This is a genomic window from Mycobacterium sp. 1164985.4 (assembly GCF_001668575.1).
Classification (GTDB): Bacteria; Actinomycetota; Actinomycetes; order Mycobacteriales; family Mycobacteriaceae; genus Mycobacterium.
In genome coordinates this window covers 1-57671 of the sequence record NZ_LZMD01000104.1, presented here as the reverse complement: position 1 = coordinate 57671, position 57671 = coordinate 1, and the positions used below count along the sequence as shown (strand labels likewise).

At 67.6% G+C, this 57671-nt stretch carries 48 protein-coding genes, 3 tRNA genes and 1 pseudogene (1 of these 52 running past the window's edge); 18 read left to right on the top strand and 34 right to left on the bottom strand.

All coding sequences use genetic code 11. The features are described from left to right. The 4 genes from A5650_RS23390 to A5650_RS23375 form a co-directional block, all read right to left on the bottom strand. Positions 1-1121, bottom strand: the 5' portion of a protein-coding gene (locus A5650_RS23390; RefSeq protein WP_067297557.1) for a bifunctional copper resistance protein CopD/cytochrome c oxidase assembly protein. Its footprint begins 877 nt before the window's first position; only the first 1121 of its 1998 coding nucleotides appear in the window; its start codon is at positions 1119-1121; its stop codon lies beyond the left edge, outside the window. Between the two features lie 94 nt (positions 1122-1215). Beyond that, on the bottom strand, positions 1216-3561 hold the full coding sequence (locus A5650_RS23385; protein WP_067297554.1) for a glycerol-3-phosphate 1-O-acyltransferase: 2346 nt from the start codon (positions 3559-3561) through the stop codon (positions 1216-1218). After that, on the bottom strand, positions 3558-5228 hold the full coding sequence (locus A5650_RS23380; protein WP_067297551.1) for an HAD-IB family hydrolase/lysophospholipid acyltransferase family protein: 1671 nt from the start codon (positions 5226-5228) through the stop codon (positions 3558-3560). The genes A5650_RS23385 and A5650_RS23380 overlap by 4 nt, the downstream gene beginning before the upstream one ends. Continuing rightward, a complete protein-coding gene (locus tag A5650_RS23375; RefSeq protein WP_067297548.1) occupies positions 5225-6709 on the bottom strand; it encodes a wax ester/triacylglycerol synthase family O-acyltransferase in 1485 nt (494 codons plus the stop codon). The genes A5650_RS23380 and A5650_RS23375 overlap by 4 nt, the downstream gene beginning before the upstream one ends. Positions 6710-6858: 149 nt before the next feature. Here A5650_RS23375 and A5650_RS23370 point away from each other — a divergent pair. The 7 genes from A5650_RS23370 (at position 6859) to A5650_RS23340 (ending at position 10231) form a co-directional block, all read left to right on the top strand. Then, a tRNA-Arg gene (locus tag A5650_RS23370) sits at positions 6859-6931 on the top strand. 38 nt (positions 6932-6969) lie between these two features. Then, the gene (locus A5650_RS23365; protein ID WP_067297546.1) at positions 6970-7722 is read left to right on the top strand and encodes an acyl-[acyl-carrier-protein] thioesterase; all 753 of its coding nucleotides are present in this window, start codon (positions 6970-6972) and stop codon (positions 7720-7722) included. 140 nt (positions 7723-7862) lie between these two features. Further along, positions 7863-8069 carry a hypothetical protein gene (locus tag A5650_RS27440; RefSeq protein WP_067297542.1) on the top strand — a complete coding sequence of 69 codons (207 nt, stop codon included), beginning with the start codon at positions 7863-7865 and terminating at the stop codon, positions 8067-8069. A gap of 15 nt (positions 8070-8084) precedes the next feature. Further along, positions 8085-8621, top strand: a complete 537-nt coding sequence (locus tag A5650_RS27435; protein WP_231992776.1) for a PE-PPE domain-containing protein — start codon at positions 8085-8087, stop codon at positions 8619-8621. Further along, a complete protein-coding gene (locus tag A5650_RS27430) occupies positions 8606-9010 on the top strand; it encodes a hypothetical protein (RefSeq protein WP_231992774.1) in 405 nt (134 codons plus the stop codon). Before A5650_RS27435 ends, A5650_RS27430 begins: the two co-directional genes overlap by 16 nt. Positions 9011-9122: 112 nt before the next feature. Further along, positions 9123-9458, top strand: coding sequence for a hypothetical protein (locus A5650_RS23345; protein WP_156744302.1), 336 nt, complete (start codon positions 9123-9125; stop codon positions 9456-9458). A 20-nt stretch (positions 9459-9478) separates the two neighbouring features. Beyond that, a complete protein-coding gene (locus A5650_RS23340) occupies positions 9479-10231 on the top strand; it encodes an enoyl-CoA hydratase (RefSeq protein ID WP_067297533.1) in 753 nt (250 codons plus the stop codon). Between the two features lies 1 nt (position 10232). On the opposite strand, the gene A5650_RS23335 is transcribed toward A5650_RS23340, so the two are convergent. The 9 genes from A5650_RS23335 to A5650_RS23295 form a co-directional block, all read right to left on the bottom strand. Next, complete coding sequence (locus A5650_RS23335) at positions 10233-10613, bottom strand: YchJ family protein (protein ID WP_067297573.1); 381 nt, start codon at positions 10611-10613, stop codon at positions 10233-10235. A gap of 5 nt (positions 10614-10618) precedes the next feature. Continuing rightward, positions 10619-11794: a dihydrolipoamide acetyltransferase family protein gene (locus A5650_RS23330; protein WP_067297530.1), complete on the bottom strand. Its 1176-nt coding sequence runs from the start codon at positions 11792-11794 to the stop codon at positions 10619-10621. Next, the gene (locus tag A5650_RS23325; RefSeq protein ID WP_067297528.1) at positions 11791-12858 is read right to left on the bottom strand and encodes an alpha-ketoacid dehydrogenase subunit beta; all 1068 of its coding nucleotides are present in this window, start codon (positions 12856-12858) and stop codon (positions 11791-11793) included. Before A5650_RS23325 ends, A5650_RS23330 begins: the two co-directional genes overlap by 4 nt. Before the next feature lies 1 nt (position 12859). Then, positions 12860-13960, bottom strand: a complete 1101-nt coding sequence (gene pdhA / locus A5650_RS23320) for a pyruvate dehydrogenase (acetyl-transferring) E1 component subunit alpha (protein WP_067297525.1) — start codon at positions 13958-13960, stop codon at positions 12860-12862. A gap of 101 nt (positions 13961-14061) precedes the next feature. Then, a complete protein-coding gene (locus A5650_RS23315) occupies positions 14062-14877 on the bottom strand; it encodes an HpcH/HpaI aldolase/citrate lyase family protein (protein WP_067297523.1) in 816 nt (271 codons plus the stop codon). Next, on the bottom strand, positions 14877-15389 hold the full coding sequence (locus A5650_RS23310) for a MaoC family dehydratase (protein ID WP_067297520.1): 513 nt from the start codon (positions 15387-15389) through the stop codon (positions 14877-14879). The genes A5650_RS23315 and A5650_RS23310 overlap by 1 nt, the downstream gene beginning before the upstream one ends. Further along, positions 15386-16549, bottom strand: a complete 1164-nt coding sequence (locus A5650_RS23305) for an acyl-CoA dehydrogenase family protein (protein ID WP_067297518.1) — start codon at positions 16547-16549, stop codon at positions 15386-15388. The genes A5650_RS23310 and A5650_RS23305 overlap by 4 nt, the downstream gene beginning before the upstream one ends. Further along, positions 16546-18537, bottom strand: a complete 1992-nt coding sequence (locus A5650_RS23300) for an acetyl/propionyl/methylcrotonyl-CoA carboxylase subunit alpha (RefSeq protein WP_067297515.1) — start codon at positions 18535-18537, stop codon at positions 16546-16548. The genes A5650_RS23305 and A5650_RS23300 overlap by 4 nt, the downstream gene beginning before the upstream one ends. Before the next feature lie 4 nt (positions 18538-18541). Beyond that, positions 18542-20092, bottom strand: a complete 1551-nt coding sequence (locus A5650_RS23295; RefSeq protein WP_067297512.1) for a carboxyl transferase domain-containing protein — start codon at positions 20090-20092, stop codon at positions 18542-18544. Between the two features lie 89 nt (positions 20093-20181). Between A5650_RS23295 and A5650_RS23290 the strand changes: the two genes are divergently transcribed. Then, complete coding sequence (locus A5650_RS23290) at positions 20182-20796, top strand: SACE_7040 family transcriptional regulator (protein WP_067297510.1); 615 nt, start codon at positions 20182-20184, stop codon at positions 20794-20796. An 18-nt stretch (positions 20797-20814) separates the two neighbouring features. Here A5650_RS23290 and A5650_RS27220 read toward each other — a convergent pair whose 3' ends face one another. The 3 genes from A5650_RS27220 to A5650_RS23280 form a co-directional block, all read right to left on the bottom strand. Beyond that, a complete protein-coding gene (locus tag A5650_RS27220; RefSeq protein ID WP_090274377.1) occupies positions 20815-20970 on the bottom strand; it encodes a hypothetical protein in 156 nt (51 codons plus the stop codon). 33 nt (positions 20971-21003) lie between these two features. After that, positions 21004-21213, bottom strand: coding sequence for a hypothetical protein (locus tag A5650_RS23285; protein ID WP_067083558.1), 210 nt, complete (start codon positions 21211-21213; stop codon positions 21004-21006). Between the two features lie 90 nt (positions 21214-21303). Beyond that, on the bottom strand, positions 21304-23145 hold the full coding sequence (locus A5650_RS23280; protein WP_067297507.1) for an alpha/beta hydrolase family protein: 1842 nt from the start codon (positions 23143-23145) through the stop codon (positions 21304-21306). A 125-nt stretch (positions 23146-23270) separates the two neighbouring features. Between A5650_RS23280 and A5650_RS23275 the strand changes: the two genes are divergently transcribed. After that, positions 23271-24059, top strand: a complete 789-nt coding sequence (locus A5650_RS23275) for an MmpS family transport accessory protein (RefSeq protein ID WP_082950907.1) — start codon at positions 23271-23273, stop codon at positions 24057-24059. On the opposite strand, the gene A5650_RS23270 is transcribed toward A5650_RS23275, so the two are convergent. Beyond that, positions 24056-25366, bottom strand: coding sequence for an MFS transporter (locus tag A5650_RS23270; protein WP_067297501.1), 1311 nt, complete (start codon positions 25364-25366; stop codon positions 24056-24058). The genes A5650_RS23275 and A5650_RS23270 overlap by 4 nt on opposite strands. Before the next feature lie 26 nt (positions 25367-25392). Here A5650_RS23270 and cmrA point away from each other — a divergent pair, with 26 nt between their 5' ends. After that, positions 25393-26199 (top strand): mycolate reductase, encoded by an 807-nt coding sequence (gene cmrA, locus A5650_RS23265; protein WP_067297498.1) that lies wholly within the window; start codon positions 25393-25395, stop codon positions 26197-26199. Between the two features lie 15 nt (positions 26200-26214). Here the strand turns inward: cmrA and A5650_RS23260 are convergent, their stop codons facing one another. Then, a complete protein-coding gene (locus A5650_RS23260; protein WP_067297495.1) occupies positions 26215-27816 on the bottom strand; it encodes a helicase HerA-like domain-containing protein in 1602 nt (533 codons plus the stop codon). An 81-nt stretch (positions 27817-27897) separates the two neighbouring features. Between A5650_RS23260 and orn the strand changes: the two genes are divergently transcribed. Next, positions 27898-28545 (top strand): oligoribonuclease, encoded by a 648-nt coding sequence (gene orn / locus A5650_RS23255; RefSeq protein WP_067297571.1) that lies wholly within the window; start codon positions 27898-27900, stop codon positions 28543-28545. A 41-nt stretch (positions 28546-28586) separates the two neighbouring features. Next, a tRNA-His gene (locus A5650_RS23250) sits at positions 28587-28659 on the top strand. 85 nt (positions 28660-28744) lie between these two features. Here A5650_RS23250 and A5650_RS23245 read toward each other — a convergent pair. Then, positions 28745-29962, bottom strand: a complete 1218-nt coding sequence (locus tag A5650_RS23245) for a L,D-transpeptidase (protein WP_067297493.1) — start codon at positions 29960-29962, stop codon at positions 28745-28747. A gap of 155 nt (positions 29963-30117) precedes the next feature. On the opposite strand from A5650_RS23245, the gene A5650_RS23240 reads away from it, so the two are divergent. Further along, positions 30118-30193 (top strand) — tRNA-Lys (locus A5650_RS23240). Positions 30194-30699: 506 nt separating this feature from the next. On the opposite strand, the gene A5650_RS23235 is transcribed toward A5650_RS23240, so the two are convergent. Then, entirely contained in the window at positions 30700-30927 is a 228-nt protein-coding gene (locus A5650_RS23235; RefSeq protein WP_067297568.1) for a DUF3618 domain-containing protein, read from the bottom strand. 110 nt (positions 30928-31037) lie between these two features. Here A5650_RS23235 and bcp point away from each other — a divergent pair, with 110 nt between their 5' ends. Beyond that, entirely contained in the window at positions 31038-31511 is a 474-nt protein-coding gene (gene bcp, locus A5650_RS23230) for a thioredoxin-dependent thiol peroxidase (protein ID WP_067297491.1), read from the top strand. On the opposite strand, the gene A5650_RS23225 is transcribed toward bcp, so the two are convergent. The 4 genes and pseudogenes from A5650_RS23225 to A5650_RS27715 form a co-directional block, all read right to left on the bottom strand. Beyond that, entirely contained in the window at positions 31488-32843 is a 1356-nt protein-coding gene (locus A5650_RS23225; protein ID WP_067297488.1) for a dipeptidase, read from the bottom strand. The two genes, bcp and A5650_RS23225, sit on opposite strands and share 24 nt — an antisense overlap. Positions 32844-32990: 147 nt before the next feature. Continuing rightward, positions 32991-33383: a holo-ACP synthase AcpS gene (acpS, locus tag A5650_RS23220; protein WP_067083573.1), complete on the bottom strand. Its 393-nt coding sequence runs from the start codon at positions 33381-33383 to the stop codon at positions 32991-32993. A gap of 15 nt (positions 33384-33398) precedes the next feature. Continuing rightward, positions 33399-42620, bottom strand: coding sequence for a type I polyketide synthase (locus tag A5650_RS23215; RefSeq protein WP_067297484.1), 9222 nt, complete (start codon positions 42618-42620; stop codon positions 33399-33401). Positions 42621-43119: 499 nt separating this feature from the next. After that, positions 43120-43218 (bottom strand): annotated as a pseudogene (locus A5650_RS27715) (hypothetical protein); the annotation flags it as partial. Positions 43219-43486: 268 nt separating this feature from the next. Between A5650_RS27715 and A5650_RS23210 the strand changes: the two are divergent. Beyond that, a complete protein-coding gene (locus A5650_RS23210; RefSeq protein WP_067297481.1) occupies positions 43487-44698 on the top strand; it encodes an ABC transporter substrate-binding protein in 1212 nt (403 codons plus the stop codon). Here the strand turns inward: A5650_RS23210 and A5650_RS23205 are convergent. Then, entirely contained in the window at positions 44656-45399 is a 744-nt protein-coding gene (locus tag A5650_RS23205; protein WP_067297478.1) for a MerR family transcriptional regulator, read from the bottom strand. The genes A5650_RS23210 and A5650_RS23205 overlap by 43 nt on opposite strands. Before the next feature lie 323 nt (positions 45400-45722). On the opposite strand from A5650_RS23205, the gene A5650_RS23200 reads away from it, so the two are divergent. Next, a complete protein-coding gene (locus tag A5650_RS23200) occupies positions 45723-46997 on the top strand; it encodes an MFS transporter (RefSeq protein ID WP_067297475.1) in 1275 nt (424 codons plus the stop codon). A 7-nt stretch (positions 46998-47004) separates the two neighbouring features. Here the strand turns inward: A5650_RS23200 and A5650_RS23195 are convergent, their stop codons facing one another. Further along, on the bottom strand, positions 47005-47424 hold the full coding sequence (locus A5650_RS23195) for a ChaB family protein (RefSeq protein WP_067297472.1): 420 nt from the start codon (positions 47422-47424) through the stop codon (positions 47005-47007). 46 nt (positions 47425-47470) lie between these two features. After that, positions 47471-48667, bottom strand: coding sequence for a low temperature requirement protein A (locus A5650_RS23190; RefSeq protein ID WP_067297565.1), 1197 nt, complete (start codon positions 48665-48667; stop codon positions 47471-47473). Positions 48668-48737: 70 nt separating this feature from the next. Here A5650_RS23190 and A5650_RS23185 point away from each other — a divergent pair, with 70 nt between their 5' ends. Then, positions 48738-49466, top strand: coding sequence for an IspD/TarI family cytidylyltransferase (locus tag A5650_RS23185; protein ID WP_231992772.1), 729 nt, complete (start codon positions 48738-48740; stop codon positions 49464-49466). On the opposite strand, the gene A5650_RS23180 is transcribed toward A5650_RS23185, so the two are convergent. The 6 genes from A5650_RS23180 to A5650_RS23155 all read right to left on the bottom strand — a co-directional run bounded on the left by A5650_RS23180 (position 49447) and on the right by A5650_RS23155 (position 56329). Next, positions 49447-50142 (bottom strand): IspD/TarI family cytidylyltransferase, encoded by a 696-nt coding sequence (locus tag A5650_RS23180; protein WP_067297465.1) that lies wholly within the window; start codon positions 50140-50142, stop codon positions 49447-49449. The genes A5650_RS23185 and A5650_RS23180 overlap by 20 nt on opposite strands. Positions 50143-50152: 10 nt before the next feature. Further along, entirely contained in the window at positions 50153-50806 is a 654-nt protein-coding gene (locus A5650_RS23175) for an Rv1363c family protein (protein ID WP_067297462.1), read from the bottom strand. Then, complete coding sequence (locus tag A5650_RS23170) at positions 50803-51753, bottom strand: Rv1363c family protein (protein ID WP_067297458.1); 951 nt, start codon at positions 51751-51753, stop codon at positions 50803-50805. The genes A5650_RS23175 and A5650_RS23170 overlap by 4 nt, the downstream gene beginning before the upstream one ends. 139 nt (positions 51754-51892) lie before the next feature. Further along, positions 51893-53359 (bottom strand): FadD3 family acyl-CoA ligase, encoded by a 1467-nt coding sequence (locus A5650_RS23165; RefSeq protein WP_082950906.1) that lies wholly within the window; start codon positions 53357-53359, stop codon positions 51893-51895. Next, positions 53356-54546 carry an amidohydrolase family protein gene (locus A5650_RS23160; RefSeq protein ID WP_067297452.1) on the bottom strand — a complete coding sequence of 397 codons (1191 nt, stop codon included), beginning with the start codon at positions 54544-54546 and terminating at the stop codon, positions 53356-53358. The genes A5650_RS23165 and A5650_RS23160 overlap by 4 nt, the downstream gene beginning before the upstream one ends. Positions 54547-54748: 202 nt before the next feature. After that, a complete protein-coding gene (locus A5650_RS23155) occupies positions 54749-56329 on the bottom strand; it encodes an AMP-binding protein (protein WP_067297448.1) in 1581 nt (526 codons plus the stop codon). A gap of 90 nt (positions 56330-56419) precedes the next feature. Here A5650_RS23155 and A5650_RS23150 point away from each other — a divergent pair, with 90 nt between their 5' ends. Further along, positions 56420-57136, top strand: coding sequence for an enoyl-CoA hydratase/isomerase family protein (locus A5650_RS23150; RefSeq protein WP_067297444.1), 717 nt, complete (start codon positions 56420-56422; stop codon positions 57134-57136). An 11-nt stretch (positions 57137-57147) separates the two neighbouring features. Here A5650_RS23150 and A5650_RS23145 read toward each other — a convergent pair whose 3' ends face one another. Continuing rightward, complete coding sequence (locus A5650_RS23145; protein WP_082950908.1) at positions 57148-57660, bottom strand: VOC family protein; 513 nt, start codon at positions 57658-57660, stop codon at positions 57148-57150. Positions 57661-57671: the final 11 nt, after the last annotated feature.

Sequence of the window (57671 nt, the reverse complement as noted above, 5' to 3'; positions counted from 1 at the left end):
ATCAGATCGAAACGCCAGTCGAGCACGATCCGCTCGAAAGTGGGCGGGCCGGCGAGGTCGTACCCGATCGCCACCTCCACGGGGCTGGGTTGCCCGGCCGGCGGCGGCGGAGGCGTGCGACCGAGTCCGACCGCGATGCCGAACGTCGCTCCGAACAGCGCCGCCTCGAGCAGTGCCAGCCGCACCAACGGCCCCCGCGCATCCGGGTCGGCCCGCAGCGCGGACACCGCCGAACGACGTTGCCACCAGCCGATCGCCGCCAGCGAGATCAGCGCGCAGATCTTGGCGACGATCAACCAGCCGTATTCGGTGGACACCAGGTCGGCCGGCTCGACCCGCACCAGCGCGTTGATCACGCCGCTGACGGCCATCACGACAAAGCACCACAGCGCCAGCGCCGAGAAGCGACGCGCGGCGAGGTCGGCGTGCTTGCCGCGGCGCATCGCGTGCACGAGCAGGGCGAGCAGTCCGCCGGCCCACAGCGCCGCGGCCCCGAGATGGAACAGCAGGCTGTTGGTGGCGACGTCGTGGGCGCCGCCGGTCGAGGAATGTCCGGCCAGGCCCAGCGGGATCAGCGTGGTGAGGGCCCCTGCGAGCAGGATCGGCGTCCACGACCAGCGCAGCACCGGAAGGCTGGCCACCGTGACGGCCGCGGCGATGAACGCCGTCCACCGCCATGCGCTGGCCGTGTCGACGAGGCTGGCCGCCGACCATACGGCCACTGGGTCGAGGATCTTGTTCAGCGGCTGGCCCGAGACGTCGGACACCGTCAGCGGGACCATCAGCGCCGCGCACATCGTCCACACCGCCGACGCGCCGGTGCCCAGGCGCAGCGCGCGGTAGCCGCCGGCGTCGAGCACGCCGTTGGGTTGGGGCGGTGTGAGGAACGCGGCGAACAGGAAGGATCCGACGGCGATGACGGCCGCGATCTCGCCCGCGGCCCGGACGAAGGGCAGGCCGTAGGTGGTGAGTGGGCCGGGATCCGGCAGCCCGGTCGCGCTCAGCGCGTCTGCCAGCGACAGCGCGCCGATGCCGGCGGCCACCACACCGGCCAGCACCGCCACCCCGACGAGCACCGGCCACACCGCGCTGGTGCGCACGCTCGATGCCGTCGTCGTCATCCCCCCAGCGTATGGCGCGCGGGTCTGTTGCCCACAGCACAGTTGGGTACGGACCGTTCCCGTGCCGTACGGAACCGAGCGCGCGGCCGGCGGATCAGGCCGGCTCGCGACGCTGCGCCCGAAGCGCGATCTCGCGGGCGACGAACTGTTCGCGGGCGATCCGCTCGACCATGTCCATATGGCGCAGGATGCCGCGCAGCTCTTCTCGGAACGCGGCACGCCTCTCGCGGAGATCGGCCGCGGGTTCGAGGAGGTGCTGGTCGGCGGCGACCTGACGCGCGGTCGCGAACAGCAGCGCCGACACCGACTCGTTGCTGCGCACCCGGCTCTGCGCGACGTACTGATTGCCCAACCCGAGCGCCTTCTTGGTCAGGTCCTTCTCGTCGATCTCTTCCGGCGCGTCGAGCAACGCGTCGGCGACGATCGCATACGCCTCGAAGAACGGGCGCAGCATTGCGCCCGCCAACAGCGGCGACTTGGTTCGCAGCAGTTCCCCGACCTGCCCCTCCCCCGCCGAGACCTGATCCTCCCAGCCCTGCTGCCACGACAGCTCCTCGGCGACGTGCTCACGGAACGCCGCGGAGTCGGCGAAGTAGAAATCGAACTTCAGCAGATCGCGCAACCGCATCACCTGCGACCAGAACGCCTCGAGCCGGTCGCCTTCGGCTCGGCCGGCATGGACGAGGGCCAGCTCGACCAACGACGTCTCCAGGAACGCGTCGATCAGCGTGTTGCGGTAGAACGCCGCCTCGTGCTCGTCCTCGGGCGCGATCCGCCACACGGGCTCACGTCCACCCTCGACGCAGGTGACGGGGTGCCGGTTGGACAGCGCGTCGAGCGCGGCCCGCACACCCTCGGAAGTGCGTAACCGCAACGCGCTGTTGGTCATCGGGGTCTGCTTGCGCTCCAGATAATCCAGCGACGGCTGCAGCGTGTGGTGAATCTGGTCCAGGGTCAACGCGATTCCCCGTGTGGTCAGCAGCAGCGCCGACACCAGCGCCGAGGCGTTGACCGGGGTGGCCCGCAGGATCCGCCACGACACCTCGAACGCCATCTTCTGCAGCGCAAGCCGTTTGGCGTCCTCGTCGGTGGTCATCGGTCCGTGCGGCACACCGAGGTACTCCCGCATGGACACGGCCTCTGGGAAGCGGACGTAGATCTTGCCGTAGTTGCGCTCGCCCTGCGCCTTGATGAAGTTGTACATCCACGACAGGCTCTCGGGCGTCTTCTCCCCGCCGCGCGCGTACGCAGCGTACTCGGACGTCTCGTGCAGCTGGTCGAAGCTGATCGACACCGGCTGCAGCAGGATGTCCTCGCTGCGCCCGTCGAGATATGCGTCGGCCACATACGCGAGCAGACCGAGTTTGGGCGGCAACATCTTTCCGGTCCGCGACCGGGTGCCCTCGATCGACCAGCTGAGGTTGAACCGCTTCTCGACGATGTAGCCGACGAATTGACGCAGCACATACTTGTAGAGCGGGTCGTCGAGCTTGCGGCGCAGGAAGATCACGCCCGAATGACGCATCAACGGCCCCATGAAGCCGAACGACAAGTTGATACCCGCGAAGGTGTGCACCGGCGGCAACCGGTTCTCCTGCATCGCGACCGGGACGATCACGCCGTCGAGATACGACCGGTGCGAGAACAACAGCACGGCCGGATGGTTCTCCAGGTTGCGGCGCATCGACTCGACCTCAGCGCGGTCGTAGTCGATGTTCGGGTCGAAGCCGCGGCTGAAGATCGCGCGCCCCAGCGTCGGGATCAGATCGACCGAGAACCGGCTCCACCCGGTGGACAGCTCGTCGAGCATCTCACCCGCGGTCTCCAGGTTCGCGCCCGGAATCTTCTCCAGACCCTCGCGAAACCGTGCCGACGCCAACAACTCCGGCTTGATCAACCGCGGTGACTTGTACTCGGGCCCCAGCAGCCGCAGTTCGACGCGTTCGATCGCCAGGATCGCGCGGCGGATGACGAAACGCGCGAACTCGCGCGGATTTTCGGCGACGGTGGTGTCGGCCCACTGCTGCCGCAGCTCGGAGACCTTCGCCGGTTCGCCGGCGACCACGCGGGCGCGTGAGCGGTCGCGGCGCAGGATTCGGCGCTGCAGGATCTCGGGCGGGCGGTAGGTGTCGCGGCCGGAGATCACCGCCACCACTTTGGATCGGGTGGGCAGGCCGCCGGGCACCCAGAACACCCGCACCGGCACGACGGAACGATCTTCTCCCGCTTCGAGTTCGGACACGAGAGACGCCAGCACGGCGGCCGGCGGGTCGTCGTCCGGAAGCAGCAGCACATCGATCTTGGCCTCGGGATGCTCGCGCCGCTGACGCTGCAGCCAGTCGTCGAGCAGATCGCGTTCGGCGGCGGAGGAAGCCGACGCCAGCACCAGGGCGTCGCCGGTCGGCGAAAAGGGGGTGTACTCGTCGACGGACGGCTTCACGGACGCCCCTTCCCCGCGGATCCCGGTGCGGACTTCTTGCTCGCCGGCGCCGTAGCCACGGACTTCGTCGCCGACTTGGCCGCCGATTTGGTCGCGGACTTAGTCGCTTTCTTCGCGCTTTTCTTCGCCGCGGACTTCTTGGCCGATGGCTTCTTGTGCGCCGGGATGTTGCGGGAGTAGAGCTCGTCGAGATCCGACTCGTCGTGCGGCCAGTCGGCCAGGGTGTCGAGGTAGAGCTGGCGCACCTGGGCGATGCGCTCGTCGATGTTGTCGTGGGTCCAGCCGTCGATGGGGATCGGCGGATAGACGACGACATCGACGGTACCCCGGTTGAAGGTGCTCGAATCGCGCGCGGCGATCACTTCCGCGTTGCGGATCACGATGGGCACCAGCGGGATTCCCGCGGACATCGCGATCCGGAACGGACCCTTCTTGAACGGACCCACCTCGGTCGTGTCCAGCCGCGTACCTTCCGGGGCGATCAGGATCGAGAGCCCCTTGCGTGCGAGCTCCTCGACCTTCTTGAGCCCCTCGACCGCTTTCTGCGGATCCTCGCGGTCGATGAACGCGGCGTCCATGATCTTGCCCAGGGTGCCGACGATCGGGTCCTTCTCCAGTTCCTTTTTGCCCACCGACGTGAAATCGGTGTCCACCAGATGGCCGGCGATCAACGGGTCGGCTTGATTACGGTGGTTGAAGAGGAACACCGCGGGACGCTTCTTCGTCAGGTTGTCTCTGCCGATCACCTGGACGTCGATGCCGATGGTGCTCATCAGCGACCGGCCGAACGCCGCGGTGAAGAAGTTGACGCCGTTGCGCTTGCTGCGCGTCAAGAGCCCCAGGCCAAGCGCCCCAGCGGCGATCGGCGCCATGGTCGCGATCCCCGCCGCGGTGCGCAGTTGCGAAACCGGGCTCGCGCCACTGCGGCTGGTGAACCGCAGCACCGGCCAACCCCGCTTGGCGGCTACGGCGGCGAGCTTGCCACCCGGATTCGTCGGGCGCGGATTACCCACCAGGTACATCAGCGCGACATCCTCGTCACCATCGGCGTAGAAGTAACTCTTCGACAAGTCGACGCCGTGCTCGGCGGCGAACTTCTGCACGGCCCTTGCCTTGCCGGGCCCCCAGATGATCGGGCGCGTCACCTCGCCAGTGAGCAAGCCGTTCTCGTCGAGCTCGAACTTGTTGCTCAACACGTTCTCGATGCCGAGAAACCGCGCGACGGGTTCGACCTGGACCGTCAGCGCCGACGAGCTGAGGACGACGGTGTGGCCGCGAGCCATGTGCGCGCGCACCAACTCCCGCATCTCGGGATAGATACGGCCGACGATCTTCTGGACGAACAACCGCTCCGCGAGCTCGTCGATGTCCTCGAGCGAGTTGCCGCGCAGCATGCGCGCACCCTTGCCGATCAGATCCTCGAACTCCGAACGGCCCAACTGGTGGTTCAGCCCGGCCTGCACCATGCCGATGAACTCGCCCATCGACATCTGGCGGCGCCGAAACCGATCTTGCGTCATCACCACACCGGTGAAGCCGGCCACCAGCGTGCCGTCGAGATCGAAGAACGCGCCGATCTCGGGGCCTTGCGGGCCGGCTTGGATCTCGGCGACCGAACCCGGCAGTCGCATGCTGCGCCGGGCAGGCTGACCGTTGGCCGAAGTCATCGCGCTGCACTCCCATTGGGTGAGGAGACGGTGGAGGGTTCCGAATCGACACTGAACGATGCTGGTTCGGCGCGACCGTCACCCCCTAGGGCGAGCACCTCGTCGAAACCCGATAGCAGGCAACGCGCCCACAATTCCTGATCGGTGAACGCCGCCCGGTCGTAGCGGGTGGTGATCGTGCAGTAGCCCGAGCGCGAGATCAGCACCACCATCATCGCGACCCCGGGCAGCGGCCCGAGGCCGTACTGCCGAAGGACTTTCGCGCCGGCGATGAAAGTGTCGCCGGCGTACACCGGGACGTTGCTGGCCTGGACGTCGGAATTCACGATCGAGCCGGCCATCGACTCGAGGGCCGTGTCGGGTAGCAGACCCACGAGCGGAGCGATGGCGCCGACCATGTCGATGGCCCGCTCCTCGCGCTTGGTGGTCATCTGCGAGCGGATGTTGCGGATCCGAACCTCGGGGTCGGCCAGGCCGATCGGCGCGGCGAGATTGATGCCCGCGAACCGGTTTCCGCCCGCAGGATCGGCATCGGACCGAAGGTTGACCGGTACCGCCATCGGCAGCGTCTCGATCGGCACACCCTTGGCCTCGTGGTAGAACCGCAGCGCACCACACAGACCCGCCAGATACGCGTCGTTGATCGAACCCCCGGCGGCCTTGGCGGCGCGGTGCAAGACGCCGAACTCGATGTCGATGGCCTCGCTGCGCGACGACAAGCTCCGTCGCCGCAGCAGCGGCGACGGGTCGGCGACCGGACCCATCACGCGCGCACCCGACATGGCGTACTCGACAGCGCTGCCAAGCCGCGAGATCGGGTCGCGGATGACCTCGGTCGCAACGTGTGCGGCGCCGAACAACGCCCCGCGCATGCGGCCCGCGATCGTGCCCGGCAACCGGAAGAAGCCTTGACGCATCAGGTCGTTGGGCGACAGGTCCTGCGGGATGGGAAGCGGCGGGAGCGGCGCCGGCTCCGGGTTCCGCTCGAGGTCATAGAGATTGGCGAACATCTCGACTCCGCCGACGCCGTCGGTGACCGCGTGGCTCAGGTGCACCACCATCGCGGCCCGGTCGTCGGCGAGTCCCTCCACGAGCGTCGCGGTCCACAACGGCCGGGAGATGTCGAGCGGGGACTGCGCGGCGACCTCGGCGAAGTCGAGCACCTGACGGAAGCTTCCCGGGTGCGGTGCACGCACCCGGCGCAGGTGGAAGTCGAGGTTGAAGTCGGGGTCGACGACCCATCGGGGTGCCACGGTCGGCAGCGTCGGCATCACCACCTTCTGCCGCAACCGCAGAACCTTGCGCGAGGCCGCCTCGAACTTCGCGCGGAATGTGTCCCAATCCGGCGCGCAGTCGAGGATCTCGACGGTCATGATTCCCGAGCGGGTGCGCGGATTCGCCTCGCCGCGGTGCAGGATCTGGTCGAGCGGGCTGAGTTCCTCGGGAAGTCCCGCCGCATCGAGTTCCGGCACGTCGCTCATAGGCCGTAGCGTCCTCCTGTCGTGAAGCTGTCGTCCCCACGCTAGTCGGCGGCAAGAGGCCGCGAGAGCCCTTTAGTGCTGACGTTCGGCAGGAGTTGCAGCGTGCTGACCGGTGACGCTGTGGGCAATTGGTTAGGGTTAGCCCACCCGCCCCCGTAGCTCAGTGGATAGAGCAACCGCCTTCTAAGCGGTCGGTCGCAGGTTCGAGTCCTGCCGGGGGCGCTCACCGCGGAATTTCATCCCCGTCGATACTTGACCCGATGCCCACCAACGACGTCGAGCACCGGCTCAGCCCGCTGCCGGAGACCGGATACGTCTACCGCACGGCGTGGCGAGTCGCCACCGGCGACATCGACGGCGACCTGAACCTGCGCCTCGACGGCGTGGCCCGCTACATCCAGGAGGTCGGTGCGGAGAACCTCGTCGACGCCGGCGAGGCCGACGACCACCCGCACTGGCTCGTCCAGCGCACCGTCATCGACGTCATCGAGCCGATCGAGTTCCCCAACGAGATCTCGTTCAGCCGCTGGTGCTCGGCGTTGTCGACCCGCTGGTGCACGATGCGCGTCGACCTGGTCGGCAGCGACGGCGGCCGCATCGAGACCGAAGGCTTCTGGATCGCCATCAACAGCAAGACGCTGACCCCGCAGCGCGCCTCGGACAGCCTGATCGCGCGGTTCGCCACCACCACCGACGAACTCCGACTCAAGTGGCGGCCCTGGCTGACCAACCTCGAGGAGGCCGACGAGCAGATCCCGTTCCCGCTGCGTCGCACCGACATCGACATCTTCGAGCACGTCACCAACACCGCCTACTGGCACGTCATCCACGAAGTGATGGCGCACGTGCCCGACCTAGGCCGCGCCCCGTACCGCACGGTGGTCGAGTACCGCAGACCCATCCGGTACGGCGAGGACGTGACCATCCGGTGGGCGCGCCGCGGTGACGCCGTGGACATCGCGCTGACCGTCGGCGAGGACGTCCGCGCCGCGGCTCTGATCGCCAAGCTGTAGCCCGTCGCGACTATCGCGCCAAGCGCTGATGTTTGCTGGCAAAGGGTGGGAATCTGACCGGGGAGGGTGTGGCGGACTTCTTCGGCGGCAAGTTCACCGATCCGGCCTACACGGGAGCCGACGGCGAAAACGTCGTCTAGGTGGACTTCCGCATCGGTCCGGCCGGTATCGAGCAAGCCCTCAGCGACCACGCCGGCGAACGAACGCGGTGCTGGCGTCCGGCTGAGGCGCGGCGAACGCCAGTTTTGCTGCTCCTGCGGGATCGGACGGATCTGAAGGACACCGTCTTCATCCTCGACAACGACGTCGCGCGCCCCGACGGCGGCTTCGGCACCCGGTATCCGTGATTCGCCTTGATCGGCGTGAACCCGATTCCCACCCCGAGCGACGTCCCCGCGTTGCGCGTCGTCAACACCGGCTACGAGTACGACTACAACTCCAACGCCCCGGCGGACGTGCTGAACCCCGTCGCGGCGGTCAACTCTCTGGTCGGCTACCTCTACACCCGGCTCAACCAGTCCGAGCGCGAGCTGCCGGTGGACTCCGAGGGCAAGCCCACCGTCCACTGCGACACCAACGCCTGCGCGATCCTTGCGACTGGCGGCGTCCTCGACTGTCCGGACGCGCAGTGCAGCGCTCCCCCCGGCGACAGGATCACGGCCTACGTCACCAAGCGGGACAACACCACTTACGTCACGTACACCAGCGAAGAGCTTCCGCTGACCCGGCTGATCCGCGACGTCTTCGGCGACCAACTCGCCGAGCTCACCGGGCCCGTGCTGAAGCTGGCCGTCGACTCGGCCTACTACGGCGGTAATCCGATCCCCCGGGATCCGAGCGCCTACCGCCCGGCCCGGCTTGCTCCCCCGCGCCCGACGAGTTGTTGGCCACGGCGGTGAAGGTCCCCGGCGCGATCCTGCAGGGTCTGTCGGCGGCGTCGTCGCCGCGGCCGACGGTGCAACCGGAGACGACGGTCGAACCGGACACGACGCAACGGCGGACCGACACCACACGGCTAGCCGAGGCAGAGCCGACTCGACCGACCGCCGCAGGTGATCCGGAGACCGGGCAGAAGCGCCGACCGCAGCTCAACGTGCTGCGCGACAGCGTCAGATCCCTGCCGGACAAGCTCCGCGACGGATTCAGCCCGAAACGCGTTCAGCGGCACGATGATTCCGCCGCCGACGGCGCGCAGCTCGGCACCGCAGATGACGAGAACGACGCCACGGGCGGCGCCGCCGACGCACCCGGCGAGGGCGCGAAGGCGGGGGCCGACGCCGCCGCCTGACCGCTTCCCGTTCACCGGTCGGGCGATATCTCCTTGCCGGCATCGCCCGGTCGATAGACTCGGCGGCGTGAACTCGAGGCGCGGGATCGCCGCCACCGTGTCGGCAGGCGTGATGGCCGTCGCGCTCGCCCTGCCCGCGCATGCCGCGCCGCCGCCCAGCTACGGCAGCAACGGCGTCTTCAACGTCACCACGAACCCGCGACCGGGCTGGACCACGGCCTCCATCGAACCCGGCCGTTACCGGGTCGACCAGGCGCCCAGCATGTTTCCGTACCAGAGCGCACCGGGCTTCTGGTACCGCTGTCATGACTTCCCCTGCAGCCCCAGCTATCCGGGGAACCTGATCGCCTCGGGCGGCGCGATCCGCGACGTCCCGACCTTCGTCGACATCCTGCCCAGCGATGTCGCGGTGGCGCTGCACAACGTCACGCTGACCGTCGCCCGCTGACGGGTCACTAGGCTGAGCCGGTGACTGATCCGGTACTGATCCACATCGAAGACCGCGTCGCGGTCCTCACCGTCAACGACCCGGAGCGCCGAAACGCGGTGACGTTCGAGATCTCCACCGCGCTGCGCGAAGCCGTCGACGCCGCCGAAGCCGATCCGGATGTGCACGCGGTCATCGTCACCGGTGCGGGCAAGGCGTTCTGCGCGGGCGCCGATCTGAGCGCCCTCGGCTCGGCGACCGAGGACGGGCTGCGCAAGATCTACGACGGATTCCTCGCCGTCGCGAACTGCGCGCTGCCCACCATCGCGGCTGTGAACGGCGCCGCTGTCGGCGCCGGACTGAACCTGGCTTTGGCGGCCGACGTGCGCATCGCCGGGCCCGCTGCGCTGTTCGACCCTCGCTTCCAGAAGTTGGGCATCCACCCCGGCGGAGGCGCGACCTGGATGCTGCAGCGTGCGATCGGCCCGCAGGCTGCCCGCGCGTCGCTGCTGTTCGGCATGCGCTTCGACGCCGAGGCCGCCGTCCGGTACGGCCTGGCGCTCGAGGTCGCCGACGATCCCGTCGCCGCGGCGAAGGAACTGGCCAAGGGCCCGGCGGGAGCACCGCGCGAGGTGGTGCTCGCGACCAAGGCGTCGATGCGGGCGACGGCCAACCCCGGCGTCGTAGACGTCGACCAGCACCGCATCGCGGTCGACACCGAGCTCGGTCCGCAGGCCGCCTCGATCAGCTCCCCCGAGTTCGCAGAACGGCTCGCCGCAGCGCGGCGCCGATGACCTAGAGGCGGTCGACGTAGAACCAGCGTCCCGCTCGCCGTTCGAACCGGCTGCGCTCATCCATCGCGCCGGGCCGTCCCGCCCTGAGGTAGCGAGCCGTGAACTCGACCTCACCGTAGTCGTCGGTTTCGCCGCCCGCCACGACATCGCTCATGGACAGCCCGGTCCAGGTCACCTCGTCATCGAGCGTGACGTCGGACGGCCGCGTCCGCGGATGCCACGTCGTGAACAGGTAGTTCCCAACGCCTTTGGCGAACGCGGAGTAGCGCGACCGCATCAGCTCCTCGGCGGTGGTGGCGACGCGAGCGCCGTCGTGCAGGGGCCCGCAGCACACGGCATAGACGTCTCCGCTGCCGCACGGGCATGATCCGCTTTGAGGCATCGGCACTACAGATCGAGCAACGCCGTGTCCGGCGCTTCGATCAGGTCGCGCAGTTCGCACATGAAGGCCGCCACTTGCGCACCGTCGGCGATCCGGTGGTCGAACGCGCAGATGAGGTTCATCGTCGGCCGGGCCACCACCTCGTCGTCGACGACAACCGCGCGCGGCTTGAGCGAACCGATGCCGAGGATGGCGGCTTCGGGATAGTTGATCACGGGCACTCCGTCGTCGAGGCCGAGCGCACCGAAGTTCGACACCGTGAACGTCGAGTCTTGGAGCTCGGTCGGTTTCAGCGTGCCCGCCCGGGCACAGCGGATCAGTCGCGCCACCTCGCCCGCGAGCTGGCGTGTGGTCTTGAGGTGGGCATCGCTGACGACGGGAACCAGCAGGCCTCGCGGCGCCGCCACCCCGAAGCCGAGGTGCACGGCGGAATGCATGTGAATCTGCGCACCTTCGGTGGTCTCCACCCAGGTGGCGTTGAGCGTGGAGTGATGCCGCAGCGCGATGGCCAGCAGCCGCAGCGTGAGAACAAACGGCGTGATCGGTGCCTCGTCGCCGGCGCGGTCGCGAAGCCGGTCCCGCAGCCGCAGCAAGTTCGTTCCGTCCACCTGCACGGCGGTATGCGCATCGGGAATCTGCTTACGCGACATCGTCATACGACGCGCCATCTCGGCCTGGACACCGCTGACGGTCACCATGTCGGGGCTGGGCGCGGACCTGCCCGCGGCGGCGAGTACATCGTCGCGGGTGATCACGCCGTCGGGTCCGGAGCCCGTCAGTGCCGCCAGTTCCACGTTCAGTTCGGCGGCGAGCTTGCGCACCGGCGGCTTGGCGCGGGCACGGTGCGGCGGCGGTGTGGTCGTTCGCCTGCTGTGGTCCATCGCGTCATCGGCGCCGTACCCGACCAGCACGGGTTTGCGCTTCGGGGCTGGCTTTTCGGCGTCGGTGGCGATCCGCACCAGCGTCGCGCCGACGGGTAGTGTCTCGCCTTCGCGGCCGCCCAACTCGACCACGCGGCCCGCGTACGGACTCGGGATCTCGACCTCGGCCTTGTTCGTCTCCACCGTGCAGAGCGTCTGGTTGAGTTCGACCTCGTCACCGACCGCGACGCTCCACGCGGTGATCGTCGCGTCCTCGAGACCCTCGCCGAGGTCGGGAACCAGGAAGTCCATCACCGTCATGGCTGCTCCAAGGTACGTTCGATGCAGTCGAGCAGCCGGTCGACCCCCGGCAGCCACAGCTTCTCCAGCCGCGCAGGCGGATAGGGTGTGTCGAATCCGGTCGCCCGCAACACCGGGGCCTCCAGGTCGTAGAACAATTCCTCGGAGATGCGTGCCGCCAGTTCGGCGCCGAGGCCCAGCGTGCGCGGGGCCTCGTGCATCACCACGACCCGCCCCGTGCGCCGCACCGACTCCGAAACCGCCTCGAAGTCCAGCGGATTGAGCGTGCGCAGGTCGAGCACCTCGACACTCCAGCCGTGGTGTTCGGCGGCGACGTCCGCCGCGCTCAGCGCGGTGGCCACCAGAGGGCCGTATGTCACCACGGTGACGTCGGTGCCGATGCGCCGGATCGCCGCCCGCCCCAGCGGCAGTCCCGGCGTCGACGTGTCGACCGGTTCGCGGGCCCAATATCGGCGCTTGGGCTCGAGATAGACGACGGGGTCGCGGCTGGTGATCGATTGCCGCAGCAGCCAATACGCATCCGACGGTGTCGAGGGCACCACGACTTTCAGGCCCGCAGTGTGCAGCCAGTAGGTTTCGGTCGACTCCGAGTGATGCTCGACCGCGCCGATCCCGCCGAAGGACGGGATGCGGATCGTCACCGGCATGTCGACGTCGCCGCGCGTGCGCATCCGGTACTTGGCCAGATGGCTGACGATCTGGTCGAAGGCCGGTGCGGCGAACCCGTCGAACTGGATCTCGGGAACCGGAACGAGGCCGCGCAGGGCCATCCCGATCGCGATCCCGACGATCGCCGACTCGGCCAGCGGCGTGTCGAAACACCGTTCGGTGCCGAAGGTTTCGGCCAAGCCCTCGGTGACGCGGAAGACGCCGCCGAGCGTCGCGACGTCCTCACCGAACACCAGCACCCGCTCGTCGGAGGCCATCGCGTCGTGCAGGGCACGGTTGATGGCCTGTGCCATGGTCAGAGTCGGCGCATCGGTCACCGCGGGCAGTGAAGTCAGCAGGCGCTCGGGAGGTTCGTCCTCGCCGAACATCGGTGGCCGTTCGACGATCTGCGTCATGTCACGCCTCCTTCGCGAGTTCGGCGGCGAGTTGGTCGCGTTGGGCCGCGAGATCGGGCGTGATGTCGGCATAAACCGCGTCGAACATCTCGGTGACGTCGAAGTCCTCGTCCCCGACGACCGCGTCGCGTAGTTCGGTTCGCAGCCGTACAGATCTCGCCTTCACCCGTTCCTCGAGCCGGTCGGTCCACACCCCCACCGATTGCAGATAGGTGCGGTAGCGGGCGATCGGGTCGCGTGCCGCCCACTCCTGCACCTCCTCCGGGCTGCGGTAGCGGTTTGGATCGTCGGAAGTGGTGTGCGGACCCATCCGGTAGGTGATCGCCTCGATGAGCGTCGGACCACCACCGTCACGGGCCCGGCGCGCGGCTTCCGCGGTGACCGCGAAGCACGCGAGCACGTCGTTGCCGTCGACACGCACTCCCGGCATCCCGTAGCCGGTGGCGCGGTGCGCGATGGACGGCCCGGCCATCTGCTGGCGGACCGGCACCGAGATCGCCCACTGATTGTTCTGCACGAAGAACACGCACGGCGCCTTGTAGACGGCGGCGAAGTTGAGGGCCTCGTGCACGTCACCCTCGCTGGTGGCGCCGTCGCCGACGAACGCCAGCGTCACCGAGTCCTCGCCGAGGTACCGGGCGGCCATCGCTCCACCGACCGCGTGCAGCCCGTGAGTGCCGATCGGGATCGCGATCGGGGCGACGCACTTCTCGGTGAAGCCCAGTCCGCCGTGCCACTTCCCGCGCCACGAGGCGGCCATCTGCGCGGGCGTGATGCCCCGCAACAGGAAGGCGCCGATCTCGCGGTATTGCGGGAACAGCCAGTCGGTCTTGCGCAGGCACGCCGTGGCGCCGATCTGGGCGGCCTCCTGACCGCGGCACGAGGCAAACAGCGCCAGCTCACCCTGTCGCTGCAGGTTGACGAACTCGCCGTCGAGGTCGCGGGTGACGACCATCGTCTCGTAGAGCCAGGCGAGAGTCTCGGGTGGAAGGTCTCTGCGGTATCGAGTCTCGGGGGTCGGCGTCCCGTCAGGGGCGACCAGTTGTATCGGCTCGATCTCGACGACGAGCGACTCGAGGGGTGCCGAAACAGTCCCTGCCATACCGCCTCCTAAGGTCACTGACGGCGGATCGCGCCGTCAGGCGACTGAGGTGCTCAGTACGGAGGCGGGTAGAGCAAAACCTCTGGTGGAGAGGCTGTCGGTTAGTCGCCTGGGTGGGGCGCTAGCTGGACGATGCGCTCTGCTCGCCGCAGTACTGGGGCATCCACCATTATGCCTTCGAACTGGAAGACGCCCCGGGCTTCGCGGGCCGCGTCCAGCACGTGTCGCGCCCACTGCACCTGCTCGGCGGTCGGTGTGTAGCCCTCGCGGATCACCGCAACCTGCGACGGATGGATGGCGACCTTGACGTCGAAGCCCACCGCCACGGCGTCGTCGACCTCGGCGCGCAGGCCGTCGAGGTCTTTGATGTCGAGGTAGACCGAGTCGAGGGCAAGCCGGCGGTAGGCCTTGGCGGCCAGCAGCGTCTGCGAGCGGACGTGCCGGGCGACCTCGCGGTAGCTGCCGTCGGGGTACCGGTTCGCGGTGCCGCCGGTCACCGCGAACAGGTCTTCGGCTCCCCACATCAGCGCGAACGTGTTCTCCATGCGCGCCAGGTCGGTCACGGCCAGCGCGCCGAGCGGGGTCTCGATCAGCACCACGACATTCAGCGGCGCCAGGTCGCGCACCTGCTGCGGGTCCTCGGTCTTGGCGAGCATGACCGTGGTGTAGTCGGTCTTGGCCAGCGTTTCGAGGTCGAGGGGGTGGTCGTCGGTGCCGGCGGGGTTGATGCGCACCACCGTCCGCTGCGGGTCGAGACGCGTCTCGATGAGCGCCGCGCGGGCGGCCTCCCGGTCCTTCGCGGCGACGCCGTCCTCGAGGTCGAGGATCACGACATCGGCGGCTGCGGCGGCCTTCTCGAACCGCTCCGGACGGTCGGCGGGGCAGAACAGCCAGGCGGGTCCCGTCACGAGCGCCACTATGCGTCACCCTCTGGTCGCTTGCGCACCATGGTCTTTCGCGACGCGGTGGCCACGATGTCGCCGTGTTGGTTGCGGCCGACGTGGGAGAAGGTCACGATACCCTCACCGGGGCGGCTCTTGGACTCCCGCTTTTCGAGCACCTCGGACTCCGCGTAGAGAGTGTCGCCGTGGAAAAGCGGTTTCGGGAAGGCGATTTCGCCGAACCCCAGGTTGCCGACGATGGTGCCCTGAGTCAGCTGCGTGACCGACAACCCGACGAGGGTCGACAGCGTGAACATCGAGTTGACCAGCCGCTGGTTGAACGGCGGCAGAGCGTCGGAGAACGCGGCGTCCAGGTGCAACGCCTGGGTGTTCATCGTCAGCGTCGTGAACAACACGTTGTCCGCCTCGGTGATGGTGCGGCCCGGCCGGTGCTGATACAGCACGCCGGTCTCGAACTCCTCGTACCACAGCCCGCGCTGGACGACGATTCTCTTGTCGCTCTGGGTCTGATCGTTCGCTCCGCTCACAGGCCCAACTCCCGCCCGATCAGCATCAACTGCACTTCCGTTGTGCCCTCGCCGATTTCGAGGATCTTGCTGTCGCGGTAGTGCCGCGCGACCGAGTACTCGTTCATGAAGCCGTAGCCGCCGAAGATCTGGGTGGCATCGCGGGCGTTGTCCATCGCGGCCTCGCTGGCCACCATCTTGGCGATGGACGCCGCCTTCTTGAACGGCTTTCCGGCCAGCATCAGCGCGGCGGCGTCGTAGTACGCCGTGCGGGCGATGTGTGCCCGCGCCTCCATCCGCGCGATCTTGAAAGCGATCGCCTGATAGCTGCCGATGGCGGCGCCGAAGGCCTCGCGTTCCTTGGCGTATTTGACCGATTCGTCGACACACCCCTGGGCCGCCCCGACCGACAGCGCGGCGATCGCGATGCGGCCCTCGTCGAGGATGCGCAGGAAGTTCGCGTATCCCCTGCCGCGCTCACCGAGCAAATTCTCCTCGGGCACGCGCACATCGTCGAAGCTCAGCGGGTGGGTGTCCGAGGCGTTCCAGCCGACCTTGCTGTACGCCGGTTCGGCAGTGAAGCCGTCGATGGGCACCGGCACCAGGATCGACGAAATCTCTTTCTTGCCATCAAGTTTCACGCCCGTCACCGCCGTCACCGTCACCAGCTTGGTGATGTCGGTGCCCGAATTGGTGATGAACTGCTTGGAACCGTTGATCACCCAGTGGCCGTCGTCGAGGCGGGCGGTGGTCTTGGTCGCGCCCGCATCGCTGCCGCCGCCGGCTTCGGTCAGGCCGAACGCGCCCAGCGCCTTGCCGCTCGCCAGCAGCGGCAGCCACTCTTCCTTCTGCTTGTCGGAACCGAACCGGTACACCGGCATCGCGCCCAGCGACACCCCAGCCTCGAGCGTGATCGCGACGCTCTGGTCGACCTTGCCGAGTTCCTCGAGCGCGAGGCACAGCGCGAAGTAGTCGCCGCCCATGCCGCCGTACTCCTCGGGGAACGGCAGGCCGAACAGGCCCATGTCGGCCATGCCCGCGACGACCTCGTACGGGAACGAGTGTTCTTCGTCGTGCTTGGCCGCGACGGGCGCCACCACGCTCTGGGCGAAGTCGCGGACCGTTTTGGCCAGCTGTTCGTAGTGATCCGGCAGCATGCCGGTGGCCAGAAAGTCGCTCATGATTGTTCCTCCACTGTGGGGTCCGCGATGACCTTCGCCAGGAGCTGACCCACCTTGACCTGATCGCCTTCGGCGACAAGGAGTTCCACCGCGCCGTCGACCGGGGCGCTCAACGCGTGTTCCATCTTCATGGCTTCGACGGTGACCACGACCGTGCCCGCCGTCACCCGATCGCCGTCGACCACCCCGACGGCCACCACGGATCCCGGCATCGGGCTGGTCAACTCGGCGTCGCCGCTGTGCGCGTCGTCGGGCCGCACCGGCGCTTCGCGCACCTCGTCGACCGCCAGGGTGCGGCCCCCGTCCGCCAGCCAGACCCGACCGTCTTCGGTCGCCACGACGTAATCGGTTCGGACGCCGTCGAATGTGACCGCCAGCCGGTCCCCGACCGACGACGCCGACAGGGGACGCGGTTGCCCGTCCTCGATCGCCGCGTTTCCAGCCGACGGCGTCCCGGTGAGGTGCACGTGGTCGGTGCGTTCACCGGACTGCAGCCGGTACGTCGTCGGCGCATGCCGGCCCATTCGCCAGCCGGACGGGACCGCCCACAGGTCGCCGGCGGGTTCCGGCCACGCGCGCAACCATTTGTATGCCGCGGCGGCGACCAGGTCGACGTCCCGGGCGGGCGCGGGCGCAAAGTCCGGGCTGCGGCGGTCCAGTAGGCCGGTGTCAAGGCGGCCCGCCGCGACGTCGGGATCGGCGAGAAGGAATCGCAGGAACTCGATGTTGGTGGTGACGCCCAATACGGCGGTCTGCGCCAGCGCACGGTCGAGGGCACGAAGGGCGGCGGGCCGGTCGGCGGCGTGCGCGATGACCTTCGACAGCATCGGGTCGTAGTCGCTGCCGATCACCGAACCGCGGGACAACCCCGAGTCGACGCGGACGCCGTGCCCCTGCGGCTCGGCGAGGTCCAGTACCTGGCCGCCCGTGGGCAGGAAGCCGCGCCCGGGATCCTCGGCGTAGACGCGGGCCTCGATCGCGTGTCCGGTCATGACGATGTCGTCCTGCGCGATCGACAGCTTCTCGCCCGCGGCGATCCGTACCTGTTGCTCGACGAGATCGATGCCGGTGACCATCTCGGTGACCGGATGCTCGACCTGCAGGCGGGTGTTCATCTCCATGAAGAAGAATTCGTCGGGCCGGTCGGCGGACACGATGAACTCGACGGTGCCCGCGCCGGTGTAGTCGACGCTGCGCGCCGTGTCGCACGCCGCCGCGCCGATCCTCGCCCGCGTCGCCGCGTCCAGCAGCGGCGACGGCGCCTCCTCGATCACCTTCTGGTGTCGACGTTGCAGACTGCATTCGCGTTCGCCCAGGTGCACGACGTTGCCGTAACCGTCGGCGAGCACCTGCACCTCGATGTGGCGCGGGTTGAGCACGAACCGTTCGAGGAACAGGGTGTCGTCACCGAACGCGGCGGCGGCCTCCCGGCGTGCACTCGCCAGCGCGGCGGCCAGTTCGGCCGGCTCGTGCACGACGCGCATGCCCTTGCCGCCGCCGCCCGCCGAGGGTTTCACCAAAACGGGGAAGCCGACCTCATCGGCGCCGGCGATGAGGTCGTCGTCGGACAGGCCCGGCCGGGACACCCCAGGGACGACCGGCACGCCGAATGCCGACACCGCCGCCTTGGCCGCGATCTTGTCGCCCATGGTCTGGATCGCGCCGACCGGTGGGCCGATGAACGTGATCCCGGCGTCCTGCAGAGCGGCGGCGAACTGCGCGTTCTCCGAGAGGAATCCGTAACCGGGATGTACGGCCTGGGCGCCGGTGCGTTGGGCGGCCGCGACGACGGCATCGATGTCGAGGTAACTCTGCCTGGCCGCGGGCGGCCCGATGTTGACGGCGACATCAGCCTCGGCGACATGGCGGGCACCCGCGTCGGCGTCACTGAACACCGCGACCGACCGGATGCCCATGGCGCGCAACGTTCGAATGACCCGGACGGCGATCTCGCCTCGGTTGGCTACAAGGACGGTATGGAAGTTCATGTCCTCACATCCGGAACACGCCGTAGGAGATGGACTCGAGCGGTGCCCGGCCGACCGCCGAGAGCGCCAGCCCGAGAACCGTTCTGGTGTCGGCGGGGTCGATCACCCCGTCATCCCACAGCCGGGCTGTCGAGTAGTACGGATTGCCTTGGTCTTCGTACTGCTGGCGGATCGGCGCCTTGAACTTCTCCTCCTCTTCGGGCGACATGTCGCCGCGCACGGTGGCCAGCACCGACGCGGCCTGTTCGCCGCCCATCACCGAGATCCTCGCATTGGGCCACATCCACAGAAACCGCGGCGAATACGCCCGCCCGCACATCGAGTAGTTGCCCGCGCCGTACGAACCGCCGATGACCACGGTCAGTTTCGGCACCCGCGCGCACGCCACCGCGGTGACCATCTTCGCGCCGTGCTTGGCGATGCCGCCGGCTTCGTAATCACGCCCGACCATGAACCCGGAGATGTTCTGCAGGAACAACAGCGGCGCGTTGCGCTTGTCGCAGAGCTCGATGAAATGCGCACCCTTGAGCGCCGATTCGCTGAACAGCACACCGTTGTTGGCGATGATGCCCACCGGATGGCCGTGGATGTGGGCGAATCCGGTGACCAGGGTGCTGCCGTATTCGGCCTTGAATTCGGCGAATTCACCGCCGTCGACGATCCGTGTGACCACTTCGTGCACGTCGTAGGGGACGCGCGAGTCGACAGGCACGACGTCGTAGAGCTCGTGTTGATCGGCGATCGGGTCCACGGTGGGCCGGACATCCCACGGCAGCGGCTCGCGGGGGCCGAGCGTGGCGACGATGCGCCGCACGATCCGCAGCGCGTCACGGTCGTCATGCGCCAAATGGTCTGTCACACCGGAGGTTTTGGAGTGCAGGTCACCGCCGCCGAGCTCCTCGGCGGTGACGACCTCGCCCGTCGCCGCCTTCACAAGCGGTGGACCGCCGAGGAAGATGGTGCCCTGATTGCGCACGATCACGGCCTCGTCGCTCATCGCGGGCACGTATGCGCCACCGGCCGTGCAGGATCCGAGCACCGCGGCGATCTGCGGGATGCCCCGAGCGGACAGGTTGGCCTGGTTGTAGAAGATGCGCCCGAAATGGTCGCGGTCGGGGAACACCTCGTCTTGTCGCGGCAGGAACGCCCCGCCGGAGTCGACGAGATAGATGCAGGGCAACCGGTTTTCACCAGCGACCTCCTGGGCACGGAGGTGCTTCTTGACCGTGATCGGGTAGTAGGTGCCGCCCTTGACGGTCGCGTCGTTGGCGACGATCACACATTCGCGACCCGATACCCGACCGATGCCGGTGATCATTCCGGCGCCCGGACACTCGTCGTCGTACATGCCGTCGGCGGCCAACGGAGACAGTTCGAGAAAGGGGCTTCCGGTATCCAGCAGGCCGTCCACCCGGTCGCGCGGCAGCAGTTTGCCGCGGCTGACGTGGCGCTCGCGAGCCCGTTCGGGGCCGCCGAGCGCGGCCGCGGCGAGCTTGGAACGTAGTTCGTCGACCAGCGCGAGATGCTGCTCGCGATGTGAACGCCGCGATGCCATCGGTGAACCCGTTCGTTGAGTTAATGACGACTAACTCGTGGTATGTTAGTCACGATTAACCGAGAAGTCTACAGCGGGCGGGAGGCGCCGTGTCCCCTACTCAGGTGCCCGCGTCCACCCGGCGCAGCAAGGCGAAATCGGATCGCCGCTCCCAGTTGATCGCCGCGGCGGAACGCCTGGTGGCCGAACGCGGTTACCTCGCGGTGCGGCTGGAGGACATCGGTGCCGCGGCCGGCGTCAGCGGACCGGCGATCTATCGGCACTTCCCGAACAAAGAGGCGCTGCTGGTCGAGTTACTGGTCGGTATCAGCACCCGACTGCTGGCCGGCGCCACCGAGGTGGTCACCCGCGCGGCGGATGCGACGTCGGCGTTGGACGGCCTGATCGACTTCCACCTGGACTTCGCGCTCGGCGAGTCCGACCTCATCCGCATCCAGGACCGCGACTTCGCCAGCCTGCCGCCGTCGGCCAAACGCCAGGTGCGGAAGGCGCAACGCCAGTACGTCGAGATCTGGGTGGACGTGCTGCGCAAGGTCGACACCTCGTTGGCCGAGGCCGACGCCAGGCTGATGGCACACGCCACGTTCGGGCTGCTGAACTCCACCCCGCACGCGCTGACCATGAAAACGGCCGAGGCCAGACCGCGATCCGTCTTGAAAGCTATGACGGTCGCGGCGCTGACCTCGGCCGCGCGTGACGTTTAGGCGCTGGGCCTCAAACGGTTAGTACCAGGCTTTCCTGCCACCGACAGGACGGCCGACGGATCCCAGAATCCAGAACACCGCTCCGATGACCATGAGGATGATGCCGATGGTCCAGAGGATGTTGATTCCGAAGATCAGTCCGAGGATGAGGAGAATCGCTCCGAGGATGATCATTAGTGTTCCTTTCGAATTATCAAGCGCCAGTTGTCACTGGCTGGGTTCCGGCAGATTGCAGTTTTCAACCTTGGGGTTGACACCTGCGTAGTTCAGCGGACCGGCCACCACCGTTAGGGCGATGCTTCCCGCTGTCGCGCAATTGGTTTCACTGGTCTCGAAGTAGCCGCGTTGGTACGCGGCGAATGCACCGATCAGCAACCAAACGAGCACCAGAACGCCGAGAATTCCGCCACCTCGCATGCTGCGCCTCCTTTGTCGCGCCCGATCGGCGCGTGCGCAGCGTTTACCCGGCAGACAATTTCGATAAACGTGGCTACGGCGTCAATTCGGTTACGACTCGGAATGCGGGCCGAAAGCCGCAATCAGCCACTCGCGCATGGCTTTGACCAGCACGGCGCGATTCTCACGCCGGTCGATCTCGTGGCCGTCGTCGTCGAACATCAGCAGTTCGACTTTCCGGTTAAGTTCCTGCAGCGCTTCGAACATTTGCTGAGATTCACTGGGAGGCACGTTGGTGTCGTTGACGCCGTGCACCAACAGCAACGGCGCCGTCATCGCATCGACGCGTTGCAACGGCGATAGCTGCTCGAGCAGTTCACGATCGCTGATCGGGTGGCCGTACTTCGGATATGCGGCGGCGGCGATCCACGGTTCGGTGTTGCGGTACCAGGTGTTCAGATCGCTCATACCGCAGATGCTGATTCCCGCGGCGAACCGGTCCGGGTGAAAGGTGAGCGCCGCCTGGGTCAGGTAGCCACCGTAGGACCACCCGCAACATGCGATGCGATCGGCCGGTGCGATCCCTTGCTCGACGAGATAGTCGACCGCGTCGGCGACGTCGTCGATGGCGGCGAACCGTCGCTCCTTGTCGTCGGCGTGCATGAACGTCCTGCCGAATCCGCCCGACCCGCGGACGTTGGGCAGGAATACGCTGATGCCCTCCTCCAGCAGCGCCGGGAAGAACTCGTTGTATCCGGGCCTGCCCTGCCCCTCGGGTCCGCCGTGCAGGAACAGCATCGCGCCGATCGTCGGGACGCCGTCGCGCGGGCGGAACAGCCAGCCGGAGAATTCCATGCCGTCGCGTGCGGTGACCCGTTCCAGCGTCGGGTCCGGCGCCATCGGTCCGGAACTGGGTTCGCGGTCTACGAGCTCCCACTCCCGCGTGCGGGGGTCGACCAGTTCGACGGTCGGCGGGATGGACGGGCCCTCGACGGTCATGGCCAGCATCGAACCGCCGGCGCTGATGCTCAGCTGGCTGGCCACCATGCCCGGCAGCGGGATCGGTTCGTGCAGGAAGCTGTCGGGTAGCTCGAGAATCTGTAACTCGCTGGCGCCGTGCATGTTCCACAGCATCGCCACGGTGGAACCGTCGTCGCTGACGGTGAACTCGTCGAGTTCGAAGCCGGGCCGCTCGGCGACGACCTGGTACGCCACGCCGTCGGCGGTGACCGTGACCTCGAGCAGTCGCGCATGCTCGGCGCCGTTCTCGCTGCGGATCAGGGCCCGCAAATAGCCTTCGGTGCTGTTGACGTCGTAGCTGCTGGCCGGCTGGTACAGCTTGGTGAGCTCACCTTCCAGCCCGGCGCGCAGCCGGCGTGCGTAGTGGTCGTCCAGGATGAGGCCGGTGTCGGTGGTCGAGCCTGGATCGTATGGCAGCAACGCGGTTTCGGTGCGCCCGCGCAGCATGATGAGGTCGCGGTAGCCGCGCGGCCCGACCCGCACCAGCGCGGCGCCGGCCCAGGCGTCGACGAGCCGGCCGCCCGAGCGGCGGTCCAGCACCGTGGTGCGACCGGTGGCCGGGTCGATCAGGCATGAGCTGCCGACACCGTCCTCACCGGTGAGGATCGCCGCCACCAGGGTGCCGTCCCAGTTGATGAGTTCGGCGGTGCCCTCGGGCGCTTCGGCCGGCCACGAGTCGATGCGGCGGGCGTCGCGGTCGTCGGGATCGGTTGTCACGACCCAGATCTGGGTGCGGGTGCTGCCTTCGGGGGCGACCTCACAGGCCAGCCAGTGACCGTCGGCCGAGTGCAGAACCCGCGTCACCGGCCCTTCGACGGGCAGATCGACGTCGCGCGAGGAACTCGCCCGCCAGCCGCGCAGGAACCGCTGCACGGCCCGCGGGAAGCCGCCGTCGTCGACCAGATGTGCGAACGCGGTGGCGTCCGGCGACATGGATGCGCCATAGACCCTGCGAACCTGCTCTCCCACCGGACCAATTCTGCCTGCCCAAGCAAGTCGAGCAGTGACCTGCGCCTGTTGGGCGGTCGCACAGGTACCCTCGCACGCATGAGGTGGGTATGACCGATACACCACGGCCCGGCCGCGACGAGCAATCCGGCACGGGTGGCCGCGGGGAGCAACCGCAGGGTTACGGCTATCCCGGTTACAGCGATCCGGCGTATGCCAGCCAGGCGTACGGCCCCACCTATCAGCCCCCGCCGGGACCTGCCCCGACGCAGCGCCTGCCGCAGTACGGCACCTACGGCTATGACCCGTACGCCACCGGCCAGTACGGGGCGCCCTACCCATCCGGTGAGCCCTCACCCCAGCAACCGCCGGAGGAACCGCGTTCACCCCGTTGGCTGTGGGTCGCCGCGGGTCTCGCGGTGCTGACCGTGCTGGGCCTGGTGATCGCGCTCGTCGTGGTCAACAGTTCGCAACAGCAGACGGTCGTCGCGCCACCGCCGATGCAGGAACCAGACTTCACCACGCCGATCCCGACGACGACGCTGCGCCCGACCGTCCCGCGCACCACGCGGCCGACCGTGCCGCCCGCGGTGCCCACCGTGCCGAGCACGCCGCGCACCACCACCCCGGGCGCCACCCAGACCGTTGTCTACGTCGTCAGCGGTTCCGGACGCGCCATCAACATCACCTACGTCGACACCGGCGGTCTGCTGCAGACCGAGTTCAACGTGATGCTGCCGTGGAGCAAGGAAGTTGAGTTGTCCGAGTCCGCCGCGGCGTCGGCGAGCATCAGCATCATCAACGTCGGCCGCGAGGTGAACTGTTCGATCTCCGTCGACGGAACCGTGGTGCAGAAGCGCACGGGAGCGGGCCTGACGATCTGCACCGCGACCGGTTAGGCGGTCACGCTGCGGGGGACGCGCACGGCGAGCATCGCGACCAGACCGGCGGCGAGGACCACGAGCAGACCGCCCATCCCCGCGCGGTCGGTGCCGAAGATCGCGATGAACGCCGAGAACAGCGTGGGCGCCAGGTACGAAACGGCGCGGCCCGTCGTCGTGTAGAGGCCGAACGCGACGCCCTCCTTGCCGTGGGCCGACATTCGCAGCATCATCGTCCGCGCCGCGGACAGCGTCGGGCCGATGAACAGGCACAGCAGCAGCCCGCAGACCCAGAAGGCGAGCACCCCGTCGAGCGACAGCAACGCCAGCCCGACCGCGATCATCGCGCTCAGCGACACGACGATGACGGGTTTGGCGCCGAACCGGTCATCGAGCAGCCCGCCGAGGACCGCGCCGACGGCGGCGACGGTGCTCGCGCTCACACCGAACAGCAGCACGTCCGCGTCCGATACGCCGTAGACCCGCACGCCGAGCACCGCCCCGAACGCGAAGATGCCCGTCAGACCATCGCGGAACACCGCGCTGGCCAACAGGTAGTAGATGACGTGGTGGTCGCGCCGCCACTCGCTGCGGATGTCGGAGAACAGCCTGCGATAGCCGCCGATGAACCCCACCGACTGCCGCTGTTCCAGCGGGTCGGGTTTGACGCTGGGCACGGCCACCAGGACCGGCAGGGCGAACAGCCCGAACCAGACGGCGGTGAAAACCATGGCGGCCCTGATGTTTTGGCCGTCGTCGAGCGGTAGGCCGAGCAATCCGCCGTCACCGGAGACGAAGCCGAAGTACACCACCAACAGCAAGGTGACGCTGCCGAGGAAGCCCAAGCCGAGGCCGAGCCCGGAGATCTGGCCCGACGTCTGGGGCGTCGAGAGTTGGCGCAGCATCGCGTTGTACGGCACGGTGGCCAGCTCGTTGCACGCCGACGCGCAGCCCAGGAGCACCAGACCCAGCGCCAGGTAGCGGTAGTCGTCACGCACCGAACTCATCGCCGCGATCAGCACCACCGCGAGCGCGCTCAGCACGGCCAGCACCCGGCGCCGTCGCCACGGGGCGTCGACCCACACACCGGTCACGGGCGCCAGCACGGCCACAACCACGCCGGCCGTTCCCAGCGCCCAGCCGAGCCAGCTGGTGGCGCTGATGTCACCGGGCAGGTCGGCGCCGACGGAGTTGGTCAGGTAGATCGAGAACACGAAGGTCACGACCACGGCGTTCAGCCCGGTCGCACCGAAATCCCACAGCGCCCACGAGATGACCTGGCGGCGAGGCGCGGGAGGCCCGCCGGAATCGGGTGGGTCGGTCATGGTCCGCCCACGATATAGTCCCGGCCATGTCAGTTCCGGCACCCAGCGCCGACGCCCGCGCGGTGGTCACCGGCGCATCGCAGAACATCGGCGAAGCGCTGGCGACCGAACTCGCCGCCCGCGGACACCACCTGATCGTCACCGCCCGCCGCGAGGAGGTGCTGCGCACGCTGGCCGACCGCCTCACCCAGCAGTATGGCGTGACGGTGGAGGTGCGCCCCGTCGACCTGGTCGATCCGACGGAGCGTACGAAGTTCTGCGACGAACTGGCGACGCGCAACATCTCGATCCTGTGCGCCAACGCGGGCACCGCGACGTTCGGCCCGGTGTCGTCGCTGGACCCGGCGGACGAGAAGGCGCAGGTTCAGCTGAATGTGCTGGGCGTGCACGATCTGGTGCTCGCCGTCCTGCCGGGGATGGTCGAGCGCAAGGCCGGTGGCATCCTGATTTCCGGTTCGGCAGCGGGCAATTCGCCGATTCCGAACAACGCGACCTATGCCGCGAGCAAGGCATTCGTCAACACGTTCAGCGAGTCGCTGCGCGGCGAACTCAAGAAGGTCGGCGTGCATGTGACGCTGCTGGCCCCGGGACCGGTGCGCGAGACGCTGCCGTCCGAGGAGGAGCAGTCGCTGGTGGAGAAGCTGATTCCGGACTTCCTGTGGATCTCGACGCAGTACACGGCCAAACAGTCGCTGGATGCGTTGGAGCGCAACAAGATGCGTATCGTCCCCGGCGTGACGTCGAAGGCGATGTCGGTTGCGGCGGGCTACACGCCGCGGGCCATCGTGACGCCGATCGTCGGTGCCGTGTACAAGAAACTCGGCGGCGGCTAGACCGCGGTCTCGCGATCAGCGGCGACGGCGGGTGCGCCTGCGGCCGGTGCCGAAGATGCTGCGGGTGATCTCGCGCCCGATCACCGTGCCCGCCGAGCGCATCGCGCTCTTGAACGCCGGGCTGGTGACCACCTTCTCGACCATCGACGGCTCGGCGGTGTCGCGCGACCTGACCTGACCCGAGGCGCTGGCCCCGCCGGGCTGCGGCGGCAGCGGCGGCGGTAGGGCGTCGGGGGCGGTGGCGGGCTCCTCCGGCGGCGCCAACCGCGCGTTGAGTCGCTCATAGGCCGACTCCCGGTCGATGGTCTGCCCGTATTCCGCTTGCAGCGCACTGGCTTTCGCTGCGGCGGCTATGGCTTCGGGGCCGATGGTGTCCATCAGCGACCGTGGGGCCCGCATCCGGGTCCACGCCACCGGCGTCGGTGCGCCCTTCTCCGACAACACGGTGATGATCGCTTCGCCGGTACCCAACGACGTCAGGTCCGACTTCAGGTCGTAGACATCGGTTTTCGGGTACGTACGCACCGTCTTCGACAGCGCCTTCTCGTCGTCGGGTGTGAATGCACGCAGTGCGTGCTGAATGCGCGCACCCAACTGGGACAGCACGTCGTTGGGCACGTCGGTGGGCAGCTGTGTGCAGAAGAACACCCCGACGCCCTTGGACCGGATCAGCTTGACCGTCTGCTCGACCTGTTCCATAAACGCTTTGGACGCGTCGGAGAACAGCAGGTGCGCCTCGTCGAAGAAGAAAACCAGTTTCGGCTTGTCGAGGTCGCCGACCTCCGGAAGCGTCGCGAACAGATCGGCGAGCACCCACATCAGGAAGGTCGAGAACATCACCGGGCGGGCGGCCTGGCTGCCGAGTTCCAGCAGCGTGATGATTCCGCGGCCCTGCTCGTCGACCCGCAGCAGGTCCTCGGGCTCGAGTTCGGGCTCACCGAAGAACGTGTCGCCGCCATCGGCCTCCAGGTTGATCAGCGCCCGCAGGATCACCCCCGCGGTCGTGGTGGACACCGCGCCGATCGCCTTCAGTTCGGCCTTGCCCTCGTCGCTGGTGAGGTACTGGATCACCGCGCGCAGGTCCTTGAGGTCCAGCAGTGAGAGCCCCCGCTGGTCGGCCCAGTGGAAGATCAGGCCCAGTGTCGACTCCTGCGTGGCGTTCAGCCCGAGCACCTTCGACAGCAGGATCGGCCCGAAACTGGAGATCGTCGCGCGCACCGGCACCCCGATGCCGGTGGTGCCCAGCGACAGGAACTCGACGGGGTAGGCCGTCGGCGCCCAGTCGTCACCGGTGTCGGCGGCCCGTGCGGTGACGTTCTCGTTCGCCTCGCCGGGCCGCGACAGCCCCGAGAGGTCGCCCTTGACGTCGGCCATCACGCACGGCACACCCGCGGACGACAGCTGTTCGGCGAGCACCTGCAGCGATTTCGTCTTCCCGGTGCCGGTGGCGCCGGCGATCAGCCCGTGGCGGTTGACCGTGGCCAGCGGTATGCGAACCTGTGCGGTCGGATCACAGGCGCCGTCGACGACGATGGAGCCGAGCTCCAGCGCGTCCCCTTCGGCGGCGTAACCTGCGGCGATCTGCTGTGCGGGGGTGGGTGCGGACTCACTGGCCATGGCTGGCACCCTAACCCCCACCGCAGCCCGAACGGGCGGGTGCAGCCGGCCGGAGCGGTGGCAAGGCTTACTGTGAGCGTCGTGCGCGACGAACTGGTGTGGATCGACTGCGAGATGACCGGCCTGGATCTCAAGACGGACCGGCTCATCGAGATCGCGGTGCTGGTGACAGACGCTGACCTCAACATCCTCGGCGACGGCATCGACGTCGTCATACACACCGACGACGAGGCGTTGGCGTCGATGATCCCGGTGGTGACCGACATGCACACCCGCTCGGGCCTGATCGACGAGGTCAAAGCGTCCACCGTGACCGTGGCCGAAGCCGAGGAGCAGGTGCTCGACTACATCCGCGGCCACGTCAAACAGGCCAAGACGGCGCCGCTGGCGGGCAACTCGATCGCCACCGACCGCGGCTTCATCGCCCGCGACATGCCCAAGCTCGATGACTACCTGCACTACCGGATGATCGACGTGAGCTCGATCAAGGAGTTGTGCAGGCGATGGTATCCGCGGATCTACTTCGGCCAGCCCGAGAAGGGCCTCGCGCACCGGGCGCTCGCCGACATCCACGAGTCGATACGTGAACTGCAGTACTACCGACGCACCGCGTTCGTGCCGCCGCCGGGGCCTTCGACCAGCGATATCGCAGCCGTCGCCGGGGAATTGGGACCCTCGAACGGCGGCCCGAAGGACATCGATTCGGCCGCTGAGCGTTCGAGCGGTTAGTATCGACGTCGCCGCTTCGCCCGTTCGGGTTCGCGGCAATGGTGGCTGTAGTTCAGTTGGTAGAGCACCAGGTTGTGATCCTGGCTGTCGCGGGTTCGAGTCCCGTCAGCCACCCCGACTGGGTCAGGGAGCGAATCTTCGCTCCCTGACCCTTTTTTCGATTCAGCCGAGATGCGCCGCTGAGGGGCCAGCCGTCAGATCAGACGTTGGCGTTGCCGGCCTTCCACTGCTCCCACGGGATGTTCCAGTCACCGAGTCCGTCGGTGCCCGGAAGCGTCGAGCCGACCGTGTTGACGATTTCGACGACGTCCCCGCGCTTCGAGTTGTCGTGGAACCACTGCCCGTTGCTCGTGCTGACGTTGATGCACCCGTGGCTGACATTGCTGTAGCCCTGGCTGCCCACCGACCACGGCGCAGCGTGGACGTAGATGCCGCTGTAGGAGATCTGGGTGGCCCAATCGACCTCGGTGCGATAGCCGTTCGGCGAGTTACTCGGCACACCGTAGGTGGACGAGTCCATGATCATGTGCGAGCGCCGGTCCCCGACGATGTAGACGCCGTTGTTGGTGGGGGTGCTGTTCTTGCCCATCGACACCGGCATGGTCTTGATCACCTCGCCGTTGCGGGTCACCGTCAGCGTCTTGGTGTTGTCGTCGACCCTCGTGATCACCTCATCGCCGATCGTGAAGCTGGTGCTGACGTTCTCCTGGCCGAACAGGCCGTCGCCGAGGTCGACGCCGTAGGTGTTCACCGCGACGTCGACCTTCGTGCCGGGTTTCCAGTACTTCGCAGGCCGCCAGCGAACCTCCTGGTTGTTCAGCCAGTAGAACGCGCCCTCGACGGGCGGGTCGGTCTTGATCTTGATAGCCTTCTGCGCGGCCAGCCGGTTGGTGATGTTCTCGTCGAACCGAACGGCGACCGGTTGTCCCACGCCGACCACCTCGCCGTTGTTCGGCAGCACGTACGGCATGGTCAGGTTTTCCGGCGAATGGGTCTCGAAGGACATCCGCCGGGTGGTGGCACCGCCGAGCCCCAGCGATTCGGCGGTGAGCGTGTAGCGCTTGTTATAGCCGAGCGGCTCGGTGGTCGACCAGGTCAGCCCGTCCTTGCTCAAGGCGCCTGCGACGGTCTTACCGGACTCGTTCACCATGGTGACCGCGCCGAGGACGCCGTCCTCCGCGCTGACGGTCACCGGCGAGTCCACGGAAACGCCCACGGCGCCGTCGGTCACCGACGCGGTCAGCTTGGGAACGAGCAGGTCACCAAACGGTGTGCCCTTGTCGTCGATCACCTGAGGCTGCGGCGGCGCCGAGTTGCCTCCGCACGCGGACAACCCGAGCGCCAGGACGGGGATCAGCGCAACGGTCACCAACCATGCGCGTCGACGCGGACGGGCCACTGAACGGACTCGCCACATTGCTCACTCCACCTCACAACCAGGGACAGATCGATGATTCTTGGCAACAGTCTAAGGGCAATTTCAGGTCCGGGTTACGTGGCGGATGTCGACGAAGCAACGTTGTGGGGACAGATTTCGTACTGCGCAGCAGAGCCTGTTATTGTCGCACCCGCGCGCCGTTAGCTCAGTTGGTAGAGCAGCTGACTCTTAATCAGCGGGTCCGGGGTTCGAAACCCTGACGGCGCACCAGCTTCACATCGAGTGCGACCGTGACGGACCGTCACGGTCGCGTTCTTTTTCTGAACCGTCGCCGACGCGATGACGTCACTTATTACGGTTGCGTAAATTTCTGGGCCAAATTTGTCATTGCACAAGGAAAGTGTGCTGAACGCTACATAAGATAGCTTACGGAGATGTGGGTCTCAGTTCACGTGACGTTGCGGAAAAGCCACTTCGTCGGCCTTACTGCCGATTAAGCTGCGATAAGACAAGTTGATCTGCTACAGTCGCGTTAGCTGACACCCTGAAACTCCAGGATCAGCAAAACCTCGGAAGGAAAAAGGGACTTAGCTGATGCCTCAGCCAGGCCATTCATTTGCGGCAGACGGAGCGGGTGCGGGCGCATCCGCCGAGGTGACTGCCCAAAGCCCGGTCGCGGTGTACAGCTGCAATCGGATCGGCCGGGTCGCCAACCCCCCCGGCTTTTCCTTCTCTGACTGGTTTCGCTCGACGCGACGCCGCTGACGGCGGACCGCTCAGTCCCGCCGGATCCGGCGGACGATGAGCACGAGCGCGACCACTCCCACGCCCGCAAGCGACACCGCTACGGCGGGTTTCGTCACGAAGCGGATCGCGGCCGACTTGGCGTCCTCGACCAGGCGGCTGGGATTGGCGCGTTCGGCGAGGGTGTCCACCGTCGCCGCGAGTTGCTCCCGAGCTTGGTCGATGTCCTGCTTGATGGTCTCGGGATCGCGGTCCGCCACGTGCGCCTCCAAGCCGTCCAAGTCGGTGCTCCTCACCAGAGCCTGCCGATCTACCCTAGAGCAGCCCGCGCTCGCCGCAGCGCACCGGTCGACAGAAGGGATGCCCGCGCGTGCCACAGACTCCGCGACTCGAGGTCGGCGACAAAGCCCCTGCGTTCAGCCTGCCCGACGCCGACGGCAACACCGTGAAGCTCTCCGATTACAAGGGCCGCAAGGTCATCGTGTACTTCTATCCAGCGGCGTCCACCCCCGGGTGCACAAAACAGGCGTGTGACTTTCGCGACAGCCTCGGCGAACTCAACGATGCCGGGCTCGACGTCATCGGCATCTCCCCCGACAAGCCCGAAAAGCTGGCGAAGTTTCGCGACAACGAGAAGCTGACGTTCCCGTTGCTGTCGGATCCAGACCGCAAAGTGCTCACCGAATGGGGTGCGTTCGGGGAAAAGACGATGTACGGCAAGACCGTTCAGGGTGTCATCCGGTCGACCTTCGTCGTCGACGAGAAGGGCAAGATCGCCGAGGCGCAGTACAACGTCCGCGCGACGGGACACGTCGCGAAGTTACGGCGCGACCTGTCCGTTTGAGCCGAGCTCGCCCAGTCCTGCCAGCAGCAGCGCCTCGGAGACGGCGGCGCGCTCCAGCACGCCGAGGTGCAGGCTCTCGTTGATGCTGTGTGCTTGCGTCTCAGGGTCTTCCACGCCGGTCACCAATATCTTGGCCAACGGAAACGCCGCGGCGAATTCGGCGATGAACGGGATCGAACCGCCGACGCCGGTGTGCACGGGTTCGTTGCCCCATGCCTCGGAGAAGGCGGCACGGGCGGCGTCGTAGACCGGCCCGCTGGCGTCGATCGCATACGGCTGCCCGTGGTCACCCGGAGTGACCGTCACCTGCGCACCCCAGGGGGCGTGCTGTTCGAGATGGCGGGTCAACGCTGTCATGTGCTGTTCGACGTCGGCGCCGGGCGCGATGCGCATGCTGACCTTGGCCCGCGCGCGAGGGATCAAGGTGTTCGACGACTTGTCGATCGGCGTCGTGTCGATACCGATGATGGTGATCGCCGGCTTGGCCCACAATCGTTGTGGCACTGAGCCAGAACCGATTTCGCGCACACCTGGCAACATGCCGGTCTCCTCGCGGACCCGTTCGGGCGGAAAGTCGACAGCGGCGGCCTCACCTTCGTGCAGCCCCGCCACCGCCACGTTGCCGTCGTCGTCGTGCAGGCTGGCCAGCAGTCGCACCAGCACGCTGACGGCGTCGGGGACGACGCCACCCCACAGCCCGGAGTGCAGGCCGTGGTCGAGCGTGGCCACCTCGACGACGCAGTCGACGAGCCCGCGCAGCGACACCGTCAGCGAGGGCACCTCGGTGCTCCAGTTGTCGGAGTCGGCGATGACGATGACGTCGGAGGCCAGGGTGTCGTGATGCGCGGCCAGCAGACGCGACAGCGACGGCGAACCCGACTCCTCCTCCCCCTCCACAAAGACGGTGACGCCGACCGGCGGATTGCCGCCGTGTGCCCGAAACGCCGCCAAATGTGTTGCGATGCCGGCCTTGTCGTCGGCGGTGCCGCGGCCGTAGAGGCGTCCGTTGCGCTCGGTGGGCTCGAACGGCGGCGAATTCCACTGTGCCGGATCGCCCTCCGGTTGCACATCGTGGTGGGCGTACAACAGCACCGTCGGCGCACCGGGCGGCGCGGGATGGCGCGCGATGACGGCGGGTGCACCGCCCTCGCTGACCAATTGCACGTCACCGAAACCCGCCTCGGTCAACAACTTCGCCACGGCGTCGGCGCTGCGCTGGACCTCGCCGCGGCGGGCCGGGTCCGCCCACACCGACTCGATGCGCACCAGATCCTCCAGATCGCGCCGCACCTTCGGCAAAACCTCGTGCACCCGCGCCACCAGATCGCTCATGAAGACGACACTAGCGGGTCACTCACCCACCGCGAGCGACCGCAAAGTGCCAGCAAAGTGCGGCGTGTCGTGTGCTGGGCCCACCGCTTGCGAGGGGAACACGGACCCGCGCGGAGACTTGGGTGTGGGCCCGCGCGGAGACTGGGGTCAGCGCTCTTCGAGGATGGCGACCGCGGCGGCCGTATCCGCCTCGTGCGTCAACGACAGATGGATCGTCACGTTCTTCAGATGCTCGGCGATCGCTCCCGATAGACGCACCTTCGGTCTGCCCCACATGTCGGTGATGACCTCGATGTCGCGGTGGATGCCCTCGGGCAGCACCGGGCGCCTGGCGAAGCGCGACCCCGACCACGCCTTGATCACGGCCTCCTTCGCCGCCCACCGCGCCGCGAGGTGCCGCGCCGCTGACGAACTCTTGTCGGCGGCGTCGCGGCGCTCACCCGGCGTGAACGTCTCGGCGAAAACCGTTCCCGGCTGATCGACCTGCTCGGCGAACTCGGGAATGGAGACCAGGTCGATCCCCACCCCGACTATCGCCATGGGCCGAACGTTATCTCATGCCTGCGCGGGCACATACACGTCGTCGTCGCCGAGTCGCGAGTCCGGATCGAGAAGCATCGCGGCTTCCCGCGGCTTCTCCGGTCCCTCGGGGCCGAACCGGCGGTCCACCGGCTTCTCGTACAACGGCTTGCCGCCGGCGATCGCCGACGCGAGCCGGTGTTGACCGGCCAGCACCCGTGCGTCCGCGCGCTGCTTGTAATCAGCACGCTGCTCGTGGGTCAGCGCGGCGAGGAACGCCTGCGGATGCACCAACGCGATCAGGCCGGACACGTGACCGAAGCCCAGGCTGGTGATCAGCCCCGCCTTGAGCGGGAACGACCCGCCGAAGTGCAGCGTGTCGCGCAGCCACACCATGTGCGCGGAGCCCGCGAGCTCGTCGTCGACACAGTCCAGGCTGCGGTTCGGCGGGATGACGCCGTCACGCAGGATCTGGCACAGCCCCATCATCTGGAACGCCGCCGCACCGCCCTTCGAGTGGCCTGTCAGGCTCTTCTGCGACACCACGAACAGCGGCGCGCCCTCCGAGCGGCCCAGCGCGTCGGCGAGCCGCTCGTGCAGCTCGGTCTCGTTGGGGTCGTTGGCCAGCGTCGACGTGTCGTGCTTGGAGACCACCGCGATGTCGTCGGGACCGACGCCGAGCTGAGCCAGCGATCGGGCCAACTGCGACGCGCGTCCCCCGCGGCCGGCGGCAAGCGCGCCGAGGCCCGGCGCCGGGATCGAGGTGTGCACACCGTCGCCGAACGACGACACGTAGCCCACCACCGCGAGCACCGGCAGTCCCATCTGGAGCGCGAGATCGCCGCGGGCCAGCAGGATGGTCCCGCCGCCCTGGCCCTCGACGAAGCCGAGGCGGCGACGGTCGTTGGCGCGGGAGAATTTCGAGTCGCTGATGCCACGGGCTCGCATCATCTCGGTGTCGGCGGTGGCGGCCATGTCGCCGAAGCCGATGACCGCCTCGAGGGTCGTGTCGTCGTATCCGCCCGCGACCACGAACTCGGCCTTGCCGAGCTTGATCTTGTCGACGCCCTCCTCGACCGAGATGGCCGCCGTCGCACAGGCGCCGACCGGGTGAATCATCGCCCCGTAACTGCCGATATAACTCTGGACGACGTGCCCGGCGATGACGTTCGGCAGGACCTCCTGCAGGATGTCGTTCGGCTTGTTCCGGCCCAGCAGGTTGCCGTGGTACATCGTCTGCATCGACGTCATGCCGCCCATGCCGGTGCCCTGCGTGCTGGCCACCAGGCTGGGATGCACCCACCGCATCAGCTCCGCGGGCGTGAACCCGGCCGACAGAAACGCATCGACAGTGGTGACCAGGTTCCAGATGGCCAGCCGGTCAATGGAGTTCATCATCTCCTGGCTGACGCCGTACACCATCGGGTCGAACCCGGTGGGGATCTGCGCGCCGACCGTGCGGGACAGCTTGACCTTCCGCGGAACCCGAACCTCGGTGCCCGCCTTCCGGGTCACCTGCCAATCGCCGCTGTCGGGTACGGGGGCGATCACGGTGTGCTCCGGATCGTGCTTCAGGAATCCGCGAGCCTCAGCCTCCGACGACACGACGAAGGTGAAGTCCTTGTCGAGGAAGACCGAAACCAGAAGCGGCGACGCGTGATCCGGGTCGATCGCTCCGTCATCAACCCACTCGCGGATGCCGACCCGCTCGACCACGGCGTCGTGGTAGCGCTCGACCAGCTCGCCCTCGTCGACCAACTCGCCCGACACGGTGTCGTACCAGCCCGGCGTGGGATCGTCCTCCCACTTGACCAGCCCGGTCGTCCACGCCAGCTCGAGCACACCAGCGGCCGACAGCTCGTTCTCGACCTCCATCTCGAAGCGGGTTCGCGAGGAACCGTACGGCCCGAGTTCTGCGCCGCCGACGATGACCACCATGTCGGCGGGGTCCATGTCGACCTCCGGCCATTCGGGCGGCGGCGCGGACTTGTAACCGCGCGGCGGCGACGGCAGGGCGCGGACGGTGCCCTCGGGATCGCTGTCCTCGGTGTGGCTTTCGGTCACCATCTCTTCGCGGGCCTTGGCGGCCAGCTCGGCCATGTCGATGTCGACGTCGGCCAGCCCGCCGGTGAAGTCCGCCTGCAGCGGCTCATGCGCCGCCGCCACCTTGGCCTCGATGTCGCACAGGCCCAGCAACATGCTCGCCATCTCATCGGTGGTGAACGTGCGCACACCGGCGTCTTCGACAGCCCCGACGATCGCGTCGTTGTGGCCCATCAGGCCGGTGCCCTTGGTCCACCCGATCAGCGCGTGCGCCAACGAAACCCGCTGCGCCCACGATGATTCGGCCTTCCACCGGGACACCAGCGCGTCCAGCGCGGACTTCGCCTCGCCGTAGGCTCCGTCGCCGCCGAACATGCCGCGGTTCGGCGAACCGGGCAGCACGACGTGCAGGCGCGCGGCGATGTCGCGCTCGGCGCCGATGTGAGACAGCCCGCCGATCAGCCGTTGCACGGCCCACAGCAGCACCTTCATCTCCATCTCGGCGCGCGCCCCGGCGTCGGACAGATCGCCCGCGACCCGCGGTGCGGCGAACGGGAACAGCAACGTCGGCGTCTGGGCATCTTTGATGTGGATCGACTGCGGCCCAAGGCTTTCGGTCTGCTCTGTGCCGACCCACTGCACCAGCGCGTCGATGTCGGTGTAGGACGCCATGTTGGCGGGCACCACCCACAGCTTCGCGTTCCAGCGGGCGCTGTCCCGATAGAGGTTGCGGTAGAAGGCCAACCGGTCGTCGTCGAGCCGCGACGTCGTCGCGATCACGGTCGCGCCGCCGTCGAGCAGCTGCGCGACCACGGACGCGGCGATCGAGCCCTTAGACGCGCCAGTGACGACGGCGACCTCATGGCTGTAGCGCCCGGTGCCCGGGTTCTCGGCACCCGCAGCGGCGCGGCCGTACAGGGACGCATGGATATTGCGACCCGCCGCCAGCGCCTTGCCCTGCCACCAGGTGGCCTGCGTGCCGACCACGTGGCCCGCGCCCTCGAAGCGTTCCGAGAGTCGCTGCCAGTCGCGGTCGATCTCGTCCTCGTCGTAGAGCCACAGCTTGGCGAGATCCTCACGCGCGCTGGCCCAGCGGTCGTCGAAGAGCACCGCCTTGCGGCCGTCGAACGCGGGCGCCACCAGACGCGGCCAGTCCGAACCGAGTTCGGCGGTGACCAGGTCGATGAGTTCGGCGTCGGTGCCCTCCGGAACGGGAACCGGGGTATCGAGGCCGAGCTGCCCGAGGATCATCCGCGCCGCCGAGGCGAGCACGCCGTCGCGGCCGGTGACCCGCTCGGCGAACTCGGTCAGCGCGGCGGAATCCACCACGCCCCCGCTCGCGCCACCGGCGGACGGCAACGACACCGCCACCCCGCGCCGGGCCGCCACCGCGGCGACCGCGCTGTCGATGACCTTGTCGACGGTCGCAGCGTCGGCCAGTGCGCCATCGTGCAAACCGCCGAGCTCACCACCGCGAACGCTGGTGCCCTCGCGGGTGCCCAGCGCGACCTCGACGGTGACGTGCTTGACCCAGCCCGGACCCAGCTCCCAGGTCTTGGTGACCCGCTCGCCGATGTAGGCGGGGCGCTTGCCGGAGGGCCCGAAGACGGTCCGCAACTGGTCGTTGACCGCGTCGGACAGCACCGGGCCGAACGGCTTGTAGGTCCTGGCCAGCTTGGTGACCTGGCCCTTGAGCGCCGCCAGGTCGGCCTCCCCCGCACCGTCGATGGCGCCGAGGTTAAGCTCGGAGCCCAGGTCGACGAGCAGCTGGTTACGCCGCGACGACGCACCGTCGGTGATCGACTCGATGGAGTCCAGCGGCTCGATCTGGTCGATGCGCATCTTGGCCGACAGCGCGATCAGCGCCGTGGTGGCGTCGGCGGCATCGAATGTCAGGTCGTCCGGACGGGGCCCACCGGCGGGTGCCGCCGGTGCGGCTGCCGGGGCGGCCGGCGCGGCCGTCTCGACGGGTGCGGCGGCTTCGGATGCCGGGGCCGGTGCCGGCTCGTCGTCGAGCTCCGGCTCGGGATCGGTGTCGGTGGCGAACAGCACCGCCGCATCGCGTTCGGCATTGAGTACGTCAACCGTGCTGTGTGAGTACTCGGGCAACTTCAAAGTGTTAGCTGCCAAACCCGCAACGGTCGGCGAGGATTTCACCCCGATCTCCACGAAGCGCTCGATGCCGAGGCCACCCGCCGCTTCCTCGATGAACAACAGATCTTGGGTTTCGATCCAGCGCACCGGACTGGCGAACTGCCAGGCCAGCAGTTCAATGATGATCTTGCGGCACAGTTCGGCGGGCCGCTCATTTCGCCAGGTGTCGTAGTCGGCCAGAACCTCGTCGAGCGGTTCGGCGGGCACGAGCGACCGGATTTCTTCGATGAAGTCGCGGTCGAGGGTGAAGGGGCGGGGCACAAGGTTGGGGATGTATCGGCCGACGACGAGGCGGGGATCCTTCCCGAACGGAATCACTCGTTCTAGGGCGCGACGGAAATCGGCGACGCCAACCCGCAGAACACTCGAGTGGAACGGCACGTCGATTCCAGGTACCAGGATGAACGACCGCTTGCCGCCGGTGATCTCGCGTCGCCGCTCGACCTCCTGCTCCAGTGCCTCGAGCCCACGCACCGTGCCCGCGATCGCATACTGCGATCCGCGCAGGTTGAAGTTCACGATCTCCAAAAATTCCCCTGTGCGCGAGGAAATTTCGGCAATAAAAGCGTCCACGTCGGCGTCATCAAGACCGATCTGCGAAGGCCGGATCGCGGCGAGTCGGTAATTCGACCGGCCCAGGTGGTCGCGGGGCACGATGTCATGCATCTTGCTCCCACGATGGAAGACGGCCTCTAGCAGGCCTTCCAGTTCGTAGACGCCGCTGACACAGGCCAGCGCGGTGTACTCGCCGACGGAGTGACCGCAGGCGATCGCATCTTCGACGAACGCGCCCTGTTCGCGCATCTCCGCAACCTGAGCGGCGGCCACCGTAGCCATCGCGACCTGGGTGAACTGCGTCAAGAACAGCACACCGTCGGGATGGTGGTAATGCACGCCGCTGGCGATGAGGCTGGTCGGGTTGTCACGCACGACGTGTAGGACCGAGAAACCCAGCGTGTCACGAGTGAACCTGTCCGCGGTGTCCCACACCTTGCGGGCTGCCTTGGAACGAGCCCGCACCTCCATGCCCATGCCCTTGTGCTGGATGCCCTGTCCCGGGAACGCATAGACGGTCTTCGGTGCGGCCAGCTGAGCAGTCGCCGACATCACGAGCTCGCCTGCCACCTTCGCCAATACCTCGACGATCTCTGCGCCACGGTCAATTCCGACGCGGTCGACGCGGAAGTCGACTTCGTCGCCAGGGAGCACCATGCCGAGGAACCGGGCCGTCCAGCCGACGACATGTGCCGGCGGGGCGGGCTTGCCGTCGGTGGCGGCTACAACGTGCTGCGCGGCCGCCGAGAGCCACATGCCGTGCACGATGGGAGATTTCAAGCCGGCCAACAGCGCGGCGGCGCGGTCGGTGTGGATCGGGTTGTGGTCACCGGACACCATGGCGAAGGCGCTCATGTCGGTCGGCGCGATGACGGTGACGTCGCGACGACGCCGCCGCGGTGTGTCGGTCGCATTCTCGGTGATCGCCCCACCCGCCCGTGGCGGATCGACGAGTTCGGCCGCACCGGTGCGACCGCGTATTGCAAAGCGCTCCTCGAGCTTGGCCAGCACCGTGTTGTCGGCGTCACGGATCTCCACCGACACCGGCACGACGCGGCCGTACTCGGTGTCGGTCGCCGCGGAAGCCGTTGCAGTGACGGTCAGTTCGGCTCGCTGCTTGGGCATCGGTGCCACCAGGTGCGCGGCGTGGTCGAGGTGCACCAGGCTCAGCAGGCCCTCGACGACGGGGAAGCCGTCGTCGGTGAGGGCCGAGCCGATCGCGGCGAACACCGCGGGCCAGCAGTGGCCGACGAGCGCGTCGGGCACCAGAGTCAGGCCGGGCGCGAGCGGGGCGCCGAACGTCGCGGTCACGCCGGTGTGGTCGGCGACGCGTTCGGGATCCCAATCGGCCGTCACCGTCGCGGTGTTGTCCTGCACCGGCGGCAACGCGTCGGGTCCGTCCACGCCCGCGGCAATGATGAGCACGGAACGCATTGCGGCCGAAGCATCTTCGACCGTGACGACCGGCATGCCGCCGTTGACGGTGCACGCGGGCAGGGTGAACGGGATGTCAATCCAGGTTCCGGACAGCGGGACGCTCAGGGTCACCCGGTCGCCGCTGAGCTCGAGGCGGGCGCCGGTGGACGGGTGCGTCGCGGTGCGATTCTCGTTGGCTTGCCACTCCTCGGGTGCGCCGATCCGGTGTACTGGGTTGATTGCGATGCGGCCCGCCCACAGCACGTCCGGCGAGTCCAGCACCACCGCGAGCGGTCCGGTGACGTCGGCGCGCGCCTGCCGGCGCGAAACCACCGGCACAGGGTCGCCGTCGGCAGTTAGCGCCTCCTCGATCGCGGCCTGTTCGAAGCGGTCGAGCAGTTCACCGACCGGCTCGTCGACGCGGGTGATACCCGCGACGGCCTGGGTGCCGGGGATGATGCACACCTCGTCGGCGCTGTAACGCGCGTCGTGTGCCTGCCACAGCGAATCACTGCGCCACCACCGCCGCACGTCCTTGTCGATGACTGGCACAAAGTTAACGGGCTTACCCGGCGTCTTGCACAGCGTGACGAACCACGGCACGTCGGCCGGATGCAGCCGCAGCGTTTCGGCCTCGGGATAGCGCGACACGAGCGTCGCGATCGCGCGCTGCGGATCATCCAGCAGCGCGACGTCGTTGAACAGCGTCGGGATCGGACCCGAATCCTGCGGATGCAGACGGGCTTCTGCGCGGTGCAGCATGTCGGCGAACCGGTCGCGCCAGGTGTCGGCCAGCCACGGACTGTTGGGCAGTTTGGTGTCGGCGGTACTGTTGCCGTCGCCGATGGCCAGCTCGACGTAGCGCTGCAGCCATTGCAGGTAGGTCATCTCGCCGATGTCGCCGTAGTACGGCTTGCAGGTGGCGGCCATCGCGGTGATGATCTCGTCGCGGCGCGCTGCCACGGCTTCGACATCGCCGGCGACCTCGTCGAGCAGCCGCCCGCACCGCGATGCGGCGTTGTCGATCTCGTGGATGTCGGCCCCCAGCTGGCTGCGGCTGGAAGCCATGCCGCCCGTTGCCTTTCCGGCGCTGATCCAGTGGTCGGTTCCGGTGGTCTCGACCAGCATCCGCTTGACGGCCGGGGACGTGGTCGCCTCCAGCGTCGCCATCGCCGCGGTGCCGAGGAGGATCCCGTCGACCGGCATAGCGGGGAAGCCGTACTCGGTGGCCCAACGCCCGGACAGGTACTGCGCCGCCCGCTCGGGGGTGCCGATGCCGCCGCCGACGCAGACAGTGATGTTCGGCAGCTTGCGCAGTTCGCCGTAGGTCGTCAGCAGGAGGTCGTCGAGGTCCTCCCAGGAGTGGTGCCCCCCTGCGCGGCCGCCCTCGATGTGGACGATGACGTCCTTGTTCGGCACCTCGGCCGCGATCTTGATCACGGACTTGATCTGGTCGACCGTGCCCGGTTTGAACACGACATGGCTGATGCCGACGGTGTTGAGCTCGTCGATAAGCTCGACGGCCTCCTCGAGTTCGGGGATGCCTGCCGACACCACGACACCGTCGATCGGCGCACCGGACTGACGGGCCCGCTGCACCAGGCGCTTGCCACCCAGCTGCAGCTTCCACAGGTACGGGTCGAGAAACAACGAGTTGAACTGCACCGCGCGGCCCGGCTCGAGCAGGGTGGTCAGCTCAGCGATGCGGTCGGTGAAGATCTCCTCGGTGACCTGACCGCCGCCGGCGAGCTCGGCCCAGTGCCCCGCGTTGGCGGCCGCCGCGACGATCTTGGCGTCGACGGTCGTGGGGGTCATGCCCGCGAGCAGGATCGGCGAGCGCCCGGTCAGCCGGGTGAACTTCGTCGACAGCTTCACCGATCCGTCCGGCAGCCGCACGGTGGTGGGCGCATAACTCGACCACGCGGGCGGCACCTCGGGTTCGGCGCCGACCGTGAACAGGTTGCGCTGCCCGACCCGCGTGGCGACGGGCACGATGCCCACGCCCAGCCCGCGGATGATCGGCGCGGTCAGCCGCGTCACGGTGTCGCTGGGGCCCAGGTCGACGATCCACTTCGCGCCGGCCTGATGAAGCCGCTCCACCTCGGCAACCCAATCGATCGGGCGCACGAAGATCGCCTCGGTCATCTCGTGAGCGAGATCGGCATCGATGCCACACTTTTCTGCCCAACGTTCGACGACCTCGACCCCGCCGGCCAGTCGCGGGGTATGGAAGCCGACCTCCACCTGAATGCCATGAAACTCCGGGCCGAAAACGGCGCCGCCGCGGATCTTGTTCTTGCGCTCAGCCTCTTCCTTCTCGGTGATCTTGGAGCAGTAAAGCTCGAACCGGCCCAACTGCTCGGGGGTGCCGGTGATGACGACCGAACGCCTGCCATTGCGGATCGACAGGACCGGCGGCAGCACGGTGCGCACGTCTTGGGAGAACTCTTCGAGCAGTTCGGCGATGCGGTCCGGATCGACGTTCGTCACCGAGACCATCGGAGACTTGTCCCCGCGGCCGACCATGCCGCGACGGCGGGAGACCAACGACCCGGCCGCGCCGATCAGCTGCAGTAGCGCCAACAGTTCGGCGTCCTTAACGCCTCGCGAGCGCAGCGACTCGCAGGCGATGATGCCCTGGGAGTGCCCGGCCATCGCGACGGGCGGCACGTCGTGCAGCTCGAGACCCTGGCGGATGGCGGCGCGGATCGCGGCCATCTGCGCCAGCAAAATGCCCGGTCCGGAGATGGCCGCGGTGATGAGCTGCTTCGTCGGGGGGAGGGGCTCATCCGCGGCGACCGCACGCACCCACTGGAGGGGCTCGAATCCGATTGGGCGCACCACCACCAGTTCGCGCGCCACGGGCTCGAGAAGAAGAGCGGCTTCCCCGACGACCTCGCCGAGCTCCGACTCGATGCCGGCCGAGCTGACCAGCTCCTCGAGGTTTTCCAACCACGAACCGCCCTGGCCGCCGAAGGCCACCGCATAGGGCTCACCGGAGTTCAGCCGATCGACGAGGGCCTGGGTCCCGGCGTGGGGGGCCCCTTCAGTGCGGTCGGTAGACACCCGGTGCTGCTCGTTGATCGTCACGTCGGTTTCTCCCTCTGTCCGCGTCATGCTCGTCGTCGGCCCGTCGTCCCAGAAGCCCCCGTTGGCTGCGGCTGCCGCCGGGCGCCACGCGATCCGGCGCCGAATACGACTGACCGGCCAGTGGCTCCGCAGTACCTCGGCACCGCGTCCGCGCACAAAGCCGTACTAAGAGTGGCATAAGAAGGGCCCGCCATTTCGCGGCCGAAATGGTTACTGAAGAGTTCTACGCTCGGGTAACCGCCCGTCGCATCACGCGCAGTTCGAAACGGACCGAAGGCTTTCGGGACAAACGTCCTGCATGCAGGTGGTTACGGTCGAGTAGGCAGAACAGCGCTGATCACGGTGGTTTTGTTATCAAATCGTTATGAAGAAATTTCCGACGTGTCTCACCAGCGGCGTCGCTGCGGCCAGACGAGACACGCGCGTGTGATTTGTCTTCTCAGCGACCCCGGCCATGCGCAGAAGTTTGCTGTAGATACTTACTGATCGGTAAGGTTTCGTCCCACTGCCCAAATTGCGGCTTGAGGATGTGGTTGACGTCCACGCCGATCCCGGCCATTTACCGCTTGTCGCTCTCCACCTGATGCAGAAGTGCGGCGCACGGATGTCGCTCGCCTTGAGCACGCCGGCCGCATAGTCGAGGAGGATGCCCAGCGGCGCGTCCATCACGCCCTTCAGCACGGTGCTCCGGGTATCGATTAAAAGCCACAGGATACCCAACTGTCACAACCTTCACGCCAATGTCACTGGTCACAGCCGTATCACCGGACATGGCATCGGCGCGGCGTTGCCGAGCTAAGCCGAAACGCGGAATCATCGCAGGAGCACGGTTCGACGATCCGCCGATCGAACGAGGAGTAGAACCCATGGCGCGCTGGCCGTCCACCGTCGCGCGAACCGGTCTGACCGTCGTCAGCTGTGCCGTGCTGGTCCTGTCGCTGACGTCCGGCTGCTCGGGCGAGCGGCGCTCCCCCGGCGGCGGCCAGACTCCGCCCGAGATGGAGCCGCTCGGCGCGGTCGGCGAGGGTGAGGGACGACTCGACCTGATCGCCTGGGCCGGCTACGCCGAGGACGGTTCCCACGACGCCGAAGCCGATTGGGTGACACCGTTCGAACGCGAGACCGGCTGCCAGACCGAGGTGACGCTCGGAAACACCTCCGACGAGATGGTGCAGTTGATGCGCAGCGGCGACTACGACGGGGTATCGGCGTCCGGCGACGCGACGCTTCGGCTCATCTACGCCGGCGACGTCGCGCCCGTGAACACCGAACTGGTTCCGAACTACGACTCCATCTCGCCGTTCTTGAAGGACCAGCCTTGGAATTCGGTCGACGGTCAGATGTACGGCATCCCGCACGGATGGGGAGCCAACCTGCTGATGTACAACATCGAGGTCGTGCGGGACGCGCCCAATTCCTGGGCGGCGGTGTTCGACGACGCCGACAAGTACCGCGGCAGGGTCACCGCCTACGACTCGCCCATCTACATCGCCGACGCGGCGCTGTATCTGTCCAAGACACAACCCGGGTTGGGTATCGACGACCCGTATTCGCTGACGTCCGAGCAGCTGGACGCGGCCGTGCGGCTGCTCGAGAAACAACGCGAGAACATCGGCCAGTACTGGTCGGACTACCTCAAGGAGGTGGACGCGTTCGAGTCCGGCGCCTCCGTCATCGGCACCAGCTGGCAAGTGATCGCGAACACGATAGGTGCCCGTAACAGGGTTCCGGTCAACACGGTGCTGCCCAAGGAGGGTTCCACCGGCTGGTCGGACACCTGGATGATCTCGTCGCAGGCGGCTCACCCCAACTGCATGTACAAGTGGATGAACTGGATCTCCTCACCGGAAGTCAACGCCGAGGCCGCCGAGTTCTTCGGCGAGGCACCCGCCAACCCGAAGGCCTGCGAGCACACCAGCGAGCGCGACTTCTGCGACATCTACCACGCCACCGACGCGAGGTTCGCCGCAAAGATCCACTACTGGACCACGCCTCAGAAGCTGTGCGTCAGCGGCGGCGGTGACGACTGCACCGATTACGACGAGTGGGCCGCCCGGTGGCGCCAGATCACCGGGTGAGCGGCGGACTCTGTTTCGGGGTCGGCCGCCGGCATGTGACGCTGCAGCGCCGCGTCCAGGCGCCCGGACACCACGCTGGTCCACAGGTCGCGGTAGTCGCGCGCCGCCCGCGCGAGTTCGTCCACGTTGTCCAGTGCCGTTGTGTAGTCCGCGCCGAACTGGTCCGCCATGCACTCGCCTAGCGTGGCAACGAACTGCGCCGCCAGCGCGTCGACCGCTTCGCGGGTGGCCTCGACGATGTGCAGCAGCGCGCGGACGGCGGCCAGGTGGGCCGACGAGCGCGAAACCACCTGCCGCAGCGCAGGATCGGTCAACACCACGCCGCCGTCGACCACTCGCGCAAGCCCGTAGTCGACCAGCCGCCGTGCCTCGTCGCTGTCGGCGCCGATCCCCACTGCGCCGGCCCCTCCGGCGCCGGACTCGGTTCTCGGACCCAGCACCGCGCGTTGGATGCCGAGGATGTCAGCGAGGTCGGTGCCCTCACGCAGGCTGGTGAAAAACTCGGCAATGTGGGCGGTGTTGAAGCCCCGTCGGTGCAACTGGCTTATCGTGCGCAACTGCGACAGGTGGTAGTCGTCGTAGAACGCGGAGCGGCCGACCCGCCGGGGTGGGTCCAGCAACCCCCGCTCCCGGTAGGCGCGGATGTTGCGGGCGCTGACACCGGAGATCTCCGCCAACTCGGTGAGGCGATACTCAGCCACCGTCGCTACCCCCCACGGCCCCCCAGGCCGACGGCAGAGCGCGACGCTTCATTCGATCACTGTAACCCGCCACAACGTTTGCGAGCGAACTTTGAGCCCGGCGATGGCGGTCGACCAACCCGCCGCTCGTACCACCTTTCATCTGCATCGATCACGAACCGCACCCGGGCAACCGTGCACGAGCCGTCAATTACAGCCAACTCGGTCTCCCCGCCGGAACACCGCGGTGAGCGAACTCACCGATACGCGATTGGCGCCGTCGCACCCGCGTACGGAAACATGGAAAAGTCAGACTTAACGCTCATCAGCGGGAAAGGTTCGGTGTGCGTCCCTGGATCGTCTGGGCCACCGGACTATTCGCATACATCGTCGCAGTTCTCGACCGCACCACGTTGGGAGTCTCCGGCCTCGATGCATCAGATCGGTTTCATGCCAGCCCGAGCGTGCTTTCGACGTTCGTCGTGCTGCAGGTCATCGTCTACGCCGCCGCGCAGGTCCCGGCGGGCGTCCTGCTCGACCGCTTTGGTTCCAAGACGCTGATCCTGGCCGGCGCCGCGCTCATGTCCGGCGGTCAGCTCACGTTGGCGTTCACCGAATCACTGCCCACCGCCATCGGGGCGCGCGCCGTGTTGGGCCTCGGCGACGCCTTCACGTTCATCTCGGTGCTGCGGCTCGTCCCGCACTGGTTCACCCCGCGTCAGGTTCCGCTGGTCACCCAGCTGACCGGTATCTGCGGACAGCTCGGCCAGGTGCTGTCAGCCGTTCCCTTCTTCGCCGTGCTCGACGCGATGGGATGGACGACGGCGTACGTCTCGGTGGCGGCCATCGGTGTGTTGTCCATGGTTCTGACCGCGGCGCTGGTGAAGAACACCCCGCACGGCAACGCGGTGGAGATCCAGACCGTCTCGGTGCGCGAGACGCTGGCCAGCGTCAAAACCGTCTGGCTGCGGCCGGGCACCCGGCTCGGGTTCTTCACCCACATGGGCACCCAGTTCTCCGTCACCGCATTCGCGCTGATGTGGGGCGTGCCCTACTTGACCAACGCGCAAGGTCTGTCCGCCGGCGTGGCCGGGTTGATGTTGACGGTGTCGGTGGTGGCTGCCATCTCGGCCGGTGTGCTGATCGGAATCTTCACCGGGCGCCGCCCGCATCGGCGCTCGCGGCTCGTGCTGTGCATCATCGCGAGCAACGCGTTGATGTGGACCGTGGTGTTGGCGCTACCCGGCAGAGCGCCGCTGTGGCTGCTCGTGACGCTGATCGTGGTGATCTCGGTGGGCGGGCCCGGCTCCATGGTGGGCTTCGACTTCGCCAGGACCTTCAACCCGAGCGCGACACTCGGCACCGCGTCCGGTCTGGTCAACATGGGCGGCTTCATCGCCTCGCTGCTGGTGATGCAGTCGATGGGCGCCATCCTCGACGCGGCCGGCGGCTTCTCCTTCGACTCGTTCCGGGTGGCCTGGACCGTGCAGTACGCGATCTGGGCGTTCGCGGTGCTCGGCATCCTCATCACCCGCGGCAAGGCGCGCAAGGTGATGAGGGCCGAACAGGAGCGGATGCTGCTGGAGAGCGTGGACACCCGCGTCGGCGGGACCGACTAGGGGGAACTCAGCGACGGCGGGCCGTGCTGCGGCGGTTGGCCTTCTTGATCGCCGAGACCAGCTCGTCCTTGTTCATCGTCGAGCGGCCCGAGATGTCCAGCCGCCGAGCGACTTCCATCAGGTGCTTCTTCGAGGCGTTGGCGTCCACGCCCTCCGCCGTTTCGCCCTTGGCGTTCGGGCCGCCGCTTCGCGCACGCTGGTCCGACGGGCCCTTCTCGGACTTCGCTTCCCAGTGGTCGCCGACCTTCTCGAAGCTGTGCTTGAGCGCGCTGTATGCGACGCGGTGTGCGCGCTCGCCCTCGCCGTATTCCTCGGCAGCGGCGTCGTGAGCCTTCGCGAAGGTCCGTTGGGCCTTCGCGGATGACTTCTTCAGGGTGCTGGGCAGCTCGCTCTTGCGGGCGCTGCCGCTCTTGGTTGTCTTCGGCATGAAAAAAGGCGTACCCGGGCCATGAGGTGCCGAAACGATCGGTGAATCAGTGGGTTAGCCCAAGAATCTCGTAGCCGACGACCGTCAGAATCGGCGCCAGCGTGACGACCAGGAGACAGTTCGCCATGGAGATTCCAGCGGCCGCCAACCACACCGAAAGCGCCAGTATGGCGATCGTCAGCGTGATCAGCAGGACATGCGGGATCGAGGCCTTACCCACCATGAACGTATTGAGCAGATAGACCGACACGACGAAGAGCCCAACCGGCAGCGCGACCGACAACACGGTCCCGACCGAGGAGAGCTCGGAATGGTGCTCGATGTAGAGGGCGGCCGCGTCCAGGCCGGCGCCGGTCGCGACGATCGCGCCGAGCGTCACGATCGGAAAGTAGCCGAACCAGAAAGATCTTTCGCGCCGGGCGTGCAGAAGCTCGGCATGCGGGGTCAGGAAGTAGATCCACCACAACCCGAACGTCAGGCCGACGCCGGCCACCACGACGAACGCGGCGTCGAAGGTCCAACCCTGCGCGTTGACCACCGCGGTCAGCGAGGCCACGGTCCCGACCACACCCTCCCCGAGCGCGATGATGGTCAGCAGTCCGTAGCGTTCGGCGATGTGATGGGCGTGCCACGGCGTACCGCCGCGGCGCAGTTCCGCGAGAAGCGGCCCCAGCGTTTCGATCCCGATCAGCACGGCGACGATCGCCATCGTCACCGGCAGCGACGTGTCGAGGAAGATGCTGATGATCCACAGCACTTGCGCGAAGGTGACGGCGGCGACGTAGGTCAGGCATGCCGAACGGTGCGCGGGGTCCTGGACGGCCGCGCGTACCCACTGCCCCACCAGCGCGATACGCATCACGACATAGCCGGCGACCACGACGCGGTTGTCGACATGCGCGCCGTGTTCGATCGAGGCGAACATCGGCGGGAAGCCCAGCGCCATGACGATCACACCGACCATCTGCAGCATCGTCATGACGCGGTAGACCCAGTCGTCGGTGTCGTAGGCCGACGCGAACCAGCTGAAGTTGATCCATGCCCAGCACACTGCGAACGTCGCGAACGAGAACGCCAACAATCCGGAACCGACGTGGTTGGCGGCGAGCATGTGCGCGAACTCGCGGGCCGCGACGCCGAATGCAATCACGAAGGTCAGGTCGAAGAGCAGTTCCAGAGGCGTGGCAACGCGGTGCGCTTCGTGGGGATCCCGACCGGACATGCGAAGCACCCGGTGCTGCATGGCGGTCGGTTCGTGCGGAGTCGGGCTCACGGCGCCGTCCTTTCCTGACGTGCAGTGTCAAGATACGAGGGTGACCGACGCAGAACGCTCAACCCCGCCGTCCGCCGTGGCCGTCGTGCTCGCGGCGGGGCTGGGAACCCGCGTCCGCGCCGACGGCAACAAGGCCTACCTCGGGGTCGCGGGTCGGCCGATGGTCGCCTGGTCGCTCGAGACCCTGACGAGGGTGCCGGACGTCGGGCGCATCGTGCTGGTTTACCGGCGCGGGGAGCTGGATCTGGCCCGCAACATGGTGGCACGCGAACTTCCCACGGCGAGCGTCGAACTCGTCGAGGGCGGCGACAGCAGGCACGGTTCCGAACTCAATGTGCTACTGCACCTGGAATCCGATATCGAGGCGGGCCGCATCGACGTCGTGCTCATCCATGACGCAGCGCGACCGGTGGCCGGTGCAGACATGTTCACCCGCGCGCTCGCGGTCGCACGCGAATCCGGTGGCGCGGTACCGGCGTTGCCGCTGCGCGATGCGGTGACCACCGAGCTGCAGCGGCCGGCGGGCGGATCGCCGCTCGTGCGGGTGCAGACACCGCAGGCGTTTCTGGCCGCGCCGCTGCTCGCCGCATACCGCAGCTCGGAACGGCACGGGTTCGAGGGCACCGATACGTCGTCGTGCATCGAGGCGTTCACCGACGTTGCGGTGCAGACGTTTCCGGGCGAACTGCACAACATCAAGGTGACCTACGCCCGGGACATCGCGACCGCAGAACATCTGTTGGCGACGGTCAGCGGCGAGCCGCGATGACCGCCTCGAGGAACGGTCCGTCGTGCGGGAGATCGACCGCGACGGCCTGCGCGTCACCGTCGACCGTGGCGATTGGCGCCATCGACCGGATCGCCTCCACCGCCTCGTCGAACTCGCCGACCTGACCCTCGAGCAACCGGCCGAGGTGGCCGGCGGCGAACCCGCGCGGATATTGCACGGTCTGAAGGGTCGAGCGATCCAGCGACGCGGTGACCACACCGCGCTCGTCGACGACCTTCACGCTGTCGGTGACCGGCTGCACCGGCAGCACGACGGGGGCCCCGTGCGTCAGGCCCTCGGCGACGCGCCTCGACAGGTCCGACGGCGTCAGCGGCTGCCGCACGTCGTACACGAGTACGTGCGACGCCGAAACCGGTTCGGCGACGACCCTTTCGACCGCCGCCGCCAGGCACTGCGCCCGGCTTGCCGACCCACCGACCCCCTCGACGTATACGTCGTCCAGTCCGTCGCGGGCGAGTGACGCGCGCACGTCGCCGCCGATGGCTTCGGCGACCGCCACGACGATCGCGGTGCCATCGGCGACCGCCTGAAGGCAGTCGTCCACGACGCGCGCCAGAGGCGATCGGCCCGCCACTCGTTGCAGTGATGCCGGCGCGCGTTCGTCGGCCGGCAGTGTCACGACCGCCGCGAGGCGTTGGCCGGGGAGCGCCGTCACGGCGCCGACGCTACACGGGGTCGAACTTGTTGATCAGCCAGTGGCCGTCGGATTTGGTCAGGCCGACCTTGACCGCGCTCGCGGCGAAGGCACCGTCGGGATTCTCCTTGCTGACCGTCGTCTGATTGACGAACACCAACACGGTCGCGGTGTCGGGATGCATCTCGGCCACACCGGCCTCGACGACCGCCGCGCTGGTCTTGACCTGCTTCTCCTTGACCGCCGGGGTCACGATCTGCTCGGTGAACTGGGTGTAGTAGTTCAGGAAGTCGCCAGTGAGGTGCGATTTCGCGTTCGTGAAATCCTGCTCCATCGAATCCGGGGCGTACGACAACAGCGCCACGGTGCCCGACTTCGCCGCCTCCAGCGCGACCTTCTGCGCGTCGGCGTTGACCTGCTGGTCCGGTCGGTACTGGGCGAAGTACAGCCACGCGGCCACGCCTGCGGAGATCACGAGCAGGACCGTCAGCAGGATGGCGCCGAGATGCCGCCGCACGCCGCCCCGAACTTTCGGACGGCTGTTCTCGGCGGGATCCTCGTCGCCCTTCTCGGTGGCGTCCGATTCCTCGGCGGCCGTCGACTCCGGTTCCACGGCCGTCGATTCCGGTTCGTCTGAAGCCGTGGTCTTCACGTCGGCCTCGTCGGTGTTGGCTTCGGTGCTCACGGTACGAACTCGACTTTCGACATCTTGATCTGGTCACCCTCGCGAACCAGGTCGACCTTCAGACGCCAGGAGCGCGGCTCCTGATTGGCGCCCGCGGTGTTGGTGACCCGCGAGGTGGCCGACACCAGTGCGGTGGCGTTGTTGTCGGTCTTCGACGTCAGCGCGGCGGTGTTGACGGTGACCTCGGTGACGACCTTGGACTCCTTGGCCACGTTGGTGAAGTCCTCGGCCTGGGCCTCAAAATCCTGCTTGAACTGGCCGGTGGAGTTGTCGATGATGCGCTGCACGTCCTCCTTCGCCCGATTGAAGTCCAGCGACATCAGCGTCACGACGCTCTGCCGGGCGGCCGCGGTGAATTCGGCGGCCTCCTGCCGGTTCTGTTCCGCCAGCCGGTGCTGCCAGACCATGTAACCGCTCGCGGCGCCGAACGCGAGGATCAGGACGACTGCGACGACCGCCGCGACAATCTTCCACCGGATCCGCAGCATCCGCAGGCGGCGGCGCTTCGAGGTCTCGACTTCCTCGGTCGCGACGGCTTCCTCGGGCGCAACGGCTTCGGCACCGACCGCTTCGTCGGCCGCGGCACTGGAGGCGGCGTCGGTGTCGGGTTCGGCCGCCGTCTGCTGTTCGGCTTCGGTGTCAGTCCCGACGTCGGTGGTCGTCGAGTCGGCCACGGTCTCCTGGGGCTCGACAACCTCCTCATCGGACTTCTCGTCGGCCGGGGCGGAACCTTTGGCCTCGGCAGCCTGCCTGCGCAACCGGATGGCCTTGGCCCGAGCACGGGCGGCGGCAGCGATCGCCTCCGCCTCGGCCGCTTCGGCCTCTGCCTCCTCGGCGAGGCGCAGCGCCTCGTCCGACTCCGCCGACCGCTGCTCAGGGTCGTCCTGCGGCGGTTTTTCGACGCGGTCCGCGTCGATCACCGACTCGCGGCGCCTGAATGACGGCACAGCGCCCTCCTTACTGCTTCACCCACATGTGAGAATGCCATTATCGATTTTTGAGTATCGCCGCGACGATACCCGTGTGGGCACCGCCCGGCAAACATCGTCTTCCTGCGGAAATGCTATTTACGCGCTGTGCGGGAGCTCAGCGGCGATTGTCCTGAAGGCGGTCCTTCATCACCTTGCCGGTGGCATTCAACGGCAGGCTGTCGAGGAACTCTACAGAGCGGGGCACCTTGAATCCCGCCATTCTTTCCCGGCTCCACGAAATGAGGTCCTCACCTGTGACGTCGTCGTGACCCGTACTGCGCACGATGAACGCCTTGCCGACCTGGCCCAATCTATCGTCCGGCACCCCGATGACCGCCGCCTGCGCGACCGCGGGGTGCTCGAGCAGGAATCCCTCGATCTCGGCGGGATAGGCATTGAAGCCGCCGACGATGAACATGTCCTTCTTGCGCCCGACGATCCTCAAGCGGCCCGAGTCGGTGAATTCGCCGAGATCGCCGGTGTGCAGGAAGCCGTCGGCGTCGATCGCGTCGGCCGTTGCAGCGGGGTCGTCGAGGTAGCCCTGCATGACGTTGTAGCCGCGCACCAGCACCTCGCCGTCGTCGGCGATGCGGACCTCCACGCCTTCGCACGGTAGGCCAGCCGTGGTCGCGACGTCCTCGGGGCTGTCTCCTGGACGGGACAACGTCACGTTGCCGGCCTCGGTGAGCCCATAGCCGGTCATCAGGCTGCCGAACGGCAACTCATCGCGGATCCGGCGGATCAGCTCGACCGGGATGTCGGCCGCCCCCGTCACGCCCGCCCGCAGCGATGCGAGCCGGTCCTTGTCGGCAACGGTCAGCAGCGAGTGGTACAGCGTCGGCGGGCCGGGCAGCATTGTGATGCGTTCGCTCTCGATGAGCCCGACGACACGGTCGACATCGAACGCGGCGACGGGAAGCATCGTGGCGCCCCGCAGGAAGGACGCGATGAGCCCGGCCTTGAGCCCGAACGTATGGAAGTACGGGTTGATCATCAGGTAGCGATCGCCTTCGCGCAGATCGGCGAGGGTCGCCCACTCCTCGTACGCGCGCAGCGTCTGGCGGTGATTCATCATCGCGCCCTTGGGCCTGCCCGTGGTGCCCGACGTGAAGATGACGTCGGCGATGTCGGAGCCCGTCAGCTCCGCGACGCGATCGAACGGTTTGCCGGAGGACAGGAAGCCCGACCCCAGGTCGATCACCGGCGCGTCGGTGGTCACCGAATAGTCCAGGCCGAGGAAGTCCTTCTGAATCAGCACGGCCTTCGCGCCGCTGCGACCGATGACGTCGGCCGCCTCCTCCGGTTTGAACCGGGTGTTGACCGGAACCAGCACGCCGCCGGCGGCCAGCAGGCCGAAAGCCGCGATGATCCAATCGGCGGAGTTGGGAGCCCAGATGGCGAGCCGATCGCCTTTGGCGATGCCGAGGTCCGCGAATGCGCCTGCCGCGCAACGGATCCGCTGCACGGCCTCGGCGAAGGACAAGCGCAACGGACCGTCGACGATCGCTTCCGCGTCGCCGAAACGGTCCGCTGCGCTCAAGACCATCCCGGGGATGGTCTCCCAGGTGGGGTGCTGGGTCACACGGTGACGAGGCGACCCAGGTTGCCGCCCATGATCTTCGCCTGATCCTCGACCGACAGGTGCTCGAGTGCGGTCACGTAGTGGGTCGGCTCGGCCAGGCCCTCCGGATGCGGCCAGTCGGACCCGTAGAGCACCTGCTCCACACCGATCAGGTTGATCAGGTCGTCGATGCCCTCCTCGTAGAACGGGCTGACGTAGATGCGGTTCTTGATCTCCTCGATCGGGTTGCCCAGGAAGGCCTCGGGGGCCTTCTTGTACACCTCGGCCATGGAGTCCAGCAGCGGGAACATCCACTTCGAACCCGCCTCGACGATCCCGACCTTGAGCTTCGGGTGCCGGAACAGCGCACCGTGAATCACCCACGAGGCCACCGCATCCTGGATCGGGCGCCACTCGTTGAGGATCGACATTGCGTTGGTCTGGAAGGGCAGCATCTCCTGCGCGGCGCCGTCCCACTCGGAGGTGTACCGCGAGTAGCCGCTGTCGGACGAGTGCATGCCGATGAACACGTCGTACTCGACGCACTTCTCCCAGAACGGGTCGAACTCGGGCAGCGCGAAGGAGCGCGGACCGCGGAAGCCAGGCACCGGCGCGGGGCGGATCAGGATGGCGCGGGCGCCTCGCTTGACCGCCCAGTCCAGCTCCTCGATCGCCTTCTCGACGATGGGCAGCGTGATCACCGGGGTGGTGAAGATGCGGTTCTGGTAGTTGAAGCCCCAGACCTCATCGAGCCATTGGTTCAGCGAGTGGATGATGACGTGGATCGCGACCGGATCGTCGCGCAACCGCTCCTCGATGAGGCTGGCCAGCGTCGGGAACATCAGCGAGCGGTCGACGCCCAGCTCGTTCATCAACTCCAGGCGAGGGCCCGGCTCGAAGAACGCGGGGATCGAGCGCATCGGCTCGCCGAACAGCTCGCGCTTGCTCTTGCCGTCGGGGTTGCCGAACTTGAAGTACTCCTCCCAGGCACCCGGCTTGGCGACCACGGAGAACGTCGGGTTCGGGATGTAGTTGCTGATCTGGCCCTTGATGGCGATCTTGGTGCGCCCGTTGACCTCGACGTACTGGACGACGTCCTTGTACTCCTTGGGCAGGTACTTGGTCATCGCCTCCGGCGGCTCGTACAGGTGGTTGTCCGCGTCGAACAGCGGGAACGGGATGTCGACCCGATGTGACAGTTGCCCCATGGAACACTCCTTTTCGTCTCGGGAGAATCCTATTCTCATAGGTGTCGGCTGCGCAATGCGCCTTCGGCCAAATGGTTGTCGCCCGCGGACGCACTTCCGCGCTCCAATGTTGTTCGCGAGACGTACACCAGGGCTGTGGGTCGGCCGCGAGTCACGACCCTGGCGTACGTTTCGCGAGGGCGGCAGCGCGGCGCCGGCGGACTCAATTCCGCGCTTTGGCCCGCACCTGCTCACGAAGGACGACCTTCTGCACCTTCCCGCTCGCGGTGCGCGGATAGTCCTGCCCCTCGGGCACCTCGTGCAGCTCCTCCGGCCACTTCTGGATCGCGACACCGGCCCGCTTGAAGTGGGTGCGCACCTGCTCGAGCGTCGGCATGGCACCGCCCGCCCGGATGCGCAGCACCGCCGCGGCACGCTCACCGAGCCGGTCGTCAGGTGCTGCCACGACGACCGCTTCGGCGACGCTGGGCATGCCGAGCAGCACCTCTTCGACCTCGAGGGCGGAGATGTTCTCTCCCCCTCGGATGATCACGTCGGCCTTGCGGTCGGTGATGGTCAGGTAGCCGTCCTCGTCGAGCACCCCGACGTCGCCGGTGTGGTACCAGCCGTCGTCATCGAAAGCGCGCCTGGTCATCTCGTCGTCGGTGTAACCCAGGCACAGATCCGGTCCGCGCGAGAGGATCTCGCCGTCTTCGGTCAGCTTGATCTCGACGCCGGGGCGCGCATCGCCGTCGGTGTAGAGCCGCTTGTCCTCGGGCGCGGTGGGCCGCGAGCCGGTGATGGAGGGATGCTCGGTGCTGCCGTAAGAGCGGAACACGAAGAACCCCAAGTCGGCGAGCCGACGCGTCACCGCTGCGGGGACGGTGGATCCGCCGAGGCCGACGGTGGTGAACCGGGAGCGGTGTGCGTCGGTGCAGTCCGGATGGTCGAGCAGGCTGGTGACGAAGTACGGCGGCCCGCCGCCGATCGACATGCCTTCGGTCTCCATGAGTTTGAGCACCTTGCCCGGATCCCACACGTCGCACAGATCGATCGGGGCGCCCTCGAGCACCGGGATGAGGAACGCACCGAGCATGCCGATGAAGTGACCGATCGGCGTCGCGGTGAGCTGCCGTCCGCGGTCCTTGGGGTAGTTCTCGAGCAGCTGGCGAGTCTCGAAGCCCAGCGTCTGATGGCTGTGCACAACACCTTTCGGCTTACTCGTGGTGCCCGAGGTGAATGCGATCAGCGCCGGGCCCGCCGGGTCGGTGGCCAAGGTGCCCGACATCGGGGCGTCGTCGAGAAGTTCGTCGAAGCTGTGGACATGCTCCTCGCGCAAGCGCTCGTCGGCCCCCACCAGCGCCACGATCGGGACGTCGGCGACCAAGTCCGGCGCGAACACCATCCGACCGAATTCCCGTGCGGTGATGAGAACTTTCGGCCGCGCTGTCGCCAGGATGTGGGCGAGTTCCTTGCGGCCGTAGAAATGCACGATCGGCACCACGACCGCACCGAGGAACGCCGAAGCCCAGAAGGCAACGGCGGCCTCCATCCAGTTGGGCAGCTGTAGCGCCACGACGTCGCCGGGGCCGACGCCTCGCTTGTGCAGACCCGCCGCGAGGCGACGGGCCCGCAGTTCGACATCGGCGAACGTGCCCGCGTACGGCCGGACGTCGGAGTGCACCCAGAATCCGGTGTCGGGGTTCTGGGCCAGGTGGCGGGCCAGCAGCTCACCGAGCGTGTCCGGGGTCCACCAACCTTCCTCCTCGTAGCGTTTGGTCAGCTCGACCGGGATGTTGCGCATGGACTCCCCATACTCAGGCGGCTGCTCCGACTCGAGGCGATGCTATTCTCTGAATCCGAGAATGCCAATATCGCAAATGGAGAACGATTGATGGTGGACCTCGAGTTGGACGACGGCTTGGCGGTCATCACCATCGACCGGCCGCAGGCGCGCAACGCGATCGCGCCCGAGACCATGGAGCAGCTGGACGACGCGCTCGACCGCGCCGCGGGCGCAACGGCGCTGGTGGTCAAGGGCGCCGGCGATCGGGCGTTCGTCTCAGGCGGTGACCTCAAACAGCTCGCAACCCTGCGCACCGAGGCCGACGCGGCCGCGATGGCGCGGCGGATGCGTGCGGTGTGCGATCGCATCGTCGCGTTTCCCGGCGTGACCATCGCGGTGCTCAACGGCCATGCGCTCGGCGGCGGGGCGGAGTTCGCAACCGCGGCCGACATCCGGCTCGCCGCCTCCGACATCAAGATCGGCTTCAACCAGGTGGCGCTCGAGATCATGCCGGCGTGGGGCGGCGCCGAGCGGCTCGTCGAGCTCGTCGGCTACAGCAAGGCGTTGCTGTTGGCCGGTACCGGCACGATCCTGTCGGCCGACGAAGCCGAGCGCATAGGCCTGATCGACCGGGTGATCGCGCGGGAGACGTTCGACGACGACTGGCGCGCCGTCGCCCGCAAGCTCGCTCACCGGGCCGCCGGCGAGATCAAGCGTGTGATGAAGGGCGCCTCGACCGACGACGCCGTGACCGCGTTCGCGCGACTGTGGGTCTCCGACGAGCACTGGGCCGCCGCCGACCAGGCCATGAATCGCGGCAAGTAACTCCTGGGCGATCAGCCGCCCAGAGCGCGGATCGGGTCGCTGCCGTCCCAGTTCGCCGCGGCGTCGCGCACGAACGACGCCATCCCGCTGGTGATGTCGGTGAGCTCCATGATCTCGATGATCTGCGCGACCTGCGCCCGGCCGGCCGGCGGTTCGACGTAAGCGAAGCGGGTACCGACGTCCTCGCCGCCCGACCACACGACCGGCCAGCCCGCCTCGGCAACCGCGCGCATGGTGGCGTCGAAATCGGTTGCCCAGTAGGCGAACTGATGGAATCCCTCGCCGTGGATGTCGAGGAACTCGGTGAAGACGCTCGGCGCCTCGCTCTGCTGCTGGATGAGCTCGAGCTGGGGGTGGGGCCCTGGTTTGTCATGCGGGATCTGACGCTGGCCGCGCGCTATCGCGGCGAGCCGTGTGAGATCACCCAGTCGCTGGCGCTGAGCAACAGCGGCGATATGCAGCTCGAGCTCATCCAGCAGCAGAGCGAGGCGCCGAGCGTCTTCACCGAGTTCCTCGACATCCACGGCGAGGGATT

What these genes read in the sequence shown, in the direction of transcription:
- A5650_RS23195 (WP_067297472.1), bottom strand. Translation starts at nt 47,424, where the DNA reads ATGCCGAAGACAACCAAGAGCGGCAGCGCCCGCAAGAGCGAGCTGCCC.
- A5650_RS23190 (WP_067297565.1), bottom strand. Translation starts at nt 48,667, where the DNA reads ATGCAGCACCGGGTGCTTCGCATGTCCGGTCGGGATCCCCACGAAGCG.
- A5650_RS23225 (WP_067297488.1), bottom strand. Translation starts at nt 32,843, where the DNA reads ATGAGCGATCTGGTGGCGCGGGTGCACGAGGTTTTGCCGAAGGTGCGG.
- A5650_RS23345 (WP_156744302.1), top strand. Translation starts at nt 9,123, where the DNA reads ATGGCCGTCGCGCTCGCCCTGCCCGCGCATGCCGCGCCGCCGCCCAGC.
- A5650_RS23155 (WP_067297448.1), bottom strand. Translation starts at nt 56,329, where the DNA reads ATGCGCAACATCCCGGTCGAGCTGACCAAACGCTACGAGGAGGAAGGT.
- A5650_RS23160 (WP_067297452.1), bottom strand. Translation starts at nt 54,546, where the DNA reads ATGGGGCAACTGTCACATCGGGTCGACATCCCGTTCCCGCTGTTCGAC.
- A5650_RS23365 (WP_067297546.1), top strand. Translation starts at nt 6,970, where the DNA reads ATGCCCACCAACGACGTCGAGCACCGGCTCAGCCCGCTGCCGGAGACC.
- A5650_RS23245 (WP_067297493.1), bottom strand. Translation starts at nt 29,962, where the DNA reads ATGTGGCGAGTCCGTTCAGTGGCCCGTCCGCGTCGACGCGCATGGTTG.
- A5650_RS27220 (WP_090274377.1), bottom strand. Translation starts at nt 20,970, where the DNA reads ATGATCATCCTCGGAGCGATTCTCCTCATCCTCGGACTGATCTTCGGA.
- A5650_RS23260 (WP_067297495.1), bottom strand. Translation starts at nt 27,816, where the DNA reads ATGGCCAGTGAGTCCGCACCCACCCCCGCACAGCAGATCGCCGCAGGT.
- A5650_RS23210 (WP_067297481.1), top strand. Translation starts at nt 43,487, where the DNA reads ATGGCGCGCTGGCCGTCCACCGTCGCGCGAACCGGTCTGACCGTCGTC.
- A5650_RS23280 (WP_067297507.1), bottom strand. Translation starts at nt 23,145, where the DNA reads ATGTCGCCGGACGCCACCGCGTTCGCACATCTGGTCGACGACGGCGGC.
- A5650_RS23275 (WP_082950907.1), top strand. Translation starts at nt 23,271, where the DNA reads ATGACCGATACACCACGGCCCGGCCGCGACGAGCAATCCGGCACGGGT.
- A5650_RS23375 (WP_067297548.1), bottom strand. Translation starts at nt 6,709, where the DNA reads ATGAGCGACGTGCCGGAACTCGATGCGGCGGGACTTCCCGAGGAACTC.
- A5650_RS23270 (WP_067297501.1), bottom strand. Translation starts at nt 25,366, where the DNA reads ATGACCGACCCACCCGATTCCGGCGGGCCTCCCGCGCCTCGCCGCCAG.
- A5650_RS23325 (WP_067297528.1), bottom strand. Translation starts at nt 12,858, where the DNA reads ATGACGCAGATCGTCGAACGGCCACCGATGTTCGGCGAGGACGAACCT.
- A5650_RS23150 (WP_067297444.1), top strand. Translation starts at nt 56,420, where the DNA reads ATGGTGGACCTCGAGTTGGACGACGGCTTGGCGGTCATCACCATCGAC.
- A5650_RS23285 (WP_067083558.1), bottom strand. Translation starts at nt 21,213, where the DNA reads ATGCGAGGTGGCGGAATTCTCGGCGTTCTGGTGCTCGTTTGGTTGCTG.
- A5650_RS23380 (WP_067297551.1), bottom strand. Translation starts at nt 5,228, where the DNA reads ATGACTTCGGCCAACGGTCAGCCTGCCCGGCGCAGCATGCGACTGCCG.
- A5650_RS23300 (WP_067297515.1), bottom strand. Translation starts at nt 18,537, where the DNA reads ATGAACTTCCATACCGTCCTTGTAGCCAACCGAGGCGAGATCGCCGTC.
- acpS (WP_067083573.1), bottom strand. Translation starts at nt 33,383, where the DNA reads ATGGCGATAGTCGGGGTGGGGATCGACCTGGTCTCCATTCCCGAGTTC.
- cmrA (WP_067297498.1), top strand. Translation starts at nt 25,393, where the DNA reads ATGTCAGTTCCGGCACCCAGCGCCGACGCCCGCGCGGTGGTCACCGGC.
- A5650_RS23295 (WP_067297512.1), bottom strand. Translation starts at nt 20,092, where the DNA reads ATGGCATCGCGGCGTTCACATCGCGAGCAGCATCTCGCGCTGGTCGAC.
- pdhA (WP_067297525.1), bottom strand. Translation starts at nt 13,960, where the DNA reads ATGGCAGGGACTGTTTCGGCACCCCTCGAGTCGCTCGTCGTCGAGATC.
- A5650_RS23330 (WP_067297530.1), bottom strand. Translation starts at nt 11,794, where the DNA reads ATGACGGTGATGGACTTCCTGGTTCCCGACCTCGGCGAGGGTCTCGAG.
- A5650_RS23305 (WP_067297518.1), bottom strand. Translation starts at nt 16,549, where the DNA reads ATGAGCGACTTTCTGGCCACCGGCATGCTGCCGGATCACTACGAACAG.
- A5650_RS23335 (WP_067297573.1), bottom strand. Translation starts at nt 10,613, where the DNA reads ATGCCTCAAAGCGGATCATGCCCGTGCGGCAGCGGAGACGTCTATGCC.